Genomic DNA, 56,453 nt, shown 5'->3' with positions numbered 1-56,453 from the left:
CAGCAGCCAGTCGGCGCTCGAGCGTGTGGGCGTGAGTTCGGCCAGGCAGGCGTAGAGATGGCGGATGTTCTTGTTGAGCTGCTCCCGGCTGGACAGGTCGTAGGCGCGCGCGATGTCTTCCCGACCCACGGCCTCGAAGAAGGCGCTCCAGTGGCGGCCGGTATACGGCAGCAGGCTGATCCAGCCGTCGGCGGTGGGCACCGGGCGGCGGCCGCCGTCGAGCAGGCGTGCATAGCCCGCCGGGGCCGGCGAGCCCGGGAAGCTCAGGCCGCCCATGTGCTCGGCCAGTACGAAGGAGGCCATGGTCTCCAGCATCGGCACTTCGACGTACTGGCCTTCGCCATTCCGCTCACGGTGGAGCAGGGCCGCCATCACGGCATTGGCCAGCGCGAGCCCGCAGACCTTGTCGGCGATCAGGCTGGGCATGTAGCCGGGCGCCTCGCCGTCGATGGCGCCCAGGCCCACCATGCCGCAGGACGCCTGGATGATGTCGTCGAAGGCAGGGCGGTCGCGCCAGGGGCCGTCCTGGCCGAAGCCGGTGGCCACGCAGTAGACGATCTTCGGATTGAGCGCAGCCACCGCTTCGTAGCCGAAGCCCAGGCGCTCGATGGCGGCGACGCGCATGTTGTGCACGACCACGTCCGCACCCGCGATCAGCGCGCACAACGCGGCGGCATCGTCCTCCTGCTTGAGGTCGAGCACCACCGAGCGCTTGTTGCGGTTCAGCGCCAGGTAGATTGAGCTCATGCCCGGGTGCAGTGACACGCCGTTGGCGCGCATGAGGTCGCCTTCCGGCGGCTCGACCTTGATCACGTCGGCGCCGAAGTCGGCGAGCACCTGCGTGGCCAGCGGGCCGAGCACCACGGCCGTCAGGTCGATGACCCGGATGCCGGCCAGCGGTCCGGTGGGTGCCTGTTCGCGCATGGCCATCAGGTCCGGGTGAAGTTGGCCGGGCGGCGCGCGGCCATCGCGGCCACGCCTTCGCGGAAATCAGCGCTGACCATCTGACCGATCTGGATCTCGCGCTCGCGCCGGTTGACCTCGGCGATGCGTTCGGCCAGGCCCAGGCGCAGCGAGGCGCGCGTGCTTTCGACGGCAGCGGGGCTCGATTCGGCGATCTCGGCCGCCAGCGCCAGGGCGCGCGGTAGCACTTCGGCGTCGGCGACCAGTTCGTCGGCCAGCCCGACGCGCTGGGCTTCGGCGCCGTCGATGCGGCGGCCGGTGAAGAAGAGCAGGGCGGCCTGCTGCTCGCCGACCAGCCGCGGCAACGTGAGCGTGAGGCCGAAGCCGGGGTGGATGCCGAGGCGGTTGAAATTGGCGCTCAGGCGCGCGGAGGGGCCTGCCACGCGGAAGTCGGCCACCAGTGCAAGACCCAGCCCGGCGCCGATCGCCGCGCCTTGCACCGCCGCCACGATGGGCTTGCGCGTGCGGAACAGGCGCATGGCCTGTTGGTAGAAGGGGCCGGGGTCGGGCGTGCCCTGCGTGACGCCGCCGAAGTCGGCGCCCGCGCAGAAGGCCTTGCCAGCCGAGGAGAGCACGATGGCGCGGCAGTCGTCGTCGGCATCCAGCGCCTCCAGCTGCCCGGCCAGGCGGGTGACGAAGTCCATGTCGATGTAGCCCGGCGCTTCGCGTCGCATCTCGATGTGGGCGACATGTCCGGTAAGGGTGATGCAGAGGTCGGGGGAACTGGTCATGGGATGTCTCGTTCGGACGGGCCTTCGTGCAGCCCCAGTCAGCGGTTTGTAGGAGCACAAGTATTTGCGTAGGCAAAGGCTCCGCACCATGGTCAAATTTCGCTCTTCGAAATTGCAGCGAGCATTTGCCATGGCCCGTTCACCGCCTTCAGTCCCTTCGAAAAAGCCTTCGACGCGCAGCCTGACGCGGCAAAGCGGCACCTTCACGCGCTCGACCGCCGGCAGCCAGTCGCTGGTGCGCGGTCTCGACCTGCTGCGAGCCTTCCTGCCCAGCGTGCCGGCGCTCACCAACGCGGAACTGGCCGAGCGCACCGGCCTGCCACGGCCCACCATCAGCCGGCTGACAAACGCGCTGGTGGGCGCGGGATTCCTGGTGCATGAAGCCCAGACCGGCGCCTACCGCCTGGCGCCGGTGCACCTGAGCCTGGGCGTGGCCTTTCGCCAGACCAAGTCCGAACTGGCGCTGGCCCTGCCGCTCATGCGAAAGGTGGCCGTGGCCGAGAAGATCAACGTCGGCCTCTCGACCCCTGACGGATTGGCGATGGTGTACCTGGAGACCTTGCGGGAAAGCCGGGGGCCGGTGCAGCGACAGGTGACGGCGGGCATCCGGCTCGCGATCGAGTCGAACTCGCCCGGGCATGCGTACCTTGCCGCGCTCGACGCGCGCTCGCGCCAGCGCATCCTGAAAGCGCTCGAAGCCCAGCACGGCGCGCGCTGGCCGGCGCTGCGCAAGGACATCGACAAGTCCCTGGCGAGCCATGCGCGCCTGGGCTATTGCCGCTCGGACGCCATCCCCGGCATGTCGGCCATCGCGGCCGGACTGCGCTCGCCGGACCGCACCTTCTACGCCATCAACTTCAGCCTGTCGGCGAAGGATGGCGACAACGAACCGCTCGTGCAGCGTTGCGCACCGGTGCTGCGCAAGCTGGTCGAAGACGTGCAGCGCGCGTGGGATGAAATGGCCAGGGTGCAGGCGCCCGCTGGATCAACCTGAATTTCGCTCATCGAAATTGAGCTCTGGTCTCGGTCCGGGCTTGCGAGAACACTGGGTGCATACAGGAGACAAAGACATGCACCACACCACCGATCATTCGCGCCGCCAATTGCTTTGCAGCATCGCCGGCGCAGGCCTGGCCTCCATGGCCGGAACCCTGCCTTTCGCCGCGCACGCCGCGGACCCCACCTTTCCGTCGCGGCCGATCCGCATGGTGGTGGCCTTCAATCCGGGCAGCGGCTCGGACATGCAGGCGCGCGTCATTGCACAGGTGCTCAGCGAGAGCACGGGGCAGCCGGTGATAGTCGACAACAGGGCGGGCGCGAATGGCATCGTCGCGGTGCAGTCGGTGCTCAATGCGCCGGCCGATGGCTACACCATGCTGTTCGGCAGCAACTCGACCTTCGCGATCAACGCCGCGCTGATCCGCAACATGCCCTACGACCCGATCGCCGACTTCACGCCGCTGAGCCTGATCAGCAGCCAGTACTGCATGGTGCTGGTGCCGGCCGATTCGCCGTACAAGACGATGGCCGACCTGATCGCCGACGCGCGCAAGCGGCCCGGCGCGCTGAACAACGGCGCCGGTTCGCCGGGCTACAACCTGTGGTCCACCTGGCTCAACGAACTCACCGGCATCAAGACGGTCAACATCCAGTACAAGGGCGGCGGGGAAGTGGTCAGCGCACTGCTGGGCAAGCAGGTGGACTATGCGGTGGCGGTCATCAGCCTGGAGATGATCAAGTCCGGCAAGCTGCGCGCGCTGGCCGTGAGCGGCCCGAAGCGCATGCCTTCGCTGCCAGGCGTGCCGACCATGGCCGAGGCCGGCGTTCCCGAGTTCCAGGCCTTCGTCTGGACCGCACTTGGCGTCTCGGCGAAGACGCCGCAGCCCATCGTGCGCCAACTGGAAGCCGCCGTCCTGAAGGCGGCCAGGTCGCAGGCGTCGCTGGACTTCCTGCAGAAGCAGGACGCGTCGCCGATGGCCGGTGGCCCCGAGCAGATGCGCAACTTCCAGCGCGAGGAGATCCAGCGCTGGAAGCGGATCGTCGCGGCCAACGGCATCGAGTTGCAGTAGGACTCGGTTCGACATGCTCGACGCAAGCTATCTGGAAGTCGGCGGCCTGGAAAGACAAGAACCCGTACAGGCCCCCGGATTGGCAGTCGACAGGCTCGAGGCCTTCCTGCATCGGCGCTTGCCGGGCCTGCTCGGCCGCATGCGCGTCGAAGCCATCGGCGGCGGCCAGTCCAATCCCACCTACTTCGTGGACTTCGACAACCGTCGCATGGTGCTGCGCAAGAAGCCGGCAGGCGATGTCCTGCCTTCGGCCCACGCGGTGGACCGCGAATACAGGGTCATGCAGGCGCTCGCGAGCACGGCGCTGCCGGTACCGCCGGTGGTGCTCTACCACGCGGAGCCCGACATCGTGGGCACCGCGTTCTACCTCATGGAGCGGGTCGAGGGACGCGTGTTCCAGGACAACCAGCTGCCCGGCATGGCGCCTGCCGAACGGCGTGCCATCTACCTCGCCATGGCCGACACGCTCGCGCAGCTGCACGGGGTGGACTGGCGCGCCGCGGGCCTCGGGGATTTCGGCCGGGAAGGTGGCTTCTTCGCGCGGCAGCTACGCCGCTGGAACCAGCAGTGGGCGCTGTCCAAGACGCGAGAGAACCCCGCCATCGACGAACTGCTGGCCTGGTTGGGCGAGCACATGCCCGCCGATGACGAGACCACGCTCACCCATGGGGACTTCAAGCTCAACAACCTGCTGTTCCATCCCGAGGAGCCGCGCGTCGTAGCGGTGCTCGACTGGGAACTCTCGACCCTGGGCCATCCGCTGGCCGACGTGGCGTTCAACACCGTGGCCTGGCGCACGCTGCCCACCGAATTCGGCGGCGTCCGCGGGGCGGATCTCGCGGCGCTAGGCATTCCGTCGGAACACGAGTACCTGGCGCACTACTACCGCCGCACGGGCCGTGACGCGGCTCGGCAGGCCACGCCTTTCCACTGGGCCTTTGCGCTGATGCGCTGGGCCGTGATGTTCGAAGGCATCGCGGCGCGCGCTGCGCAGGGCAATGCCGTGGCCAGCAACGCGGCCGAGGTGGGGCAAATGGCAAGCGCGCTGTCGCAGCGTGGGCTCGAGGCGATCCGCACCCCCGTACCCTATTTCTGAAACCTTCCGTCCGGAGATCGACCTTGGAATTCCAGTACAGCGAAGAAAGCCTGCAGATGCAGCGCACCGTGCGTCAGTTCATGGACCGCCATGTGCTGCCGCGCAATGCCGAGTTCGAGCGGATCGCGGCCACGAAGGCCTATCCGACCGCCGTGGTCGAGCCGCTGAAGGCATTGGCGCGCGAGGCCGGTTTGTGGAACCTGTTCCTGCCGGGGCTGCGTGATGACGAGCCGGGCACGCGGCTCGGCAACATGGAATACGCGCCGCTGGCGGAGATCATGGGGCGCCTGCCCTGGGCGTCCGAGGTGTTCAATTGCAGCGCGCCCGACACCGGCAACATGGAGTTGCTTCATCTGTTCGCGACGCCTGAGCAACGCGAGCGCTGGCTCGTGCCGCTGCTCGATGGCGAGATCCGGTCCTGCTTCTCCATGACCGAGCCCGATGTGTGCTCGTCGGACGCTACGAACATCGAGACCAGCATTCGGCGCGAGGGAGACGAGTACGTCATCAACGGCCGCAAGTGGTTCACGACCGGCGCGCTGCATCCGAACTGCAGGTTCGCCATCGTCATGGGGGTGACCAACGATCAAGCCGATGCACCTCGCCATGCCCGCCACTCCATGGTCATCGTGCCGCTGGACACTCCGGGCTTTCGCATGGTGCGGGACGTGCCCATCATGCATCACCATGCGCCCGAAGGGCACTGCGAGGTGACCTATACCGATGTGCGCGTGCCGGTGACCAACCTGCTCGGCCGGGAGGGAGAGGGCTTTGCGCTCGCGCAGGCGCGGCTGGGGCCGGGACGTGTCCATCACTGCATGCGCACCATCGGCCAGTGCGAGCTGGCCATGGAGCTGATGTGCGAACGCGCGCTGACCCGACGCGCCTTCGGCAAGCACCTCGGCGATTTCTCGAACGTGCAGGACTGGATCGGCTATTCCCGCGTGGAGATCGACCAGGCGCGCCTGCTCGTGCTGCAGGCGGCCTGGAAGATGGACACCTACGGCAACAAGTCTGCGCATGTGGACGTGTCAGCCATCAAGCTCGTTGCCGCGCAATTGCAGACGCGCGTGGTCGATCGGGCCATGCAGGTCTTCGGTGCGATGGGCGTGACGCCCGACACGCCCCTGTCCTACCTGTGGTCCTGGGGCCGGGCCATGCGCTTCTTCGATGGACCGGACGAAGTGCACCTGCGCACCCTGGCGCGCGCGGAGCTGTCACGGGCGCGCGAGAACCTGGGCTCGACCGCGGCCTATTACGCCGAGCACTGAAAAGCGCAACGCGAACAGATCTATCTTGAGAGTGGAAAAAGCAGAGTCATGAAAATTGCGAACCATGTGTTCCTGGTCACCGGCGGCGCATCCGGCCTCGGCGAAGGCGTTGCGCGGATGTTGGCCGCGAACGGCGCCAGGGTCGTCATCGCCGACATGCAGGTGGAAAAAGGCGAGGCCGTTGCCGCCGAAGTGGGCGGCGTGTTCGTGAAATGCGATGTGAGCCAGGAAGCGGACGGACAGGCTGCCGTGGCCGCGGCGCTCGAACTGGGCAAGCTCGTGGGCCTCATCAACTGCGCTGGCATCGCGCCCGCCGAGAAGACGGTCGGCAAGAATGGTCCGCACGCGCTTTCTGCTTTCAGCAAGACCGTGACGGTCAATCTGCTTGGCACTTTCAACATGATCCGCCTTGCGGCCGATGCCATGTCCAGGAACGAGCCCGAGCCCACGGGCGAGCGCGGCGTGCTGATCTCGACGGCCTCGGTTGCCGCCTATGACGGCCAGATCGGGCAGGCTGCCTACAGCGCGTCGAAGGGTGGCGTGGTCGGGATGACCTTGCCCATCGCGCGTGACCTTGCACGCCTGGGGATTCGCAACATGACGATTGCACCTGGAATCTTCGGCACGCCCATGCTGTTCGGCATGCCGCAGGAGGTGCAGGACGCACTGGCCGCCAGCGTGCCCTTTCCATCGCGGCTCGGCCGGCCCGCGGACTACGCCAGCCTGGCCCGCCACATCATCGAGAACGACATGCTCAACGGCGAAGTGATTCGCCTGGACGGCGCGATCCGCCTGCCTCCGCGTTGACGAAACCCTCACTGCCATGCTCCTCACATCCGATCACGAGGCGATCCGAGACGCCGTTCGCGAATTCGCGCAAACCGAACTCTGGCCCCACGCGCCGCGCTGGGATCGGGAACACAGCTTTCCGAAGGAGGCGCACGCCGGCTTGGCGGCGCTCGGTGCCTATGGAATCTGTGTGCCCGAGGAGGACGGCGGCGCCGGGCTCGACTACCTCGCGCTCGCCCTGGTGCTGGAAGAAATCGCCGCGGGCGACGGCGGGACCAGCACGGCCATCAGCGTCACCAACTGCCCGGTCAATGCCATCCTCATGCGCTACGGCAATGCGCAGCAGAAGAAGCAGTGGCTGCAGCCGCTGGCGCAGGGGAAGATGCTCGGCGCCTTCTGCCTGACCGAGCCCCAGGCGGGCAGCGATGCTTCGTCGCTGCGCACCACCGCGCGCAAGGACAGCGAGGGCTGGGTGATCGACGGCGTCAAGCAGTTCATCACCAGCGGCAAGAACGGACAGGTCGCGATCGTGATCGCCGTCACCGACAAGGGGGCTGGCAAGCGCGGCATGGGCGCCTTCATCGTGCCGACCGACGCGCCGGGCTACAACGTCGCTCGCCTGGAAGACAAGCTCGGCCAGCATTCGAGCGACACCGCCCAGATCAACTTCGACGGCTGCCGCATTCCCGCCGGGAACCTCATCGGCCAGGAGGGCGAAGGCTACAAGATCGCCCTCGGCGCGCTGGAGGGCGGTCGCATCGGCATCGCCGCACAGAGCGTAGGCATGGCGCGCAGTGCCTTCGACGTGGCGGTCGCCTACGCCAAGGAGCGACACGCGTTCGGCGGCGCCATCTTCGACCAGCAGGCAGTTGGTTTCCGACTGGCCGAATGCGCGACGCAGATCGAAGCGGCGCGCCAGTTGATCTGGCATGCCGCAAGCCTGCGTGATGCGGGCCGCCCCTGCCTCAAGGAAGCGGCAATGGCCAAGCTCTTCGCGAGCGAGATGGCCGAGCGCGTGTGCAGCGCTGCGATCCAGACGCTCGGCGGCTATGGCTATGTGAACGACTTTCCGCTGGAGCGCATCTACCGGGACGTGCGCGTGTGCCAGATCTACGAAGGCACCTCGGATATCCAGAAGCTGCTGATCCAGCGGGCGTTGGCGTAGCGTCGCGCGAACATGGGCCGCGCCTGCTGACCTGATGCCAGGAAGGTCGGGATCGAAAGCTGGTCAGGCGCCTCGCGTGTAGGCGTGGAGCCCGGCGGCAACTGCCGCGTAAGCAACAGCGCAACGCGCGCTTGCCCGCAAGTCTTCGTGCATGGCGACCCAAGTGTCCATCGTCAGCGAAAACTGGCTGCGCAAGACACAAACCAGTTGCTTGTCCCTGGCGGCCAATCTCGACTGGCAGATGCCGATCCCGATGCCTGCGCGAATCGCCCCCAACTGTGCCAGGTCGCTGTCCGCCCGAAACGCGAAGCGTTCCCGCGAGAAGGCCGGGACCTTCTCCTGGAGCCGGCGGATGTAGGCACTCTCATGGTCGAAGCCGATGACCGCGTGACTGGCCAACCCGTCCAGCGACTTGGGCAAGCCCCGGGCTGCGAGGTAGCGCTGATGCGCATGCAGGCCAAGCTCGATTCCACCGACGCGTTTGGCCACCAATGCGTCCTGCACCGGCCGGAAATTGCGCACCGCGATATCTGCCTCGCGATGCAGCAGATCGTCGGCCTGATTGGAAAGCACCAGCTCGATGACGAGTTCAGGGTGCTCGTTGTGCAGGGCCGCGAGAATTGGCGGCAGCACTTCGACGCCGATCACCTCGCTGGCCGTCAGCCGCACCGTGCCGCGAACGCCCGATCCGTGACTGCTGGCCACCCGGCGCAGGGCGGACGCCGTCGCGGCGATGCCGGCCGCATAGGGTCTCAGTTCCCCCGCGGCGTCCGTTGGCGCGAAACCATCGAACGAGCGGGTAAACAGCTTTAGCTCAAGCGCGGCCTCCAGGCTGTCGATGTGTCGACCCACGGTCGGTTGCGTGAGCCCCATTGCCCGGGCTGCCGCGGACAGCGAGCCCGTCTCGAGGACTTGCAGGAAGGTTCGATACCACTCCCAGTTGGGTTCGCTACTGGCCATGGTATTCAATTATGCATAGCTGCTAGCCAGATCTGGGCGATTTTCTTTCTGGGCAGGAATCTGCAAACTGCAGTCACTCGCAGCATTGGATAGCTGCCTGAAAAGTCCTACGGCGAGCGGCTTCATTGGCCACCGCCCTCCGCAAGTTGTCCTTCTGAATCTGAAAGAGAAACCATCATGTCCAAAGTCGCTCTCTTCGGCGCCGCAGGCGTCATCGGGCAAAGCATCGCCACTGAACTCGCCAGCAAGGGGCGCCCTTACCGTGTGGTGGGCCGCAATATCTCGAAGCTTCGCAAGGCCTTCGGCACCGACCCGCTCGCCGAGATCGTTTCCTGGGACCCTGATTCGCCGGCCTCGGTGCGGTCGGCGGCTGCCGGCGTGGACACACTGATCTACATGGTCGGCGTGAACTACTGGCAGTTCGAACTGCACCCGGAGCTCATGCGCAAGACCCTCGACGGCGCGGTGGCCGCTGGAGTCAAGAACATCATCCTGATTGGCACCGTGTATTCCTATGGTCGGCCGAAGACCAACCCGGTGCGGGAAGACCATCCTCGCGAACCGCACACCTTCAAGGGCCGCATGCGGAAGGCCCAGGAGGATCTGCTCATGCAGGCCCACGCCGCCGGCCGCATCCGCGCGACCGTGCTGCGCCTGCCGGACTTCTACGGCCCCGGCGTGGAGGCCAGCCTCTTGCACCGCGCCGCACAGGCGGCAGTGAACGGCGGTACCGCCGATCTGGTCGGGCCCATCGACCGTCCGCACGAGTTCGTGTTCGTGCCGGATGTGGGACCGGTGGTCGCTCGGCTCGTCGACACGCCCGCCGCCTTCGGAAGCATCTGGCATCTTGCGGGCGCCGGCACGACAACCCAGCGCGACCTGGTTGCCGAGATGGGGCGCCAGACCGGCACGAAGTTCAAGCTGCGCGTCGCAGGCAAGACGATGCTGCGCCTCATCGGCCTGTTCAATCCCTTCATGCGGGAGTTGGTCGAGATGAACTACCTGATGACCGATCCGCTGATCATGGATGACTCGGCCCTGCAGCGGCTGATCGGACCGATCCGCAAGACCCCCAATGCGGAAGGCATCCGCCAGACGCTGGCGGCCATTCCGAAGACGCGCGGCCTCGCCGCGGCAACCGCCTGAGAAACCCTACGGGTCAGGGAAGGCCGTTCCGTCAGCGCAAACGTGGCCTTCGAGCCGCGCCTACTCGGACGCTGCCGCGAATTCGACGCGTGCCGCGGGGCCCAATCGCCGCTTGATGCTTTCCACTGCTTCCACGGATCGATCCCCCCACTGATTGGTCAACGCGTAGGTCTCTCCGCCCACGTGGAACAGGCGATCGTCGGCGTGGAAGTTCGCTTCGGGTCGGTGCGGCCCACGGCCGGCATTTCTAGTGCCATAGGGAAATCCCTAGCGTATATCTGAAACCGGTTTCATAGAATCGCTTCTCCCACGAGGGAGGAAAGGCTTCCCAACTTCGACTGCCCAGGGCCGGCGCCTCCCGTTACGGCGGCCCTTCGCCGATCCGTTCGATGCCGCGCTGAATTCCCCAAGGAGAAAAGCATGAGTGAATCACGCAAGAAAGTCGTGGTGTTCAGGAAGCTTCCGGACGATCTGCTGGAACGCATCCTGGCGCAGCACGACGTGACCGTGGCCGACCCGCGCCGCCCCGAGGAACTGCCGCGCTTTCGTGCGGCGCTGCATGACGCGCAGGGTCTGATCGGGTCGAGCTTCAAGATCACGGCCGATGACCTGGCGAGCGCGCCTGCGCTGGAGATCATTTCCAGCATCTCGGTCGGCGTCGACAACTACGACCTGGCGGCCCTGAAGCAGCGAGGCATCGTGCTGTGCCACACGCCGGGCGTGCTGACCGAGACCACGGCCGACACGGTCTTCGCGCTGGTCATGGCGACGTCGCGCCGCCTGGTCGAGCTGTCCACGCTGGTGCGCGAAGGACAGTGGACGCGCAACATCGGCGAGGAGTTGTTCGGCTGGGACGTGCACGGCAAGACCCTCGGCGTGCTCGGCTTCGGGCGCATCGGGCAGGCGGTCGCACGTCGCGCGGCCCTGGGCTTCGGCATGCCGGTGCTGTTCCACGACCCTTTCGAGGTGCCGCTGCCGCCCGAGCTGGCGGGGCGGGCCTCGCGGCTGCCTTTCGAGGAGGTGCTGGCGCGCGCCGACATCGTCGCGCTCACGCTGCCGCTGGCCGACGAAACCCGCGGCCTGATGGACGCCCGTGCGTTTGCACGGATGAAGCAGGGCGCCATCTTCGTCAACGGCTCGCGCGGCGCCATCGTGCAGGAAGCGGCATTGCTCGACGCGCTCGACAGCGGCCAGTTGCGTGCGGCGGGCCTCGATGTGTTCGCGGTCGAACCCCTGCCGCAGCACTCTCGGCTGCGCACGCATCCGAAGGTGACGCCGCTGCCGCACATCGGCTCCGCGACGCACGAGACGCGCCGCGCCATGGCCGAGCTTGCCACCGACAATCTCCTGAAGGTCCTGGCCGGGCAGAAGCCGGTTGCCGCATTCGATCTTTCCAAGGTGTAGCCATGCCCAGTTCCATCCCCACGCTGTGCGGCTCGCTTGCGGGCCAGCCCTTCACCTTCAACGTCAAGGTCCACAACGCCGCGTACCGCGAACTGGGCCTGGACTACACCTTCGTGTGCTTCGGCATCGACGATGCGGCCGGCGGCGTACAGGCCATGCGCACGCTCGGCATCCGCGGACTCAACGTCACGATGCCGCACAAGCAGGCGGTGATTCCCCACCTGGATGCGCTGGACGACACGGCACGCGAGATCGGCGCCGTCAACACCATCGACAACCGCGACGGCTTCCTCACGGGCTACAACACCGACTGCATCGGGGCCGTGCGCGCCATCGAGGAAGCCAGCCCGCTGGAACGCCGGCGCGTCGCGTTGCTGGGCGCCGGCGGTGCGGCACGCGCCATCGCATGGGGCATGCGGCGCGCCGGTGCGCAGGTCACGCTGTTCAATCGCACGGCCGAGCGGGGCGAAGCCATTGCGCGTGAATTCGGGATCGCGTTCGCGGGTGCGCCGTCGCTGTTCGAGGCCTCGGATTTCGACGGCGTGGTCAATGCCACGGCGGCGGGTTATCGCGCGCCGGATGTCAGCCCGCTGGCGCCCGGCCAGCTGGCGCAGCACCTCTTCGTCATGGACGCCGCGTTCATCCCCGTCGAGACCAAGCTCATCCGCGACGCGCGCGCCGCAGGCTGCCGCGCCGTGAACGGCACCCGCATGCTGCTGCACCAGTTCTGCGGCCAGGTCGAGCTCTACACCGGCAAGCCGGCGCCGTTCGATGTCATGAGCACCGCGCTGCTCGACGAAATCGCACGCACGCAGGAATCCCCGGTCTGATTCCGCGTGCAGTGCGGCACCGCGGGAAATCCCCAATGTTGCACTGAAACCGGTTTCATACAATCACGCCATCGCCCTTGGATTTCACCGACACGGAGACACTTCAAGTGAACTACCAGTTTCAGTTCGACGCCGTTCTGGCAGCCTGGCCGCTGCTGCTCAAGGGCACCTGGATCACCGTCCAGCTCTCGCTCGTCGCCACGCTTCTGGGCCTGGTGGTGGCTGTCTTCTGCGCCTGGGGCAAGACCTCGGGGCCCAAGTGGCTGCGCTTCGTGATCAATGCCTACATCGAGGTGATCCGCAACACGCCCTTCCTGGTGCAGCTGTTCTTTTTCTTTTTCGCGCTGCCGTCCATCGGCCTGCGCTGGTCGCCCTACACGGCCGCGTTGACGGCCATGGTGGTCAACCTGGGCGCCTACGCGGCAGAGATCGTCCGTGCCGGCATCGAGTCGATCCCGAAGGGGCAGATCGAAGCCGGACGCGCACTCAACCTCAAGGGCTGGGAGATCTTCCGCTTCATCATCATCAAGCCGGCACTGAAGGCGATCTATCCCGCGCTCACCAGCCAGTTCATCCTGCTGATGCTGAGTTCGGCGGTGGTGTCGGTGATCTCCGCCGATGACCTGACCTCGGTGGCAGCCAACCTGCAGTCGCAGACCTTCCGGAGCTTCGAGATCTACATCGTCGTCGCAGGGATCTACCTGGCGCTTGCGATCAGCTTTTCGGCCCTGTTCAAGCTGATCTACAGCAACACGCTCAACTATCCGGACCGGCGCTGAACGCGTAGCACACGCCCCCAACGCCAAGCGGAGACAAACACCATGCGTACCTTCGGCTATTCCGAATTCCTCTTCATCCTCGAAGCCGCCAAGTGGACGCTGGCGCTGTCGCTGATCGCCTTCATCGGCGGTGCCATCCTGGGCCTGGTGATCGCGCTGGCGCGCACCTCGGAAAACCGGGCCGCGCAACTGCTGGCCACCGGCTTCATCCAGATCTTCCAGGGCACGCCGTTGCTGCTGCAACTCTTCCTGATTTTCTTCGGCGCACCGGTGATCGGCATCGAGATCAATCCGTGGGTCGCCGCCGGCGCGGCGCTGATCCTCAACAGCGCGGCATTCCTGGGCGAGATCTGGCGCGGCTGCATCCAGTCCATCCCGCGCGGCCAGGTCGAGGCGGCACTGGCGCTCAACCTGAACTACACGGCCCGCATGCGCGACGTGGTGCTGCCCCAGGCCCTCAAGATCGCGCTCGCGCCCACGGTGGGCTACGTGGTGCAGATCATCAAGGGCACCTCGCTCGCGGCCATCATCGGCTTCACCGAGATCACGCGTGCCGGCCAGATCATCAACAACGCAACCTTCCAGCCGGTGGAGGTGTTCGGCACCGTGGCCGTGCTGTACTTCGTCATCTGCTGGCCGCTTTCGCTGCTGGCGGCGCACATGGAGCGCAGGCGCGCCGTCGCCCTGGCTCGCTGATCCGCTGATCCATTGACAGTTTTTCCCGCACAACCCAAGGAGACATTCGCATGATCAAGACCACCCGCTACATGACCCGCCGCACCGCGGCCATCGGACTCGCCGCCGCCGCGCTCACCGTGCTCGCGCCCTTCGCCTCGGCCCAGAGCGTGGCCGACATCAAGAAGAAGGGGGAGCTCACCGTCGGCATGCTGGTGGACTTCCCGCCGTACGGCACGACCAACGCGCAGAACCAGCCCGACGGCTACGACGCCGACGTGGCCCGCCTCCTGGCCAAGGACCTGGGCGTCAAGGCCAACATCGTCCCGGTGACCGGACCCAACCGCATCCCGTTCCTGCTGACCAACAAGGTCGACGTGCTGGTGGCTTCGCTAGCGATCACCCCCGAGCGTGCCAAGCAGGTGGATTTCTCGGTGCCGTATGCCGCCGCCACCATCGTGCTGTATGGCGTACAGAAGGTCGAGATCAAGTCGCCCGCCGACCTCAAGGGCAAGCGCGTCGGTGTGGCTCGCGCCAGCACGCAGGACATCGCGCTCACGGCGGTCGCTCCCGAGGGCACCGAGGTGCGGCGCTTCGACGACGACGCCTCGGCCATGCAGGCGTTGATGTCGGGCCAGGTCGATGCCATCGGTTGCTCGACCACCGTGGCCGGCCAGATTGCCAAGCGCGCGCCGGCCAACACCTACGAGCAGAAGCTGGTCCTGCGCCAGCAGGTGATGGGCGTCGCGATGCGCCCCGGCCAGGCCGAACTCAAGAAGACGCTGGACGATTTTGTCGCCCGCAACAAGGCCAACGGGGAACTCAACAAGCTCTACCAGAAGTGGCTCGGAACCGATTTCCCGGCCATGCCCAACTCCTGAGGAAGGTCATGGAAGAAGTCAACGTGCAGTTGCCCGGCCACGCGCTGGGCGAGCCCATCATCAAGCTCGAAGGCGTGAACAAGTTCTACGGGCAGTTCCAGGTGCTGACGGGCATCGACCTGTCGGTGCGCGCCGGCGAACGCATCGTGGTCTGCGGGCCTTCGGGCTCGGGCAAGTCGACGTTGATCCGCTGCATCAACCGTCTCGAAGTCGTGCAGCAGGGCAGGATCGTGGTCGACGGCATCGACCTCACGGCCGGCGGCAAGAACGTCGATGCGGTGCGCGCCGAGGTCGGCATGGTGTTCCAGCAGTTCAACCTGTTTCCGCACCTCACCATCCTGCAGAACTGCACGCTGGCGCCGATGCGTTCGCGCGGCATGTCGAAGGAGCAGGCCGAGGACATCGCGATGAAGTACCTCAAGCGCGTGCGCATTCCCGAGCAGGCCAACAAGTATCCGAGCCAGCTGTCCGGTGGGCAGCAGCAGCGCGTGGCCATTGCGCGTGCGCTGTGCATGAGCCCGAAGATCATGCTGTTCGACGAGCCCACCTCGGCGCTCGATCCGGAGATGGTCAAGGAAGTGCTCGACACCATGATCGGCCTGGCGGAAGATGGCATGACCATGCTGTGCGTCACGCACGAGATGGGCTTCGCGCGCAGCGTCGCCGACCGCGTGATCTTCATGGCCGATGGCCGCATCGTGGAGCAGGGGCCGCCGCAGGAGTTCTTCGGCCATCCGAAGCACGAGAAGCTGCGCCAGTTCCTCGGGCAGATCCTCAGTTCACATCAAGCCCATTGACCAAGATGAGCGACACCGCTTTCGACGTAGCACTGTTCGGCGAGGCCATGCTGCTGCTGGTGGCCGACAAGCCCGGCCCGATCGAGGACGCCACCGGCTTCCACAAGCGCACTGCCGGCGCGGAGACGAACGTCGCCATCGGCCTCGCGCGGCTCGGCCTCAAGGTGGGCTGGGCCAGCCGCCTGGGCACCGACTCGATGGGCCGCTCGCTCATCGCCAGCATGAAGGGGGAGGGCATCGACTGCTCGCACGTCATCTGCGATCCGGCGCAGCGCACCGGCTTCCAGTTCAAGGGCCGCGTGACCGACGGCAGCGACCCGCCGGTCGAATACCACCGCAAGGGTTCGGCCGCCAGCCAGATGGGACCGGCCGACGTCGATGAGTCCTGGCTGCGCTCGGCGCGCCACCTGCATGCCACGGGCGTGTTCCCGGCGATCTCCGAGACCAGCCTGCAGGCGGCCATCAAGACCATGGACGTGATGCGCGGCGCGGGCCGCACGATCTCCTTCGACACCAACCTGCGCCCCACGCTGTGGAAGTCGACCGAGGTGATGCGCCACTGGATCAATCACCTCGCCTCGCTCGCCGACTGGGTGCTGCCTGGCATCGAGGAAGGCCTGCTGCTGACGGGCCACGACACGGCCGAGGGCATCGCGCGCTTCTACCGCGACAGGGGCGCAAAGCTCGTGGTGGTGAAGCTCGGCGCCGCGGGAGCCTATTTCGACAGCCATGCCGAAGGTACCGGTTATGTCGACGGCTATCCGGTGAAGAAGGTCGTGGATACCGTCGGTGCCGGCGATGGCTTTGCGGCCGGCGTGGTCAGCGCCTTGCTCGAAGGCCGCAGCGTGCCGGATGCAGTGCGCCGTGGCGCCTGGATCGGCGCGCGCGCTGTGCAAGTCCTTGGCGACACCGAAGGCCTGCCGACGCGCGAAGAACTACAGCAGGGCGGATTTTGAGATCAGCTGCTTCTCATGACAGCTTGCAGGCTCGACGCCCCACCATTGCGGCCGTCGCGGCGTCTGCCGGCGTATCCAAGGCCACTGTCTCGCGATATTTCAATCACGAGAAGCTGCTCACGCCCGACATCGCAGCGCGCGTCAAGAAGGCGATCGCCGAACTCGACTACGCGCCCAGCCCGATGGCCCAGGCGCTCAGCCGTGGTCGTTCGCGATTGATCGGCCTGATCGTGGCGGACATCACCAATCCGTATTCCGTCGCGGTCTTGAGAGGCGCGGAAAAGGCGTGCCAGGAAGCCGGCTACCTGGTCATGCTTTTCAATCTGGGGAATGCGGTCGGACGCGAGCGCGAAGCCATCGATGCGCTGGCGGGCTACCAGGTCGACGGCTTCATCCTGAACACGCTGGGCCGCGGGGCTGGCGTCGTGGAAGCGCTCGAGCGCAGCGGCAAGCCTGCCGTGCTGGTGGATCGGCGACACAGCGGCATGACGGCCGATTTCGTGGCCCTGGACAGCGCCGACGCGATGGAGACCGCCTGCAAGCACCTCATCGGGAATGGCTACCGTGAACTCATGTACGTCACCGAGCCGAAGAAGGGCGTGAGCAGTCGGCGCGAGCGTGCGACTGCATTCAACAAATGCATTGCTTCGCAAGCCGGGCTGGTGGCAGGTCAGGTGTTCGAGTATTCGGAGGAAGACGGCCAGTTGCTGGAAGACGCGATACGTGCACTTCTTCTCCGCGCGAAAAGCGCGAAGGATGGTCGACGCGCTGCCGTCATCTCCGGCAACGCCGTGGTCACGCTGCGCATTGCAAGCATTGCGGCGCAGTGCCATTGGAGGTTCGGCGCCGACGTGGGATTTCTGGGTTTTGACGATCCCGAGTGGGCACCCCTCATCGGCCCCGGACTGAGCGCCATTGCCCAGCCGACCGATGCGATCGGGCGGGCGGCGGCCACCTGCCTGATCGATCGGTTGCATGGTGAGCAAGCGGCACCGAGGCAGATCCTCTTGCCGGGACAACTGGTGATACGAGGATCGTCCGATAGACGTGGGTGAGGAGCCTGCTACGCCGGGCTCCAAACCCCGTTTCCTGCTGCAAAGATCCCGGCGCGCAACTCATATGAGAAGGGCAATGCAAAGGTTTGCGACGGGGCTGCAAAGCAAGGCCGTCATGCGGCCTTCGGGACTGCGCCGTGGACGAGCTTGCCCTTGTGAAATACGGCATTGCGGACGGGTAGACGGGCAACCGCTTCAGCCGAGCAACTCGCAGGCAGAAGATTGAAGCTCGCCTCGTCCCCGGCTTTCGGCCAGGCCTGCTCACCTTTTTCGTTGAGCGGCGTGACGAAGCCGGTCGCATAGCCCAGCGTGCGGCTGATCTCGTACTCCGTGCTGGCGTACTGGAGTCGGGCGATCTCCTGCGCCTTCTGCAGGATGTCGCAATTGCCAAACGAGTTCCACCAGTCCATGACGCTGTCGGTGCCGCAGATCACCTTGACGCCCGCCTCGTGCAGTTCGCGCAGCGGCATGGCGCTCCTGCCCAACGGAACCGCGCTGGCCAGGGTGACGTCCAGCGCCTTCATGCGGGCTGCGATGTCCTTGAGTTCGTCCCTGGAGAGCTCGGCCAGGGAATAGGCGTGGCTGAAGGTCACGTTGCCTTGCAGCTGTTTGTTCTTCTCCACGTGATCCATGATGCGATTGAAAGCGGGCAGGGCGGTTGCGCGCGGCTCATGGATATGGATGTCGATGCCGACGTTGAAATCGATCGCGAGTTGTACCGTCGTATCAACCGACTTCTCCATCGCGTGATCGAAGGAGGTAGGGTCGACCCCGCCGACATAGCTGACACCGCCCGACCTCAGCGCCTCGCGCATCAAGCCTGTGCTGTCGGAGGCCAGCAGGCCGTGTTGCGGAAAGATGATGATCCTCGAATCAAGCGTGCCTTTGAAACGCTCGAGCGACGCCTTGAGATGTTCGAGATTGCCCAGCTTGCTGACGGGATCGACATTGCAATGGCTGCGGCACACCGTCGTGCCTTGCGAGTGCATGAGACGGACCATGGCAGCCGTACGCTCTTCGGCCATCGGGAGAAGCCTGGGCAGGAGTTCGTGCTCCTGGGCGACGCGATCTGCCCGGCCATGCTGCGTGGGAAGTGTTGCTTCCCACGGGCCGCCGTAGAAGGTCTTGTCCAGGTGGATGTGCATGTCACGAAAGGTCGGCAGCATCAACTGCCCTTGCGCGTCATAGACCGCGGCGTCTGGAGGCACAGCCGACTTCGCATCCAGGATTTCGGCAACCGCGCCACTGGCGATGCGCAACGTCTTCAGTTCGGTCCTGGTATGCGTGAGGACCGGCGTATCGAGCCAGGCCTTTTTCTCCTCGACAAAGCCGGTCTCGAGACGGACGTTGGTGAGGTAATAGGCGCTCGGCAGGGCCTGCACGCTGGAGACTGGCGTGGTGACCGTGTTCACGTCGATCAGCGATGCCGCGGTTGCGCTTCCGGCGTGCCCCATCAGGCTGGCCCCAAGGGCCAGACCTCCGGCGCCGACGCCGCCCATGAAGCCGCGACGCGAAAGCCCTGACGGTGGAATGTCCATATTCGAGTCCTTGATGGAACTGCCGAAATACGTTGATTGGCCGGGTCGACACATGATAGGTGCGGATCTGCGCGATGTCTCCGGGTCCGCCGACCCGCAGGGCCTGGCAACGAGCGGTCATGCTGCCATCGCCGAGCGTCAACGCATCGGTTGCGGCGTACGTCAAAGCCTGGGGTGTGATTCCTCCTCCCGTGTGGGGTCGCCTCAAGAGGTTGAAGCGACTAGCGTCGAGGGTTGCCACTCATCTCAAGGAGAGTTCCATGTCAGCAAGACTATGCGCCCTGGCTTTCGCTTGCACCGTCGCGTGCGGAAGCACGTTCGCCTACGGACCCAATGGCCACATGGAAGTCGGCGCGATCGCCGACGCGATGATCGCGGGAACGCCAACCGCCACGCAGGTCCGCAAGATCCTGGGGAGCACCCTGCGCACCGCCTCGGTCTGGGCCGATTGCGCCAAGGGCGTGAGTCCCACGACCTTCAAGTATGGCGGCGAGGGCCGGTACGCCGAATGCGCCATCTATGAGAACGCGGCCAGCGAGCGGCAGATGGAAGCCTTCGTACGCCGCAATGTGGGCAACTGCACCTCGCGATTCAACAACACCGAGCCCTGCCACAAGCAGTACCACTACACCGACGTCGCGGTGCAACGCGTGGCCTACGAGAAGGGGAAGGTCGGAACCACCGACCAGGACGTCGTCTCGGCCATTGCCGCGACCATCGCCGTGCTCCAGGGCAAGCCGTGTCCACCACCGTTCGACATCACGAGCAAGAAGGAGGCATTGCGCCTGCTGTCTCACTACGTCGGCGACATCCATCAGCCGCTGCACGTGGTCGCCGTCTACGTGGATGCCACCGGAAAGGTGGTGGACCCGGACGAAGACCCCTTTGACGCGGACACCGAAACACACGGTGGCAACGACCTGCTCATCGGCTCAAAGAAACTCCACGGCGAATGGGACACGGTGGCATCGAGCCTTGCGTCGCAGCCGCCATCGGCGGCCCTGATGACGCTTGCGCGCGCGGTGCCCGTGACGGCGGGAGACATGTCGGGCTGGTCGACAGCATGGGCGACCGAAACGCTCACCGATGGGAAAGTCGCGTTCGACGGCGTCACCTACGCCGCCGCGGATGCCCATCATCACCACGGCGTCACGCTGCCTGCCGGCTACTCAAAGCTGAAGACGGATGTCCAGCGCAAGGAGATTGCCAGGGCGGGTGCGCGCCTCGCACAGGTCCTGACCGCGATCTGGCACTGAACACGATTGCGCTGCTCTGCGCTGCAAAATCCGCTACTTCCTTGTCAGTAGTAGTTGGCCCATTTTCTGAAGCCTGTCTCTGAGTCCGCCGGCGATGACGTAGAGCACACCGGGCAACTCGATTTCCATCGTGACTGTGGCGTCGAGGACCTGAATTGCGCCCGAAATGGTCTGCCCCAGCGCGGCGACGCTGAAGATGAGCCGGTCACCGTCCCAGCGCTCGCTGCGGGCCCCGCTGCTGCCGGGCAACAGGTGGATGATCTTCGCGAAACCGCCCTCGATGCGACGTCGCGCCTCGGCGCGGCCGAGCTGATGTGGAATGCTGATGACGATGGGCGTTGCCATGCGCATAGGGTGCAGCGAATCGACGCACGGGGCAAGGGCCTGCAGGGCGGCGTGGCCCCCGGGTGCGCGAGACGGTGCACCGATCGGGCGGTGCGGTTCCGATGAGGCAAGAAAAGTCCCCGGGGCGTGCGCCCCGAGGACCAAGTCCACCAACGTGAGGGTGGAGGAGACATCTGAATGCACCGCAATGGTGGATGACGGATCGCCATTTCGCCAGTGCATCGATACACGCAACTTGCGTGCCGCACTCGCGTGGCGTGAAGTGCGCGTGTACGAGCGGGAAGCCGCGGCGGTGGTCAAGGCTTCGGCGAGCCGAAGGCAAAGGATTGCCCTGCCGCGCGCTTGGGCGAAGAATGTCGAAGTTCCTCCGAGGTGCCCCAGCATGACGAAGCTGTATCTTTCCGTCGGTCCCGATCACCAGCGCGTCGAGTACCGCGACAGGAAGCGCTGGTGGTGGCTGTTGTCCGTGGTCTACCCGCTGTTGCCGTTCACCGGCATCGCGTTGCACGCCGCCACTGGCCACGAGATCGCCCTGGGCCTGCCGTTGCTGATCAGCTACGGCCTGATGCCGCTTCTGGACCTGCTGATCGGGGAGGACCAGAACAATCCACCCGAAGCCGTCGTGCCGCAGCTCGAGCTGGAGCGCTACTACCGCTGGCTCACCTGGCTCACGGTGCCGCTGCATTTCGTCGCGCTCATCGGCTGCGCCTGGTGGGTGGGAACGCACGACCTGTCGTGGTGGGCGGTGCTGATGCTCGCCTACGTGGCAGGCACCGACTCGGGGCTGGGCATCAACACGGGGCACGAACTCGGGCACAAGAACACCGCGATCGAGCAATGGCTGGCGCGCCTCGTCCTCGCGGTGCCGGCCTACGGGCACTTCACCGTCGAGCACGGACGCGGGCACCATCGCTCGGTATCGACGCCCGAGGACCACGCGAGCGCGCGCATGGGCGAGAGCATCTATCGATTCGCCTGCCGGGAACTGCCGGGTGGCATCCGCCGCGCATGGTCGCTGGAGGCCGAGCGCCTTGCCCAGCAGCGCAGGTCGGTCTGGAGCGTGCACAACACCATGCTGCAGAGCTATGCCGTGACGGCGGTATTGCAGGTCTCGCTGATCGTCGCTTTCGGATGGGTGATGGTGCCCTTCCTGGCTGTGCACAACATAGTGGCGTGGTGGCAGCTCACGTCGGCGAACTATGTCGAGCACTACGGGCTGCTGCGCGAGCGACTGCCGAATGGCAAGTACGAAACGCCGAAGCCGCACCACTCGTGGAACACCAACCACCTGGTCACCAACCTTGCGCTGTTTCACCTGCAGCGGCACTCGGACCATCACGCGTATCCATTGCGCCGCTACCAGTCGCTGCGGCACTTCGAGGACCTTCCGCAACTGCCGAGCGGCTACTTCGGCATGTTCCCGCTCTCGTATGTTCCCGCGCTGTGGTTCCGCGTCATGGACCCGCGGCTGCTGGCGCTGCCGCATGTGAATGGCAACTTGGCGCGCGTGAACATCGACCCGGATCCGGAACGCCGCGCGAGGCTTGTGGCGAGGTACGCCGGCGGTGCCGAAGCGAGCGGGGGCAGCTTGCAGGCTTGATCCGCATTCACGCCGTCGTGCGCTGCATGCCCCGCGCGGTTTCGGTCACGGCCGCCCTGAGCGAGCGCACGGTCGGGTGCGCCTCCAGTTCCTTCAGCGTGAAGAAGCTCACCGGCGGCAGGTTCCAGCTCAGTCGGTAGGGCAGGGCCGCGCAGTGGCCCCCGCGCGCCATCTCGGCCACCACGTCGCGGGCCAGGATCGAGACCGCGTTCGTTTCGGTCCGCAGCACCATCTCGATGCTGCGGATCGACGTGGTTTCCAGCATCGGCAGCGGCGGCTGCACGCCCGCGCCCACGAAGATCGCGTTGTAGGTTCGGCGCATGGGCGTGTTGGGCGGCGGCAGGATCCAGTCGAGCTGGGCCAGCCGTGCCCAGTCCAGCGCTCCGCGGGACAGCCGCTTGACGCTGGTCGCGCACACCACGAGGCAGGGCTCCTGCTGGTGGATGGCCTCCTGCACCACTTCGCTTGCATCGCCGTCGTAGGAGCGGCCGATCGCACAGTCGAGTTCTCGCGCGACGAGGCCGGCGACGAGTTCGTCGGTCGTTCCTTCGCGCGTCATGACGGCCATGCGCGGCGTGCGGTTCAGCAGATGGTTGAGTGCCGCGGACAGCAGTTGTTGCGGCACCTGCGGCGTCAGGCCCAGGCGCAGGCGCCCGCCGTGGCCGGCTTCCAGCGAGGTGAGGACGCGCGTGGTGGCCTCCAGGTCGGCCAGCCATCGATGGGCGTAGCGCAACACGGCCTCGCCCGCAGGCGTAGGGACCAGGCCTCGGCTGGTGCGCTCGAACAGCTTGCTGCCGAAGATGTCTTCCGCTTCGCGCAGTGCCTTGGTGATGGCCGGTTGGCTCAGCCGCATCTCGGCCGCCACGCGACCCAGCGTGCGGTGGCGATCGATGGCTTGCAGCAATGAAAGCTGGCGCATCTTCAGGCGCGACAGCAGCGCGTGTTGCAGGTCGGTGGCGGGGTCCCGGATGTTCGGCATGGTCATAACTCGTAGGTTATCGGGCCATCAGAATTTAGTGCACTTTGGTGAATTGATGGGCCTAGACTTTCTTCATGCCCAACGCCACCGCATCCCCCATCACAGACCACCTGGTCCCACTGCTCGACGCGCTCCCGGAGGCGCAAGGGATCGACGCCGCCCTGCGCCTGATCGATGCTTGCCGCCGTCAGATTGCCGGCGACAGCATCTTCAGCATCCAGCAGAACGTGACCACGGCGCACGACCCGATCGACGAGATCCGGCTGAGCCGCTTCTATTCATCCGAAGCGGAGTGCTTCCCGGTCAAAGGCACCAAGCGCAAGACGCTCACGCCGTGGACCGAATGCCTGTTCGTGCACGGCCGCGTGTTCGTCGCAGAGGGCGCCCAGGCGCTGCCGCTTCATTTCGATGACTTCGAGGAGATGCATGCGCTGGGGCTGCAGAGCGTGATCAACGTGCCGCTGCTGCAAGGCCCGCTCTGCTACGCCACCTTCAACGTCTTCGGCACCCGCGCCCACTGGCTGCCGCACGAGGTCCTGGGTATCCGCCTGCTGGCGCTGGCTGCGGCGCGCTGGGTGCCGGTCGCACCCGGCCTGGCGCAACGTTTCGCCGGCGCGTCGCTCGGCAGCCTCGTGGAGGTTTGACCATGCCCGTCACCGCACTGCACCATTTCACGATCCGCTGCACGCCGGAAGAACTGCCGCCGCTGCTCGACTTCTACACGCGCGTGCTGCGCCTGCAGGTCGGCGCGCGGCCGGACATTCCCGCGCCCGGCGCCTGGCTCTATGCGGAAGGCCAACCGATCGTGCACCTGTATGCGCATCTGTCGATGCCGGATGCGGCGGTGCGGCCCGTCACCGGCCACCTGGACCACATCTCGTTCCGCGCGCAGGGCCTGAAGGAAATGCGCGAGCACCTTGCCGCGGCCGGCGTGCCCTTTGCAGAGGCGCCGATTCCCGGATGGGCCATCCAGCAGCTGTTCCTGCACGACCCGCGCGGACTGAAGATCGAGATGACCTTCTGGCAAGACATGGAAGAGGAGGGCGCGGCATGACCGACTTCATCCAGGCGGGCGAGGTACGCACCGCATTCGAGCGCGACGGCGAAGGCCCGCCGCTCGTGTTGATGCATGGCGCGGAGGCCTCGCGCAGCATGTTCGCCGCGCTGGTGCCGCATCTGTCGAAGCACTTCACGGTGATCGCGTACGACCAGCGCGAGTGCGGCGACACCGAGGCGCCCGAGCGCGCGGCCACGCTGGCGGACCTCGCGAACGACGCGCAGCAGTTCATCAAGGCGCTGGGCTTCAGGCGGGCGCATGTGTTCGGCTCGTCGTTCGGCGGACGCGTGGCACAGGCGCTGGCGCTGCTGCATCCGCAGGCCATCGATCGCCTCGTGCTCGGAAGCACCTGGCCGCTGCCGCGCCCCTACGAGGAACTGTGCCCGGATGCACGCCGCCTGGGCGCACTGCGCAGCGGGTTGCCGGGCTCCGCACAAGAGCTGGCGACGTGGTTCTTCCCCGAAGCATTTCTCGCGCAACGGCCGGAACTGCGGCGCATCTTCGCCAACGCGAGGCCCGCGTCGACACGTTCCGCTCGGCGGGCCGCAACCGTGGCCAGTACCCTGGACCAAGGCGTGGCCGACATCGTCGCGCCCACCCTGGTGCTGGCCGGCGAACTCGATCGCGTGGTGCCGCCGTCGGTGACGCTCGCGATGGCAGGCCGCATCCGTGGCGCGGACGCCGTCCTGCTGCCAGGCATCGGCCACGTCACGGCGATGCAGGCGCCGGAAGTCATTGCCCAACACATGGTCCGTTTCCTGAACCCCAAAGGAGTCAAGGCATGAACACAACCCTGCCCGCGGCCGCGCCCGCAATGAAGCGCGGCCGGCCCGACTACATCCGCATCGAGGGGCTGTCCAAGAACTTCGGCAACGGCAACGACGGCGTGCTCGCGCTCAAGCAGATCGACTGCACCATCGAGCAGGGCAGCTTCGTCACCATCGTCGGACCCAGCGGCTGCGGCAAGAGCACGCTGCTGCGCATCCTGGCCGGCCTGCTCGACTACAGCGTCGGCAAGGTGGTGCTCGACGGCCAGCCGATCCATGGCACGCGGCGCGACGTGGGCGTGGTGTTCCAGAGCTCGATCCTGCTGCCGTGGCGCACGATCCTGGAGAACGTGATGCTGCCGGCCGAAGTGCTCGGCCTCGACAGGAAGCAGGCGCGCGAACGTGCCATGCAACTGTTGCACATGGTCCGCCTCGAAGGCTTCGAGCACAAGCTTCCGCGCCAGTTGAGCGGCGGCATGCAGCAGCGCGCCTCCATCGCGCGGGCGCTGCTGCACGACCCGAAGATGCTGCTGATGGACGAGCCCTTCGGCGCCCTCGACGCCATGACGCGCGAGCGCATGAACATCGAGTTGCAGCGCATCTGGATGGAGAGCGGCAAGACCGTGGTGCTGATCACGCACTCCATTCCCGAGGCCGTGTTCCTCGGCGACAAGGTCTTCGTGATGTCGCCGCGTCCGGGCACGCTGGAACGCGTCCTGCCCATCGACTTGCCACGCCCGCGAACGATGGAAGTGATGTCGCACCCGACTTTCGCCGCGGCGTCCGCTTCGATCCGCGAGCGCTTTTCGCATGCCGTTTCATTCGACTGAAGAAGAAGGTGCTGCCATGACCACTGCCACGATGAACACCGAATCCGCCCCGCAGCCCGACGTCGTCACCACGAAGCGGGCACAGGCGCCGCAGCCACGCCGCGGGAATCCGCTTGCTTCCACACGCGTGCAGTCGATCCTGCTGCTGATCGCGCTGCTCGGCACGTGGGAAGGGGTGGTGCGCCTCTTCAAGGTGCCCCAGCATCTGGTGCCGCCGGTGAGCGACATCGCGGTGGCGCTATGGCGCGGTCTCGCAACAGGACCGATGGCGAAGGACGGCTTCTGGTACCACGGCGGCGTGACGCTCGCCGAGATCCTGCTGGGCTTCGCGATCGGCAGCGGCGTGGGCCTGGCCATCGGCATCCTGGTGTCGCAGATGCCGAAGGTGGAAGCACTGGTGGAACCCTACGTGGCCGCGTTGCAGAGCGTGCCCAAGGTGGCGGTGGCGCCGATCATCGTGGTGTGGCTCGGCTTCGGCATCAGCTCCAAGGTGGTGATCATCTGCATGCTGACCTTCTTCCCGGTGCTGGTGACCAGCATCGCAGGCTTCAAGGCGGTGGACCCCGACCGCATCGACTTGCTGCGCTCCCTGTCGGCCACGCGCTGGCAGATCTTTCGCAAGGCCAAGTTCCCGAGTGCGCTGCCGTATGTCTTTGCCGGCCTGAACATGGCCGCCGCCTTCAGCGTGGTGGGTGCGGTGGTGGGCGAGTTCGTCGGTGCGCAGGCGGGGCTTGGAGTCCTGATCCTGCAGATGGAAGCGCAGGCCGACACCGGCGGCAGCTTTGCAGTGTGCGTGGTGCTCTCGGTGATCGGCGTCGCGCTGACCAGCCTGTTGCGGCGCGTGCAGGCGCGGGTGCTGCACTGGATGCCGGCCGATACCTCCCAGCGCACGGTCAATGCCTGAATCCGCCCTTGGTGCGGCGGGCGCATCCAGCTGCACGACTCACATTTTTTTGAACGCGGCCGGTCCGGTACCGGCAAGGAGTGAACCATGTTGACACGTCGTGATTTCGCATTGGGCCTGGGCGGCCTGGGACTCGTGGGCGGCTTGCCGGCCCTGGCGCAGAACCTGCGCATCATGAAGGTCGCAAACACCGCGGCGGTCAACGACCCGCAGCAATGCTTCGTCACCGCAGGCCAGTCGCCGAAGCTGAACTTCTACAAGTCCGGCGGCGTGGACGTGGAGTACGTCAACATGTCGAGCATGACGCAGGCGCTGCAAAGCCTGCGCGCCGGCCACGTGGAGTTTGGCCCGGCCGTCCCCGGCATCCTGGTGCCGGCGATGGTCAAGGACCCGACGCTCGACCTGGTGAGCGTCTACAAGTGGCTGCCGCGCAATGCCAACGTGATCGTGGTGAAGCCGGACAGCCCGATCAAGACGGCTGCCGACCTGGCCGGCAAGCGCATCGGCGTGCGCAGCCAGGGCGACACGGGCATCGTGATAACCAAGACCATGCTGGCCGAGCTGGGCCTGAAGGACGACAAGTGCGAGTACATCGCCATCGGTGACGGCGCGCCGGCGGGCGCGGCGATCGACAACGACCGGGTCGATGCGATGGTGGCTTTCGACACGGCGGCCGCGCGCATCGAACTTGTCGGCACCAAGCTGCGCTACGTGCCGCTCACGCCCAAGTTTGCGCAGCTCGGCTCCGGCTGGATGTGCGTGCCCCGCAAGCTGCTGAAGGACGAGCGCAAGAACCTGGTGGCGCTGTTCCGCGGCATCGCCAAGTCCACCATCTTCTCGAACGCCAACCTCGACGCCGGCATCGACCTGCACTGGGCTGTGTACCCCGAGAGCAAGCCCAAGGGTCGCACCGAAGACGAGGCGCGCAAGGAACTGGCCTTCATCCTGAAAGACCGCAAGAACAGCTGGATGCGCCGCCCCGACGACCCCGACCAGCGCATGGGCGCATCGTCGCTGGTCGAATGGCAGGCCAACATCGCGATGGCCGCCGAGAGCAGCAAGAACCCGAAGCTGGCCGAAGAGCTGGGCGACCCCAACCGGCTGTTCTCCAACGAGTTGATCGATGAGGTCAACGCCTTCGACAAGCAGGCGGTGGTGGAGATGGCGAAGTCGTTCAAGCTGTAGGCGAACAGAATCTTTTTCACGCGCAACACTCAGGAGCAGCCCCATGGACGTCCTCATTTCCGGAGCCAGCATGGCCGGCCTCTCGGCCGCCTGTTGGTTTGCCCATCTCGGTCACCGGGTGACAGTGATCGAGCGTGCCGATGGCCTGCGTCCCGGCGGTGCGCCGATCGACGTGCGTGGACGCGCGCTCGGCACGGCAAGGCGCATGGGCATCCTCCAGCAGATCGATGACCAGAAGGTCGTGATTGCAGGCCCGGCGCCGGTGCTCGATGCCACCGGAACACAGGTCGCGACGCTGGATCTGCGCTGGTTCGCCAACGAGACCGACGAGGACATCGAGATCTCGCGCGACCGCCTCAACCGCATCCTGCTCGGCGTGATACCGGAGGATGTCGAGTTTCGTTTCAAGGCGTCCATCGCATCGATGGTCGATGGTGCGGATGGCGTGGCGGTCACTTTCCTGGACGGCGCGCAAGGCCGCTACGACCTCGTGGTCGGCGCCGACGGCCTCCACTCCAATGTGCGCAAGCTCGCCTTCGGGCCCGAGAAGAACTACGTCCGGCACTTCGGCTACTACGTCGCCCTCGTCGATCTCCCGAACGATCGCCCATGGCAACGAGGCATGCTCAACGTCCCGGGCCTGACCATCGCCGTGCGCGATGCGGGTGACGGTCCGCAAGCGCTCATGCTGTGCGCCAGTCCGGAGATCGACTACGACTACCGTGACGTGGCCAGTCATCGCAGGATCGTCGATGGCTTCCTGTCGCGGGTCGACGCCTGGCAGGTGCGCGAGATCCGCTCGGCCTTCACCGACCCCGCCGCCAAGGGCTTCTACTTCGACTCGGTGAGCCAGACCCACATGCCCAGCTGGATCCACGGCAACGTGGCGGTCATCGGCGATGCGGGCCACTGCGCGGCGCTGCTGTCTGGCATGGGCACCACCTTGGCAATGGTGGCCGCGGAAACGCTTGCGAGCACCTGGACCGACTGCGGCGGCGACATGGGCGCTGCCGCGCCCATCTATCACGAGCGCCTGCGTCCCTACGTCGAGCAGTGCCAGGCCTTCGCGCACGAGGGCGGACCGATCATGGTGCCCATGACGCAGGAAGCGCTCGACCAGCGCAACGCCAAGTTTCGGGCGTGTGCCGAGGAGTTCGCGGGGCGCTTCGAGCCGGCTCGCGCTTGAGGGTTGGGCACTGCGAGCGGCTCTTCCCGGCAGGTCGTCGCGCTAGCCTGGTGCTTTGGGCATCCTGGCGAGCATCGCGTCGAGCCGCAGCGCGTCGCCCACTGCCTGGCCGGCCGCCGTGTTGTCGAAGATGCACCAGCAGTGCCTGGCGTCCGCGGCCGCCGTCGACAGCCGCGGCGCGAGCAGGCCGAGCAACGCATCCTCGTAACGCGACCAGTACATGCGCGGCGATCCGTGCAGCCGCAAGTAGACGGTCTCGGGCCATCCGCCTGGTGCCGCTCCCGCGTCATGGCGCACCGGGTCGGCGAGCACGCGGCCGAAGCGCCAGCTCGCGAGCAATGCATCGACTTCCGGCGTGAACCAGCTGACATGACGCGGCTCGATCGCTACCGGTCCTGCGTAGCGTCGGCGCAGCGCGGTGGCGAAGCGGCCCGCCACGCGTGCGTCAAAGGCCAGGCTCGGTGGGAGCTGGACCAGCAGGCAGCGCAGTCGCTCTCCAAGGCCCTGGACCTGATCCCGGAACGTGTCGAACACCTGCATCGCACGAACCAGCCGCAGTTCGTGCGTGATGGCCTGCGGAAGCTTGACGCTGAAGGCAAAGTCGGGCGGCGTGCTCGCGGCCCAGCGCTCGTAGGTCTGCCGCCGATGCGGCCGGTAGAAGGAGCTGTTGATCTCCACGGCATGAAACCGGGTGGCATAGCGGGCGAGATGCGAGGAGCCCTCGCCGAACGCGTCCGCAAAGTCCCGTGGCACATTCCAGCCCGCGCAACCGAGATGGATGCCGTGACCATGCGGTGTTTCCATGGCGCGGCCATCCTTGTCTGCCTGGTGGTGAGTTTGCATGCTGAAGTCCCTTTTGCGCCGTCACGCACCTGCGATGATCGAGCGTCTATTTCAAGGAAGCAAAGTGCTCATAGTCCACCATCTCGGCAAGTCGCAATCGGAGCGCATCGTATGGCTCTGCGAGGAGCTCGGCCTGACGTACGAACTCAAGCACTATGTGCGGGATCCGGTCACCTCCCTGGCGCCGCCGGAACTCGTGGCGTTGCACCCGCTGGGCACGGCGCCCGTGATCAGCGACGGGGAGCTTCTGCTTGCGGAGTCCGGCGCCATCATGGAATACATCATCGCGAAGTACGGGGGTGGCCGGCTGGTGCTCGGACCGGACCATCCGGACTTCGTCGACTACATCTTCTGGTGGCACTACGCCAACGGGAATTTCCAGCCGAACATGGGCCGCAACATGTTCGTCCGGAGACTGCAACTGCCGTCCGACAATCCCATCGCAGCGCGCCTGAACAGCCGGCTTGTCAGCGCCTTCGCGCTGATCGAGGGCCGGCTCGGCGATGTACCGTTCCTGGCCGGCAAGGACTTCACCGCCGCGGACATCATGACCGTCTTCTCGTTGACGACGATGCGCTACTTCATGCCCTTCGAGCTCACGCCGTATCCGAACATCCTGGCTTACCTGCAGCGCATCGCAGGGCGCGAGGCCTACCAGCGCGCGATGCAGAAGGGCGACCCAGGCATGCCGCTCCTGCTTGCCTGATCGCGCCATCGTCCTCCGTCAGCTCGAGAGGATCTCGCCGAGCCAGCCCTGGCACTCCCGGGGGAGCCGAATGCCGCGCTCGGTCATGGCGGCGGCAAACCCGGGCTTGTGCCTTGCGTATTAGCCCAGTGGTGACACCCCGGTCAACCAGACGTGTACCCGGTACAAGAAACCTCCATAGACCAGCAGCCCGCCGACGACCACGATCAGGTCGTTCATGGCACCTGCAGGGGCCCGAGGCACGCTGTGCGGCACGGCACGCCGCTTGACGGAAATCCTGTCCGCCACGGCCCACGCAAGGAAGGCCCCGAACAGCAGCACGTCAGCGAGCGTGCCGTTGGCCAACAGGTGCGCCGTGGCCCAGAGCTTGACGGCAAGCAGCATCGGGTGCCTGGCCATGCGCGCGATGCGGCCGGGCAGGTAGGCGGCAAACAGCAAGGGAAACACAGGAACCATCAGCAGCAGCGCGACATGGCGCAGGGCCTGCGGCGGCGTGTAAAGCACGACCGGACTCTGGCGGGCAACGCCGTAGCCGTAGATGAGCAAGAGCAGTCCGGCCAGCGAGGCGAGGGCGTAGAGGCCCTTCCAGAGCTTTTCTCCGTGCCGGCCGATCTGCGCATCCCGCCAGGCTGGCGCGACGATCGAGACCGAATGGATGCCGAGGAACAGGATGAGGCCAGCGACAAGAAGTGGCATGGAATTTTCTCCGCGGGCGGTTACGGCGCGATGGTTGCACGGTGGGACGAACGGGCTGCGTCGAGCTGCAGGATGCTGCGCGTGCCAGCATTCTGCGCGCTGACTCACTCTCCTGCGTCAGTCCTGCTGGCTGCTGAAAGGCACTAGAACAGGCCTGCGCCTTGCGCCGTCTCCAGCATCGAACGCGACAAGTCCGCGAACTGCGCATTGAGGTCTGATGACGGTGCTGCCACCACGGTCGCGGTCCACACCAGCCGGCTGCTGCTCACTTCGGTGACACGACCATTGGCCGCGAAACCCGTTGACCAACCACCGCCGCCCACCGGAACGCTCAGGCCTATCCCTCCGCCCCCGCCGCTGCCGCTGCCGAAGTTGAATCCGCCGATCCCCAGCGAGACACCCGAGCCCGCGTTGGAGGTTGCTGGCGTCAAGGTCATCGTGAACACGGCCTTGGCCCCGAGCGCTCGGGCGCTGGCAACGAGTTGGCCGTCGAGTTCGCGGTCGTTGAGCAGCACGGTCCCGGCGGGCACCGCCACCGGCGTGGCGCCCTTCGCGAGCACCTCGCGGTAGAGCCCGTCCTCGCAGGTGCGGCGCATCGCCACGTCGAAGGCGTCGCACGCGATGAGCACCTTCTCGCCCCGAAGGAACCCCGACTGCGCACCGAGGGCGGGATCCGTCCATTGCGCCTGGCGCTGTGGCGCGGAGGAGCACCCCGCGACGGCCAGCACGGCTGCCAGCAATCCGACTGCTGCCGAGGCCACGGCTCCAGGGCGATGCGAGGTTTTCATCGTCGGATGGTGAAGTCGCCGGGCGAGTCGCCACGAAGGAACACATACGGATTCGTCGTAGGACGAGCGCGCCCGCCAGGGCCCTCCCATGCACGCGTTGTGGAAAAAGGATGACGGCGCACCGCCCGCCGTCATGCTAAGAAGTGCGTCCGGCAGTCGATCGCATCGTCACGCAACGGTGGGACGACTCTTTGCTCACCTCATACCCCCACGAGGTATCCATGACCATCACCATCAATGGCTTGCCGGCGGAGTTGCCCGGCGATCCGCGGGTTTCGCTGCTCGATTTCCTGCGCGAGCATCTCCATCTCTACGGCGCCAAGAAGGGCTGCAACCAAGGCGCATGCGGCGCGTGCACGGTGCTTGTCGATGACGATCGCGTGCTCGCGTGCCTGACATTGGCCGTGCAGTGCGAAGGCAGCTCCGTGACCACGATCGAAGGGCTTGCGAAAGAGGGCGAGTTGCATCCGCTCCAGAAGGCTTTCATCGAGCACGACGGCTTCCAGTGCGGCTACTGCACGCCCGGGCAGATCTGCTCGGCCGTCGGGATGGCCGGCGAGTTGCGGCGAGGCGTTCCCAGTCATGTCACGGCGGACCTCTCGGCCGCCACGATCGCACTCAGCCACGACGAGCTGCGCGAACGCATGAGCGGCAACCTGTGCCGCTGCGGGGCCTACAACGGCATCGTCGCGGCCATCGCCGAAACCTGTGCGGGGGCCGCGTCATGATGCCCTTCACCTACCATCGCGCGCAGGACGCGGGCGATGCCTTGCGGCTGTGCACTCAGCCGGGCGCCAGGTACCTGGGCGGCGGCACCAATCTCGTGGACCTGATGCGCGAGGCGATCGAGGGCCCGGGCATGCTGGTCGACGTGACCGGGCTGTCCAGGGACATCGAGGAACGCGCGGACGGCAGCCTGTGGATCGGCGGCGCCACGCGCAACACGGCGCTCGCCTCGCATCCCGCAGTGAGAAGCCGCTACCCGGTGCTGGCCCGGGCGATCACGGCCGGCGCTTCGGCCCAGATCCGGAACATGGCGACGGTCGGCGGCAACATCCTGCAGCGCACGCGCTGCACCTACTTCTACGACTGCGAGGGTTCGCGCTGCAACAAGCGAAACCCCGGCCAGGGTTGCGATGCGCTTGACGGCTTCAACCGCGGCCATGCCATCCTGGGCGCCTCGCCGGGTTGCGTCGCGACGCATCCGTCCGACATGTGCGTGGCGCTCGCGGCGCTCGATGCGGTGATCCACCTCCAGGGCGCCCGGGGCGAACGCACCTTGCCGATCACGGACCTGCATCGCCTGCCCGAAGACCATCCCGAAATCGACACGCTGCTCGAGCCCGGCGAACTCATCACCGCGATCGAATTGCCCGCGCTGGCATTCGGTGCTCGTTCGACCTATCGGAAGGTCCGCGACCGGGCCAGCTTCGCCTTTGCGCTGATCTCGGTGGCCGCTGCGCTCGAACTGGACGGCGACACGGTCAAGGACGTGCGCATCGCCCTGGGCGGGGTCGCGCACAAGCCGTGGCGTGCCTGGAAGGCGGAACAGGCGCTGCGGGGACAGCCGGCCACGGCAGAGAGTTTCCGGTTGGCGGCCGAGGCGGAGCTGGCCGCCGCACAGCCCTTGCGGGACAACGGATTCAAGGTCGAGCTGGCGAAGCGCACCATCGCCGCCGTGCTCGTCGAACTGACGGAGATCAAAGCATGAGCATCGTTCAGGAAGCCCTTCAGGCGGTCATGAAGAAGGCCATCGAGATCGCTCCCGATGCATGGATGCCCGGTGGCACGCCCGATCCGCTGATCGCGCGCCGGCAAGGTCTGATCGGTGCGCCGATCTCGCGCGTCGACGGGCCGCTCAAGGTGCGGGGCGAGGCCCGCTTCGCGGCCGAGTTCCCGATGGAGGGCATGCTCTATGCCGCGCTGGTCTACAGCACCGTGCCCAAGGGACGCATGGCCATGCTTGACACCGCCGCGGCGGAAACCGCGCCCGGCGTGGCGCTGGTGATGACGCACAAGAACGCACCACGCATGAAGCCGATGCCGCTCTTCATGTCGAAGAGCAAGGCAGCCGGTGGCGACGATCTGCCGGTGATGCAGGACGACAGGGTGCACTGGAACGGCCAGCCGATCGCCGTCGTGCTCGGCGAGACCCAGGAAGGGGCGGATCACGCGGCATCGTTGATCCGCGTGACGTATGAAGCCGAGCCGGCGACGACTTCGTTCGCCGCAGCCAGGGCGAAAGGGACGAAACCCGGCACCTTCCAGGGCGAGCCGCTGAAGCTGGAAATCGGCGACGCCGAGGCCGCACTCGCAGCGGCCCCGCACCGGGTGGATGCCGTCTATCACACACCGCGGCATAGCCACAACGCGATCGAGTTGCACGCCGCGACGCTCGCCTGGAAAGACGATGAACTCACCATTCACGACGCCTCGCAGGCTGTCTCGCACATGGCCTGGTCGATGGCGGAAATCTTCGGGCTGGACGAGAAGCAGGTGCATGTGACCTCGCCCTTCGTCGGCGGCGGCTTCGGCAGCAAGACCTTGTGGGGACACCACGTGCTTGCGGCGGCGGCCTCGAAGCTGGCCGGCCGGCCGGTACGCATCATGCTGAGCCGCGAGGGCGTCTACCGCGTCGTCGGCGGCCGCACGCTCACCGAGCAACGCGTGGCGCTCGGTGCGCAGGCCGACGGTCGCTTCGACGCATTGATCCACACCGGCGTGGTCGCGATGACCGGCCACAACAACCTGCCGGAGCCCTTTGTCCTTCCGGCCCGCTCGGCCTATGCGGCCGGCAGCTTCAAGCTGGACGTGGAGGTGGCCACGATCGACATGCTGGCCAATACCTTCATGCGCGCACCGGGTGAAGCGGTGGGCACCTTCGCGCTCGAGAGCGCCATCGACGAACTGGCGCATCTCATGAAGATCGATCCGGTCGAGCTGCGCATCCGCAACGAGCCGGAGAAGGATCCGACCACCGGCGCACCTTTTTCGTCGCGCCACATCGTGGAGGCGTACCGGGCCGGGGCGGAGCGCTTCGGTTGGGGCCTGCGAAATGCCACGCCCGGTTCGCGCCGCGAGGGTGAGTGGCTGATCGGCATGGGATGCGCCACGGCGACCTATCCGTACTACCGCATGCCCGGCGGAGCGGCCCGCATCATGCTCACGCTGGACGGCCACGCGAAGGTCGAGGTGGCGGCGCACGAGATGGGCATGGGCACCGCGACGGCCCAGACGCAGGTCGCCGCCGAGCGGCTTGGATTGCCGATGGAGAAAGTTCGCTTCTGTCACGGGGACTCCCGGTTTCCCGGGATCGTGCTGGCGGGCGGCTCGCAGCAGACGGCCGCGATCGGCAGCGCGGTGATGGCAGCGCAACAGGAACTGGTCGCCGCATTGCTCAAGCTCGCCGCCAGGGAGTCGCCGCTGCATGGCCTGAAGCCGGACGAGGTGGCATGCCGTGACGGCGGCCTCGTAAAGACGGACGACCCCGCGCGTTATGAGAGCTACACCGCGATCCTGGCGCGGGCCGGACGAGACGAGCTCGTCGTGGAAGCCAGCGCGCCGCCACCGCTGGAAACGCAGCATTGGTCGATGCACTCGCACGGCGCCATGTTCTGTGAGGTGCGTGTGAACGCGGTGACCGGCGAGACGCGCGTCAGCCGCTTCCTCGGTTCCTTCGATTGCGGACGCATCCTCAATGCCAAGACGGCGGGCAGCCAGTTCCGCGGCGGCATCGTCATGGGCCTGGGCCTCGCGCTGATGGAGGAGACGCAGTTCGACGAGCGCAACGGCCGCGTCATGAATCCAAGCCTGGCCGAGTACCACGTGCCCGTGCACATGGACGTGCCGGAGATCGACGTGATCTGGACCGACATCCCCGATCCGCACTCTCCGATGGGCGCCCACGGGGTCGGCGAGATCGGCATCACCGGAGTGGGTGCCGCGGTGGCCAACGCGGTGTTCAATGCCTGCGGGAAGCGCGTCCGCGCGCTGCCGATCACGCTGGACAAGTTGATCGGCTGAAAGGACACAGGGGTCAGGCGTTCCCCGCCATCGACGCAAGCAGTCGCGTCGAGGAATCCAGGGTGAGTGCCCGATGCGCCGCCCTGGTCTCCGCCTGTTCAAGGCCCACCAGCGCTTCGATCTCGCCGGCCACGCTGGTGGCGATCGGCACGCCGTCGCGGTACAGCACGCGCGAGCCCGCGACGCGCGGCACCCTGGCGCCCTGCACGATGGTGCCGAGCAGGTTGGCCGGGTCGCTGGCCGCCAGCACGATCAGCGCACCGTCACCCGGCGTGCGGCGCACCCGGCGCATGGCGGCCACAGCCTCCGGCAGCGCGAACTGTTCACCCGGGACGCCCGCAATGAAGCGCCCGCCGCGGATCTCCCCGCGTGCCTCCAGCCTGCGGCACACGCGCACCATGTCGCGCCACGGCGGCAGCCATCCGGCTTCGCGTTCGAGCAATCGCCAGCAGATCACGCCGTAGCGGCGCAGCAGCACGTGCACGACCTGTTCGATGGCTTGCGTGGCGTTCGTGTCCGCCGCTGGGGGCTGGGCCTGAGGCCTCACCAGCGTCCAGCGTCCCGCGTCCTCGATGCCGGAGAGCGGCACGCGCCGGCGGCGCCGGGCGTCGGCCGATGCACGCTTCGATGCGGGCACGAGCAGGGCGCGCAGGCCTGCGAAGCTGTCGCAGCGCACGCGGCCTTTGGCGACCAACTCTGTCAACGCCATCTCGACCTCGACCGGCAGCAGGCGCGTGCCGCTCGCGATCTCGTCGAAGAAGCAGGCGCCGTGCTGCGCCAGGTGTGCTGCGACGCGTTCGGCGCGTGAGCCCAGCATGTCGTCATCGCCGGGCGAGGGCGCAAGCCCAGTCCAGAGTGAAGCGCTGCGGCGTGGCAACAGGACGACCGGCGTGGCCCGCAGCGAGTTGTTGCCGGTGCCTTTCGAGGCTTCGAGGGCGGATGTGGGCAATGGCCGCAGTCGTGTCCACAACACGCGGCCCGCGGTGCACAGGTCGTCGAGCCACGCGCTTGCATAGTCGGTGACGCGCGCCGGCAGCAGGTCCGCTTCCCATACCGCCGCGGGCGCCTCGTAGCCTTCGAGCTGCGACAGCACGCCCGATAGCGCCTCCGGCCCGCTCACGCGCGTCGCGGCACCGACGTGCTGCCACTCGAACAGGAAGCGCATGAAGTCGCGCGGCTCGACCGGCTCGATCTCCCGGCGCAGGCGCTTGAGCGTGTAGCGATGGATGCGCGCCAGCAGATGGCGCTCGCACCATTCGACGGTGCCGATGCCCGGTGTGAAGCGGCCCTGCAGCACACTGCCTTCGGCCTGCAAGGCGAGCAGCACGGCTTGCACTTCGGCGTGCGGCAGGAACAGCGCATCGGCCAAGGCGGCCACGCTGACCGGGCCGAGGCCGCCGAGCCGGGATCGCAGCAGTTCGCGCAACGCGGTGTCGCGGTCTGCGGGTTGCTCCGCTTCCGCAGGGGCCGTAGTGGCGGGCTGCATCGGCGCTTCGGGCGCGATCGCCTGCCACAGCGGCAGCCGCTCGGCCGCCGCCCACACGCCGCGTGCAGTGCGGCCCGTGCCGTGCAGCAGCAGCCGCGTCGCACGGCCGGCCTTGACGAGGGCGTCGAGCCAGTTCTTCCAGTCGGCCTCGCGCGCCACCTCGTCGTCACTGATCGCGCCCAGCATGCCCAGCGCCTCGTGCATCTCATCCGGGCTGCGCGGCTGTGGCCAGGCTTCCTCGCGCACGCTGGCAATCGCTTCGGCGTCGAGTTGCCCCACGTCGTCGGCGCTTTCCGGGTCGGTGTAGCGGCGGTTCTGCACGGCCATGGTGCGGCGCTCTTCCAGCGGCGCATCGTCGAGGAAGGCGTACGGGCGCGCGTGAAGCGCTTCCATGGCCAAGGGCGATGGCGCGGGCAGGTCGAGCGCCACCATCCGCACTTCGCCCGACTCCATGCGGCGCAGCAGGGCGAGCCAGCCGTCGGCATCCATGGCCTCGTGCAGGCAATCGTCCAGCGTCTGCGCGACCAGGGGATGCTCGGGGATCTCGCGCTCGCCCGCGAGGTTCTCGGCGCATGCCACCTGATCGGGGAAGACGGCCGCAAGCAGGTCTTCCGAGCGCATGCGCTGCAACTGCGGCGCCACCTTGCGCCCGCCGGTGAAGCGCGGCAAGGCGAGGGCGGTGGTGGCGTTCCAGCGCCAGCGTACGCCGAAGAGCGGCGCGTCGAGCAGGGCCTGCACCAGTACGTCCAGCGCGGTGGCGGAGTGCAGGTAGCGCGCCACTTCGTCCAGCGGAAAGCTGTGGCTGGTGGAGAGCGACAGCACGATCGCGTCCTCGGTCGCCGCGGCCTGCAACTCGAAGTTGAAGGTGCGGCAAAAGCGCTTGCGCAGCGCCAGGCCCCAGGCACGGTTGAGCCGGCTGCCGAAGGGCGAATGGATCACCAGCTGCATGCCGCCAGAGGCGTCGAAGAAGCGCTCCATGACGAGGGTGCGTTGCGTCGGCAGCGTGCCGAGCACTGCGGCGCCGTGCGCGAGGTGTTCGACGATCTGGCGCGCTGCTTCCTCGTCGAGACCGATGGACTGCATGAGCAGATTCATCGCCGCATCGCGCCCGCCATCGGCCAGTGACTGGGCCACTTCCTCGCGCAAGCGCGAAACGCCGAAGGACAGCTCATCGCTGCGCCCCGGCGCCTCGCCCAGCCAGAACGGAATGTTCGGCGCGGCGCCATGCGCGTCTTCCACCCGCACGCGGCCTGGCTCGATCTTGAGGATGCGGTAGCTGGTATTGCCGAGCTGGAACACGTCGCCTGCCAGGCTCTCGACCGCAAAGTCTTCGTTGACCGTGCCGATCTTCTCGGCCTGCGGCTCCAGCATCACGGTGTAGTCGCCGGTCTCGGGAATGGTTCCGCCGGAAGTCAGCGCCGTCATGCGCGCACCCTTGCGCTCGCGCAGCAGGTGGTTCACGGCATCGCGGTGCACATAGCCGGCGCGCTGGCCCTGCCGCGTGGTGAAGCCCTCGGAGACCATGCGAACGACCTCCATGAAACGTGCGTGCGTGAGCTGCGCATAGGGCCATGCGCGGCGCATGAGCGCGAAGAGATCGTCCTCCTGCCATTCGCGGCAGGCGGTCTCGGCCACGATCTGCTGCGCAAGAACGTCGAGTGGCGCGGGCAGGATGCGCAGTGCGTCGAGTTCGCCGCGGCGGATGCAGTCGAGCAGTGCGGCGCACTCGACCAGTTCGTCGCGCGATTGCGGGATGAGCCGCGCCTTCGGCACGCCGCCCACCGCATGGCCGGATCGCCCGGCGCGCTGCAGGAAGGTCGCGATCGAGCGTGGCGAGCCGAGCTGGCAGACCAGGTCCACGTCGCCGATGTCCAGCCCCAGCTCCAGCGAGGCGGTCGCGACCAGCACCTTGAGTTCGCCGCGCTTCAGGCGCTGCTCGGCCGCGAGCCGAGTCTCCTTCGACAGGCTGCCGTGGTGCGCGGCAATCGTCTCCTTGCCGAGGATTTCGCCCAGGTGCCGCGTCGCCCGCTCGGCCATGCGCCGCGTGTTCACGAAGACCAGCGTGGTGCGGTGCAGCCGGACCAGTTCGGCGACGCGCGAATACACCTGCGTCCACTGGTCGCCCGACATCACCGCCTCGAGCGGCGTGGGCGGCAGCGCCAGCGCCAGGTCGCGCTCCTTGGCATAGCCGATGTCGACGATGTCGCATTCGGCCGTGCCATCGGCGCGCAGCGCGCCCGCGCCGACGAGGAAGCGCGCCACTTCGTCGATGGGCTTTTGCGTGGCCGACAGGCCGATGCGCACCGGCCGCCCACCCCAGCCGGATGCGCAGAGCGATTGCAGCCGCTCCAGCGACAGCGCCAGGTGGCTGCCGCGCTTGCTCGCGGCAATCGCGTGGATCTCGTCGACGATCACGCTGCGCACGGTCGACAGCATCTTGCGGCCCGAAAGGGACCCCAGCAGAACGTAGAGCGACTCCGGCGTCGTCACCAGGATGTGCGGCGGCTTGCGCAGGTTCTGCTGGCGTTCCCGCGGCGGCGTGTCGCCGGTGCGCACGGCTGTCCGGATTTCGACATCGGGCATGCCGCGCTGCGCCAATTCCGCCCGAATGCCGGCCAGCGGTGCGTCGAGGTTCAGCCGGATGTCGTTGGACAGGGCCTTGAGCGGGGAGACGTAGACGACCGCCGTCTCTTCCGACAGGCCGTCCGGCTCCAGACCCTGACGCACCAGCTCATCCAGCGCAGCCAGGAAGGCGGTGAGCGTCTTGCCCGACCCGGTCGGCGCCGCCACCAGTGTGTCGCGACGCGCGCGAATGCTCGGCCACGCCGCCACCTGCGCCGCGGTGGCGGCGGGGAAGGTCCGCTGGAACCAGCGGGAAACGGCGGGGTGAAAGGATTCGGTGGGCATGTCGTCTGCGGGCCGCGGGCCGGAGCGCCCTGGAGACGATATATGCGGCCGGATGCCCGCAGCGCAAGCAGGTTGATTCGACGGCTACTTCACCTTGCCTTTGCCGAGGATGCCCGCCAGCACCTGCTTCACGGTGTTGGCCACCACGCCGCCCAGTTCTGGCTCCGACGCGGCCATCTTCATGAAGTTCCTCGCATCCTTGGCCGTGATGTGTGGCGGCAGGGGCGGCACGTTGGGGTCGGTCACGCATTCGAGCAGCACCGGGCGGTCGGCGGACAGGGCCTCGTCCCATGCGCTGCCCAGGCGCTCCGGATCGTCGACATGGATGCCGCGCAGCCCCAGCAGTTCCGCATAGCGCGCATATGGAAAGTCCGGCAGCGCCTGCGTCGATTCCGTCTTGCCCTCGCCCATCTGCACGCGCTCTTCCCAGGTCACTTGCGACAGGTCGCGGTTGTTGAGCACCATCACGATGAGGCGCGGATCGGACCACTGCTTCCAGTACCTGGCAATGGTGATCATCACGTTGAGTCCGTTCATCTGCATGGCGCCGTCGCCGATGAAGGCGATGACCACGCGATCCGGGAAAGCCATCTTCGCCGCCACCGCATAGGGCGTGGCCGAGCCCAGCGAGGCGAGGCTGCCCGAGAGCGAGCCCATCATGCCGCGGCGCATGCGAATGTCGCGCGCATACCAGTTGGCGACCGTGCCGGCGTCGCCGGTGAAGATGCAGTTGTCTGGCAGGCGCCTGGAGAGCTCCCAGAACACGCGCTGCGGGTTGATGGGCCTGGCCGGCTGCATGGCGCGCTCCTCCAGCGTGTTCCACCACTTTGCGACCTTGGCCTCGATGCTGTCGCGCCACGCGTGCTCGGTTTTTTGCGCCAGCAGCGGCAACAGGGCTTGCAAGGTGACGGCGCTGTCGCCCACCATGTTGACTTCCATCGGGTAGCGCAGGCTCAGCATCGTGCCGTCGAGGTCGATCTGGACCCCGCGCGCGTCGCCGGGCTTGGGCAGGAACTCGCTGTAGGGAAAGGCCGAGCCGATCATGAGGAAGGTGTCGCAGCCCTGCATGAGGTCCCAACTCGGCTCGGTGCCCAGCAGGCCCAGCGAGCCCGTGACCCATGGCAGATCGTCGGGCAGCACGGCCTTGCCGAGCAAGGCCTTGGCCGCCCCGGCCTGCAGGCGGTCCGCCACGGCGATGACCTCGTCCGTTGCGCCGCGCGCGCCTGCGCCAACGAGGATCGCCACCTTCTTGCCTGCGTTCAGCACATCGGCAGCGCCTTGCAGCAGGCCAGTGGCCGGCAATTGCGCAGGGCCTGCATAGCCCACGCCGGTGTGCGTGGCGCCATGCGCCATGGGCGGCTCCTCGTAGTCGAGCAGTTGCACGTCGTTGGGCAGGATCACGCAGGTGACGGTTCGCCGCGTCGAGGCGATTCGCACCGCGCGATCGATGAGGTGGCGCACCTGGCTCGCCACGCTGGCCGTGGCGACGAAGTCGGCCGCCACGTCCTTGAAGAGCGACTGCAGGTCGACCTCCTGCTGGTAGTGCGCGCCGATCGAACTGCGCGCTTGCTGGCCGACGATGGCGACGACCGGGACGTGGTCCATCTTCGCGTCGTAGAGACCCGTCAGCAAATGGATCGCCCCGGGGCCGGAGGTGGCATAGCACAGGCCGACTTCGCCTGTGAACTTGGCATGGCCGGCCGCCATGAAGGCCGCCATTTCCTCGTGGCGCACCTGCACGTAGTGCATGTCCCTGGCTTTTTCGAGCGCGACATCGAGGCCGCCCACGCCGTCGCCCGGATAGCCGTAGACGCGATGCAGGCCCCATTCCTGGAGGCGATGCCACACATATTCGCTGACGTTCATGCTCATGACCAGGCTCCTGTTGTCGGGGCATCCTCGGCACGGCTGCCGGGCGTGGATGTGGGACAAGGGAGATGATTGCGTGTCGCGGGATTCGCACGCGCATCCGCGCACGCCCGCGGATGTGGAGGCGAGAGCGCGCCGTCCTACAGTGACATCGCGATGCGTTCGTAGTGTGTCGGGAGCGAAAGGAGATAGCCTATGTCTACCTCATCGGCCCGCAGGCAAAGGAAATGGTCGCAGCACGTGACGGAATCCAGCGATGCGCTGGACCTCCGGCACGGGATCTTCGACAAGTCGCCGCAAGCCATTGCGCGCTCGCTCAAGTCCTCTGCGGAGCACAGCAAGCGCCGCAAGAGCGCGCCGTTCCGCTCGGCCATGTCGATGCTCGACTTCTACATCAACCGGGCGGGCAAGTCGCTCTCGGCCACGCGGCGCGCACGCTTGGGCAAGGCGAAGAATGCGCTGAGAAAAGCCTTTGGCAAGCCGACGATTGCCGGGGAGTGACCCGCGATCGGGAAGGCTGAGGCGTAGAGCCCCCAATGTCGATCTTCCGGCGCGAGTTGCAGGGCTCGGCCTACGCATTCGCACATACGCGCTCGACAGGATGGCCGCGTCAGCACCTTGATCAGTCAGGAGTCTCCATGACGACCTTTCCCAAGCTTGCCCTCGCCCTGGCGGGCGCGTTCATCGCTCATTCGGGCATGGCCTTACCCGGCGACGCGAACAGCGGACCGGTTCCATCCCCTGCCGGAACCGTCGGACCGCATCCCACCATCGCGCCCGTTGACAAGCCGCTGGTGACGACGGTGCAAATCGCCCCCGCCAAAGGGTGGCCTGCAGGCGGCAAGCCCGCGGTGGCTGCCGGCGTTGCAGTGAACCCCTTTGCCGCCGGGTTGAACCATCCACGCTGGATCTACGTGCTGCCGAACGGTGACGTGCTCGTCGCCGAGACCAATGCGCCGCCCAAGCCCGACGACAGCAAGGGCGTGAAGGGCAAGGTCATGAAGATGGTCCAGAAACGGGCCGGCGCCGGTGCGCCGACGGGCAACCGCATCATGCTGTTGCGCGACACCGATGGCGACGGCGTGGCCGAGACAAAAACGGTGTTCATCGACAACCTGAACTCGCCCTTCGGCATGGCGCTCGTGGGTTCGGACTTCTACGTGGCCGACAGCGACGCCATCCTCCGCTTCCCCTACGCCGCAGGCCAGACGAGCATCAGCGACAAGGGCACGAAGCTGACCGATCTTCCGGCCGGAACGATCAACCACCACTGGACCAAGAACATCATCGCGAGCCCGGATGGCTCGAAGCTCTACGCGACCGTCGGATCGAACAGCAACGCCGGCGAAAACGGCATGGCCGCAGAAGAGGGCCGCGCCGCCATCTGGGAGGTGGACCGTGCCACCGGGCAGAAGCATCTTTTTGCGACCGGCCTGCGCAATCCCAACGGCATGGCGTGGGTGCCGGGCAGCAGTGACTTGTGGACTGTGGCAAATGAGCGCGACGAGCTGGGCAACGACCTCGTGCCGGACTACCTCACCTGGGTCAGGAAGGACGCGTTCTATGGCTGGCCCTACAGCTACTACGGCCAGCATGTCGACGACCGCGTCAAGCCCACGCGGGGCGACCTGGTCGCAAAGGCCGTCCCGCCGGACTACGCACTCGGCGCCCACGTGGCCGCACTCGGGCTCGTGGCTGCCGGCAAGACGAGCTTGCCGGCGCCGTTTGCAAATGGTGTGTTCATCGGGGAGCATGGATCGTGGAACCGCAAGCCGCCTGTCGGCTACAAGGTGGTCTTCGTTCCGTTCGCGGACGGCAAGCCTGATGGGCAACCCGTCGATGTGTTGACGGGCTTCGTCAATGACAAGGGCGAAGCGTACGGAAGGCCGGTTGGCGTGGCCATCGACGCCAAGGGTGCGCTGCTGGTGGCCGATGACGTGGGCAATGTCATCTGGCGCGCCGTCGGGCCATCGCACTGACCGCACGCGCACGTAGTCCCGTGTGATCCGGCATCGACATACCGCACCAGAACAGGAGACCCCCATGAGCAACAGCAGCATCCTCGGCGGCGAGCACGCGCCTGCGTATCCGGCCGGTACCGACGTCGACGCCCTCGGCCCCAGCGACACCAGCGACAGCGGCAGCGACGTGCAAACCGAACGCAACCATTCGGCCTTGCCCGATGAGAGCGCCGAGGGCGCCTTCCCCATCTCGCACGCCAGCAGCAGCGACGCAGGCGGCACCGGGGAGCGCGCCTCGGCTGAAGCCGACGCACCCGATGTCGACGCGGACATCCTGCCCGACCGGATCGGCACCGTGCCGCAGGACGCGATGGATGCGGCCGTGTCCATCGACGATCCGGCGGCAGCGTCAGTGGAAGAACTCGCTGCCTCCGAAGACGATGACGAAGGAGACGATGACGAAGCCTGAGCCTGAGCCTGAGCCTGAGCCTGAGCCTGAGCCTGAGCCGGGGTCGGCGAGCTTCATGCGCCTGCCCCGAGACGCGCCAGGTACCTGCCGGTCACGCTTGCGCTCGCCGCCGTGATCGCGTCGGGCGTGCCCTGCGCGACGATGCGCCCGCCTTCGTCGCCGGCACCCGGCCCCATGTCGATGACCCAGTCGCTCGCGGCGATCACGCGCAGTTCGTGCTCGACCACGACCACGGTGTTGCCGGCCTCGACCAACCCATCCAGTTGCGCCATCAGCTTGTCGACGTCGGCCGCGTGCAGGCCGGTGGTCGGCTCGTCGAGCACATAGAGCGTGTGGCCGCGCTGCACGCGCTGAAGTTCGGTCGCCAGCTTGATGCGCTGGGCTTCGCCGCCTGAGAGTTCCGTGGCCGGCTGGCCCAGCCGCAGGTAGCCGAGGCCGATCGCCTCCAGCAGCGCCAGCGGGCGGCCCACCGCCGGCTGGTCGGCGAAGAAAGCCACGGCCTCGCTCACCGTCAGGCCCAGTACCTCGGCGATGTTGCGGCCGTTCCATTGCACCTTGAGCGTCGCCTCGTTGTAGCGGGCGCCGTGGCAGGTGGGGCAGGGCGCATAGACGCTCGGCATGAAGAGCAGTTCGACGCTCACGAAGCCCTCGCCTTCGCAGGTGTCGCATCGGCCCTTGGCAACGTTGAAAGAGAAGCGGCCGGCGTCATAGCGCAGCCGCCTTGCCGCCGCCGTCCCCGCGAACAGCTTGCGCACCGCGTCGAAGAGGCCGGTGTAGGTGGCAAGGTTGGAGCGCGGCGTACGGCCGATCGGCTTCTGGTCGACGCGCACCAGCCGATGGATCGACTCGACGCCGCTGGCGATGTGTCCGGCCACGGCGCCCGGCGGCAAGGCGGCTTCCGGGTCATCGGATTCGTCCTCTGCCTCGGGCGGCTCGTGGCCGAGGTGCGCAGCCACGAGCTCGATCAGCGCCTGACTCACGAGGCTTGATTTGCCCGAGCCGGAGACGCCGGTCACCGTGGTGAACACGCCGAGCGGGATGGCCGCGTCGAGTTGACGAAGGTTGTTGCGCGTCACGTTCGCAAGCTGCAGCCAACCGGCGGGCTGGCGCGGCGGGCGGGCGCGCGGCGCCGGTTCGGCGAACAGGTAGCGCGCGGTATGCGAGCCGGCCAGGTCGCGCAAGCCCTGGGGCGGGCCGCTGTAGAGCACGCGGCCGCCGAGTTCGCCGGCATCCGGGCCGACGTCGACGATCCAGTCCGCATGCCGCATCACCTCGAGGTCATGCTCGACCACGAAGATCGAGTTGCCCGAGCGCTTGAGGCGGCCGAGCGCCACGCGCAGCGCCTCGCCGTCGGCCGGGTGCAGTCCCGCGGAAGGCTCGTCGAGCACGTATACGACACCGAACAGGTTGGAGCGGATCTGCGTGGCGAGCCGCAGTCGCTGCAGTTCGCCGGGCGACAGCGTGGGCGTGCTGCGGTCGAGCGACAGGTACCCGAGGCCGAGTTCGGTGAGCGTGGTGACGCGTTCCAGCACGTCGTGCGCGATGCGCTGGGCTGCGATGCGCTTTTCTTCCGACAGCTCGGGCGTGCGGCGCACGTCGGGCGAGGCCGCGTGGCTGGCGCCCCCAGCGGCGATCCGGCGCTCGGTGTCCTTGCGCGAGGCCGAGCGGCTGAGCGTCGAAGCGGCCTGCGCGCCCACCAGCCGCCCCTCGGCAGCCGGCTTGAGGACTTCCGCCAACTGGCTGAGCGGCATGCGCGAGATCTCGCCGATGTCATGGCCGGCGAAGGTCACGCCCAGCGCTTCCCGCTTGAGGCGCTTGCCGCCGCAGGTCGGACAGGTGGCGCCGATCATGAAGCGCGCGACACGCTTCTTCATCAACGCACTTTGGGTGGTCGCGAAGGTGTGCAGGACGTAGCGCCTTGCGCCCGTGAAGGTGCCCTGGTAGCTGGGTTCCATCTTCCGGCGCAGGGCTGCGCGCGTCTCCTCGGGCGTGAAGCCGGCATAGACCGGGGCGGTCGGCTGTTCCTCGGTGAAGAGGATCCAGTCGCGGTGCTTCCTGGGCAGGTCGCGCCATGGCGTGTCGACGTCGTAGCCCAGGCTGACCAGGATGTCGCGCAGGTTCTGCCCTTGCCAGGCCGGGGGCCAGGAGGCGATGGCGCGCTCGCGGATGGTGAGCGAATCGTCCGGCACCATGGTCTTCTCGTTGACCTCGAACACGCGGCCGAGGCCGTGGCAGGTCGGGCAGGCACCCTGTGGCGTGTTGGGGGAGAAGTCCTCGGCATACAACATGGGCTGCTTCGGCGGGTAGCTGCCGGCGCGCGAGTAGAGCATGCGCAGCAGGCTCGACAGCGTGGTGACGCTGCCGACGGACGAGCGTGTGCTGGGCGTGCCGCGCTGCTGCTGCAGAGCGACGGCGGGCGGCAGCCCCTCGATGCTGTCCACGTCGGGCACGCCGACCTGGTCGATCAGGCGCCGCGCATAGGGCGCGACCGATTCGAAGTAGCGGCGCTGCGCCTCTGCATAGATCGTCCCGAAGGCGAGCGAGGACTTGCCCGAGCCCGAGACGCCGCTGAAGACGACCAGCGCATCGCGCGGTATGTCGACGTCGACATCCTTCAGGTTGTGCTCGCGCGCGCCCCGGACGCGCACGTTGCGATCGTCTGCCCCGGGCTCATTGCTGCTCATGCGCGCAAGCAGATCGCAAGACGCAGCGCGGCGCAAGAGGCGGTGGCGCCGTGCCGGGGGCAGCGACGGCTGCTCAGCGCTTGAGCAACTCGTCGCTGATGATGATCTTTCGCACTTCGGTCGTGCCGGCGCCGATCTCCAGCAGCTTGATCGCGCGATAGAGCCGGTTCACTTCGGACTCCCAGATGTAGCCGGTGCCGCCGTGGATCTGCACGGCTTCGTTGAGCACCTTGTTCATGGTCTCGGCCGCGTACATCACGGAGGCGGCGGTGATCATGTGGATGTCGCCGCGGCCGCCGCCGCCAATCTCGAGCTCGTTGGCCGCGCGCAGCGCCTGGTAGGTGAACACGCGCATCGACTCGATCCACACGTACATGTCCGCCAGCTTGGCGCGAATCATCTGGAAATTGGAGATCGGCTGGCCGAACTGCTGGCGGGTGCGGGCGTAGTCGATCGACAGTTGCAGCGCGCGCTCGCAGATGCCCAGGCAGATCGGCGAGATCATCGAGCGCTCCAGGTCCAGCCCGCTCATCACCACCTGCACGCCGCGGTCTTCCTCCCCGACCAGGTTGCGCGCGGGCACGCGGCAGTTGTCGAACACCAACTCGGCCGTCTGGCTGCCGCGGAAGCCCATCTTCTTCAGTTTCTGCGCGACCTTGAAGCCGGGGTAGTCCTTCTCGACGATGAAAGCCGAGATGCCCTTGGCGCCCTTGTCCTTGTTCGTCTTGGCATAGACGAGCATCACGTCGGCGACGGCGCCGTTGGTGATGTAGATCTTGCTGCCGTTGAGCAGGTAGTCGTCTCCGTCGCGCGTGGCGGTGGTGCGCATGGAGCCGAGCGCATCGGAGCCGGCGCCGGGTTCCGTGAGGCCGAGCGCGCCAATCCGCGTGCCGTTGCACAGGCCGGGCAGGTAAGCCTTGCGCAGCGTCTCGTTGGCGTTGCGGTAGATGTTGTAGAGGCAGAGGTTCTCGTGCGCGACCCAGCTCAGCGCCAGCGCATGGTTCCAGCGCGAGAAGGCCTGCACCACCAGGCCGCTGGCGAACAGGTCCATGCCGACGCCGCCGTAGGCCTCGGGCACCGGCACGCCGAAGTAGCCGGTGGCGCCGATGCGCGCGAAGGCTTCGGGCGGCCACCATTCCTCGTCGTCCATGCGCTGCGAAAGCGGGTAGAGCTCCTGCCGGGCGAAATGGTCGGCCTGGTCGAGGATCTGCTGCTCGTCGTCGGAGAGGCCGGAGAAGCGTTGGGCTGCGCTTTGCGTGGAGGCGGTGGAGTTCATGTGGTTTGGAGATGGGAAATTCAAGGGCGTGATGGCACACCGCTAGTCGATGCGCTGCCCGTCGTCGAGCGGCAGCCGCGCGAGTTCGTGCCGTTGCAGCTTGCCGGTGGTGCTGCGCGGCAGTTCCTCGCTGCGCACGAACTGCAGGTAGCGTGGGCGCTTGTAGCCCGCGAGTCCTTCGCGGCACCAGGCGACGATCTCTTCGCGCGTGGCTTGCGCGCCCGGTTGCAGCACCAGCACCGCCTTGATGGTCTCGCCCCAATGGGCATCGGGCACGCCGAAGACGCAGGCCTCCTGCACGGCAGGATGCCGTCCGATCACGGCCTCGACCTCGGCCGGGTAGACGTTCTCGCCGCCGGTCTTGATGAGGTACTTCTTGCGGTCGACGAAGACCAGCGTGCCGTCCGCCTCGCGGCGCAACAGGTCGCCGGTGTGCAGCCAGCCGCCGCGGAACACCTCGGCATTGGCGACGTCGTCGTCGAGGTAGCCCGACATGACGCTCGGGCCGCGCACCACGCATTCGCCGGGCTGGCCCACCGGCATCTCGTTCATGTCGTCGTCGACGATGCGCACTTCCATGAGCGGGGATGGCAGCTTGCGAAGCGACGGCATCTCGCCCGGGCCGGAACGCCGGTGCGCCAGCAGCAGGCTGCTCTCGCTCTGGCCGAAGGCATCGTAGAAGTCGATGTTGCAGGCCGCGGTCAGGCGGGCGATCACCTGCGGCATCATGTTCGCGTAGCCGATCGCGAAGCGCAGGCTCGACAGGTCGTGCGACGTGCGCGCCGGATGGTTCAGGAAATCGGTGATGACGCCGGGCAGCAGCAGGGTCCAGCTCAGCCGGTCGCGCTCAACCAGGTTGAACATCTGCGCCGCATCCGCCTTGCGCAAGGTCGCGTAGGTGCCGCCAGTCCAGATCGTGGCGTACAGCGGTTCGTCACCGCCGCAATGGAACAGGGGCAGCCAGCCGATGAAGCCGTCGTTCTCGGTCAGGCCGAACCACTGCGCCAGCCGCAGGCCGCGCGTGGCCGCGGCGCGCTGGCTGATGAGGGCGCCCTTGGGCTGGCCGGTGGTGCCGCTGGTGAAGAGGATGTTGTGGATGTCCGAGCCCTGCGCCACGCGCGGCGGTGCATCGGCTGGGCTCGCGCGCAGCAAGGCTTCGTAGTCATCGAAGCCGGGCACGTTGCCGAAGGCGATCCAGTGGCGGATCTGCGCCTGGTCCGCGCGCAGTCCTTCCGCCACCGGCGCCAGGGCGTCCGAGACCAGCAGGCCGGTCGGCCGGCACTTGTGCAGGCAGGTCGCCAGTTCGCGAGGGTGCAGGCGGGTGTTCAGCGTCGCGACCGTGATGCCGAGCGCTGCGAGTGCGGCATAGCACTCGATGTACTCCGCGCGCGTTTCCGACAGCACCGCGATGGTGTCGCCGCGCCGGTAGCCACGGGCCTGCAATGCGCTGGCCAGCCGCCAGGCGCGCTCGCCGGTTTCCGCGTAGGTTCGTGTGCCCCCGTCCCAACTGATCGCGGTGCGCGGGCCGAACACGGTGAACGCACGGCGGAACATCGCATCGAGCGTGATGTCGCTCGCGAGCACCGCGTCTGTCGACCAGGTGGGCGTGGCGGAAGCAGTGCTCATCGGGGAACCTTCACGCTACGCGCGGCGGTGCGAGCGCCTTCGGGCGACCGGCGGGCGATCATGGCGCGGCGCTCCTCTGTGCCGGGGCCGCGTTGCCGCGCTCCGCGAAGGCCGCCACGCGCGCAGCAAAGTCCGGTGTGGCCGCGCATCGAAGAAATGCCTCCTTCTCTCGCGCAAGGTGCACCTCCAGTGCATCGCGGACCTGCACCGAGGTCAGGCCCTTGATCTCCGCGACGGCTTGCGGCGCCATGGCTGCCAGTTGGTGCGCCCAGCGCAAGGCTTCGTCGTCGGCCCGGTCGGCATCGACCAAGCGGTTGATCAGTCCGAGGCGCAGCGCTTCCTCGGCCTCCAGCGTGCTGCGCACCGTCAGCAGTTCGAAGGCCCGCGCCGCGCCCAGTTGCTGGGTGAGCCTGAAGCTGAGTCCGCCATCGGCCGACGCGCCCAGTTGCGCATACGCCGTCACGAAGCGTGTGCCACGCGCCGCGACCACCATGTCGCAGGCCAGCGCGAGCGAGATGCCACCGCCCGCCACCGCACCGTGCACGCTGGCGATCACCGGAATCGGCAAGCGGTTCAGGGCCATTGCGGTGCCGTGGAAGCTGTCGATCATCCTGGCAATGAAGGCCGGCAGGTCCTCGCGCTCCGCGTGCATTGCGGCCACGTCGCCGCCGCCGCAGAAGGAACGTCCCTCGCCGCGCAACATCAGCACGCGCGCGTGCGGCATTGCGGCGACCTGCGCGACCGCGCGGCCCAGGGCAGTAATCGCGTCGAAGTCGAGGGCGTTCAGCGAAGCAGGGCGCCGGAGCGTGAGCGTGACGATTTCGCTCGATGCGTCGAGCACCACGGAATTCGGGTTGTCCATATGTCTCCAAGGCCGTTGCACAGGCAATGCCGCTTGCGTTGACCGTCACTCAATAAAGTGCGATGAAACGAATGCAATGAGACACCCGATCGAGTTGGTTTGGAAGGGATTGGAGGCTAGGTAATACCCTGAGATATGCGATATTCATTGGCAACATCTTGAGGCGTGCAATGTGAATGAGCGAGGCGATTTGAAACCCGCGATCCGCCCATTGCAAATTTGAGTATGGGTCATAAATCTGTTGACAGGCCCTGAACCGGGTCGCAATATCCGGCCACACAAGACAGACGCCGGCATCGGCGCGGAGACAAGACTTGAACTTGCGAGAGTCGCCGACCCGCGGCGCACGGCTATGCTGAACGTCACCAACCTGCAGGTCTTCTATGACCATGCGGTGGAGGCTGTGCGCGATGTGTCGCTCGAAGTGGGCGAGGGCCGGATCATCGCGCTGCTGGGCAGCAACGGCGCCGGCAAGTCGACCGTGCTGAAGGCCATTTGCGGCGTGCTGTACCCCGAGGACGGCGAGATCACCGGCGGCACCATCCGCTACCGCGACGACAGCCTGGAGCGCTGCGCCCCGCACGAGATCGTGGCTCGCGGCCTGGTGCAGGTACCCGAAGGCCGGCGCCTGTTCGACACCCTCACGGTGGAGGAGAACCTGCGCATGGGCGGCTACCTGCAGCCCGCAGCCGGCACATCGGAGGCGCTCGCCAACATCTACAGATTGTTCCCCGCGATCGAGGCGCACCGGCATCGGGTGGCCGGCTATCTCTCTGGCGGGCAGCAGCAGATGGTGGCGATCGGCCGGGCGCTCATGAGCCAGCCGAAGCTGCTGCTGCTCGACGAGCCTTCGCTGGGGCTGGCGCCGCAGATCATCGCGGAGATCTTCGACATCATCCGTCGGCTGCGCGACGAGCGCGGACTGACGGTGCTGCTGGTCGAGCAGAACGCGCAACTCGCGCTCTCGCTGGCGGACTACGGCTACATCATGGAGCGCGGCAGGGTGGTGCTCGACGACACGCCCGCGAAGCTGCTGGCCAACGACGACGTGAAGGAGTTCTACCTTGGCGTGCAGGCTGGCGGCCAGCGGCGCAGCATGCGCGAGATCAAGCACTACAAGCGGCGCAAGAGGTGGTTGTCATGAGCGCCGTCCGGCCGCCCGAAGGCGCTCGCACCGCAGCGCGACAGCGCGGAGGTTTCCAATGAGCGCCGCCCGGCCGCCCGAAGGCGCTCGCACCGCAGCGCGCAGTGCGGAGGTCTCCAGGTGAGTGCAGTGCTGGCGCCGCACACGGACCGTGTCGTGATGGCGGGCGCGATCGGCGCCGCTGGCACATCGGCGGCGGAATCCGCGGCGCAGACGCTGCTCGAACTGCAAGGCATCGGCAAGCGCTTCGGTGGACTCGAGGCCCTGGCCGGCATCGACCTGCGTGTGCAGCGCGGCCACATCTGCAGCGTCATCGGGCCCAACGGCGCGGGCAAGACCACGCTGTTCAACCTGGTCTCCTGCCTGCTGCGGCCGAGCAGCGGCAGCATCGCTTTCGAGGGCGAGGACATCACCGGCGCGCCCGCCCACAGCCTGTCGCGCCGCGGCATCGCGCGCACCTTCCAGAACCTGGCGGTGTTCAAGCACGAGTCGGTCATCGACAACATCCTCACCGGGCTGCATGCGCGTCTTGGGACCGGCATCTTCGGCGCCGCCTTGTTCTGGGGCACGACCCGTCGTGCGGAGATTGCCGCGCGCGAGGCCGCAGAAGAGATCGTCGAGTTCCTGGAGATCGAGACCATCCGCGACCTGCCGGTCGGCACGCTTTCCTATGGCCTGCAGAAGCGTGTCGAGCTGGGCCGCGCGCTGGCGATGCGGCCGCGCCTGCTGCTGCTCGACGAGATGGTCTCCGGCATGAACCAGGAAGAGACCGAGGACATCGCGCGCTTCATCCTCGACATCCGCGAGGAACGCAACGTCACGGTGATGATGATCGAGCACGAGATGGGCATCGTGATGGACATCTCCGACCATGTCTGCGTGCTGAACTTTGGCCGCAAGATTGCCGACGGCACGCCGGCCGAGGTCGCCGGCAACCCCGCGGTCATCGCCGCCTACCTGGGCCAGGCCGCATGACCCAGCGCGACCACACGCTGCATGCCGATGCCGAGCTGCCGCCCGGTGTCCTGGAAGGCCGCGCCACCTTGCCCGGCCTCCTGCGGCATCGGGCTCGCAGCACGCCGGATCGCATCGCGCTGCGCGAGAAGGTTCGCGGCATCTGGCAGGGCACGAGCTGGTCGGGCTACTTCGAGCAGGTGCGGGCCTTTGCGCTGTACCTGCAGGGCATCGGCTTCGGCGCGGGCGACAAGCTGGTCATCGCTTCCGACGGCACGCCCGAATGGTTCTTCGCCGACCTGGCGGCGCAGTCGCTCGGCGGCGTCACGGTGGGCATCTACCCGACCAACCCGTGGCCGGAGCTTCAATACATCGTGCGCCACTGCCAGGCTCGCGTGGCGATCTGCGGCGACCAGGAACAGACCGACAAGGTGCTGGAAGCGATGCGCCGCGACGGCGGCTTGCCACACCTCGAGCATGTGCTGACCGTCGACTGGAAAGGCATGCGCCACTACCAGGAGCCGATCCTGCGGCCCTTTGCGGAAGCGCTCGCGCAAGGCCATGCGCTGGCAGGCGACCCTGCGCGCAGCGCCGCGTGGGATGTCACGCTGGAAGCGGTCGACGCCGACCAGGACGCATTGATCGTCTACACCTCCGGCACCACCGGCATGCCCAAGGGCGCGCGCATCTCGCACGCCGGCATCGTGCGCAACGCGGCCGCGCTTGGCCAGGTGCAAGGCTTCGGCGGCAGGCCGCTCACCGTGGTCTGCTACCTGCCGCTGTGCCATGTGGCCGAGCGGCTGATGTCGACGGTGATGCAGCTGGTCTACGGCTCCGTCGTCAACTTCGCGGAATCGATCGACGCGGTCACGCACAACCTGCACGAGATCGGTCCGAGCTTCTTCTTCGGCGTGCCGCGCATCTGGGAGAAGCTGCAGCAGGAGATCCTGATCCGCTCGCGCGACGCGCGGCCCATCGCGCGGCGTGCCTTCGAGCGTGCGCTGGCCGCGGCCACGCCGATCGCCGAGCGCACGATTGCCAACGGCGGCAAGCCGGTGAGTGCGCGCGATGCCTTCGGCGCGTGGCTGCTGCGCGTCACGGTGTTCAGCAACCTGCTGGCCGGTGTCGGGCTGGACCGCACCCGGGTCGCGATGACGGGCGGCGCCTCGATCTCGCCCTCGGTCATCCTGTTCTTTCGCGCGCTGGGGGTGCCGATCTACCAGATCTACGGCATGACCGAGAGCAGCGGCGCAAGCCATTCGCAATCGCCGGCGCAATCGCGGCTCGGCTGGTGCGGGCCGCCCGTGCCGGGCGTGGTGGAGCAGCGCGTGGCCGACGATGGCGAACTGCAACTGCGCGGCCCGATCGTCTTCAACGGCTACCTGCACGACGAGGAGGCCACGCGCGCGGCCTTCGACGAAGGATGGCTGCGCACCGGCGACATCGTCGAGCTCGACGCGGCCACCGGCCAGGTGCAGATCGTCGATCGCAAGAAGGCGATCCTCATCACCAGCGGCGGCAAGAACATCACGCCCTCGCTGATCGAGAACGCGCTCAAGGAGAGCCCCTACATCAGCGAGGCGGTGCTGCTTGGCGACGGCCGGCATTTCGTCTCGGCGCTGATCCAGATCGACCTCGACACCGTCGGCAAATGGGCGCAGGAGCGCGGCATCGCCTACACCACCTACGAGACCCTGGCCCGGCTGGAGGCGGTCAACACGCTCATCGCGGAGGATGTGAAACGCGTCAACGAGCGCTTCTCGCGCGTGGAGAACATCCGCAAGTTCGCGCTCCTGCGCAAGCAGCTCGACCACGACGACGGCGAGCTTACCGCCACGATGAAAGTGCGCCGCCGCGTGATCGAGCAGAAGTTCGCGGCCGAGGTCGCGCACATCTACGGGCTGGAAGCAGCATGAACTACTTCCTCAACCTCGTGACCTCCGGCCTCGTCATCGGCGCGCTCTACGGCTTGGTCGCGATGGGCTTTGCCATCGTCTATCGCGCCACCGGCATGGTGAATTTCGCGCAGGGCGAGGTCATGATGCTCATCGCCTACATCAGCTTCAGCCTGGCCACCATCCCGGGCATCGGCTTCGGCCCGCTGCTGGCCGCGGTGCTGGCGATCGCCGTGCTGCTGGGCCTGGCGATCGACCGGGTCTTCATCCGGCCGATGCTCGGCGAGTCGATGTTCTCGCGCGTCATGGTCACGATCGGGCTGGCAGTGGTGATCCGCTCCACGGTCATCCTGATCTGGGGCGTCGAGCCGACCGCCTTCCCGCGGCCCTTCGGCAACACGGTCATCCGCTTCGCCGGGCTCGCGCTCTACCCGGGGCAGATCTTCGCGATGGTCGTGCTGGCGGTGCTGTGCCTCCTGATGTGGCTCTTCTTCTCGCGCTCGCGCATCGGCATCGCCATGCGGGCCACCTCCAACAACGAGACCACCGCGCTGCTGATGGGTATCAACGTGAAGCGCATCAGTGCCATCGCCTGGGCGCTGTCGGCGGTGTTCGCGGCCTTCGCCGGATTGACCTTCTGCCTGATGTTCAGCCTGGAGCCGGAGATCTCGCAGATGGGCCTGCGCGGCTTTCCGGCGACCATCCTCGGCGGGCTCGACTCGGTCATCGGCGGCGCCTTCGGCGGCCTGGTGATCGGCGTGGTCGAGAACCTGGCCGGCGGCTACCTGGGCCGCGGGCTCAAGGAGATCGCCGGCTTCGTGCTGATCATCGTCGTGCTGATGGTGAAGCCCTACGGCCTGTTCGGCCAACGTGAGATCGAGCGCGTCTGATGCAAAGCCGTACCTACCAGACCACCTACGCCGGCCTCGTCGCGCTGTCGCCGCGCCGCTCCACCTGGTCCTGGTCGCTGGCCGGGCTCGTTCTGCTGACCCTGGCGCCGGCGTGGTTCGGCGCGCATGGGCTCAATATCCTGACCAACATCTTCGTGGT

At 67.1% G+C, this 56,453-nt stretch carries 51 protein-coding genes (2 of these 51 running past the window's edge); 36 read left to right on the top strand and 15 right to left on the bottom strand.

Features of this window, described 5'->3' with window-relative positions:
• On the bottom strand, positions 1 to 930 hold the 5' portion of the coding sequence (locus HCU76_RS05845; RefSeq protein ID WP_218508724.1) for a CaiB/BaiF CoA-transferase family protein. It extends 267 nt beyond the left edge of the window; only the first 930 of its 1,197 coding nucleotides appear in the window; the start codon lies at positions 928 to 930; its stop codon lies off the left edge, out of view.
• Positions 930 to 1,694 (bottom strand): enoyl-CoA hydratase/isomerase family protein, encoded by a 765-nt coding sequence (locus HCU76_RS05840; RefSeq protein WP_218508723.1) that lies wholly within the window; start codon positions 1,692 to 1,694, stop codon positions 930 to 932. Before HCU76_RS05840 ends, HCU76_RS05845 begins: the two co-directional genes overlap by 1 nt.
• Before the next feature lie 130 nt (positions 1,695 to 1,824).
• Here HCU76_RS05840 and HCU76_RS05835 point away from each other — a divergent pair, with 130 nt between their 5' ends.
• The 6 genes from HCU76_RS05835 (at position 1,825) to HCU76_RS05810 (ending at position 8,084) form a co-directional block, all read left to right on the top strand.
• Positions 1,825 to 2,688 (top strand): IclR family transcriptional regulator, encoded by an 864-nt coding sequence (locus HCU76_RS05835; RefSeq protein ID WP_218508722.1) that lies wholly within the window; start codon positions 1,825 to 1,827, stop codon positions 2,686 to 2,688.
• Positions 2,689 to 2,764: 76 nt separating this feature from the next.
• Positions 2,765 to 3,763, top strand: a complete 999-nt coding sequence (locus HCU76_RS05830) for a tripartite tricarboxylate transporter substrate binding protein (protein ID WP_218508721.1) — start codon at positions 2,765 to 2,767, stop codon at positions 3,761 to 3,763.
• Between the two features lie 13 nt (positions 3,764 to 3,776).
• On the top strand, positions 3,777 to 4,859 hold the full coding sequence (locus tag HCU76_RS05825; RefSeq protein ID WP_218508720.1) for a phosphotransferase family protein: 1,083 nt from the start codon (positions 3,777 to 3,779) through the stop codon (positions 4,857 to 4,859).
• Positions 4,860 to 4,882: 23 nt separating this feature from the next.
• Positions 4,883 to 6,130: an acyl-CoA dehydrogenase family protein gene (locus HCU76_RS05820; protein ID WP_218508719.1), complete on the top strand. Its 1,248-nt coding sequence runs from the start codon at positions 4,883 to 4,885 to the stop codon at positions 6,128 to 6,130.
• 48 nt (positions 6,131 to 6,178) lie between these two features.
• Complete coding sequence (locus HCU76_RS05815; RefSeq protein ID WP_218508718.1) at positions 6,179 to 6,937, top strand: 3-hydroxyacyl-CoA dehydrogenase; 759 nt, start codon at positions 6,179 to 6,181, stop codon at positions 6,935 to 6,937.
• A 16-nt stretch (positions 6,938 to 6,953) separates the two neighbouring features.
• On the top strand, positions 6,954 to 8,084 hold the full coding sequence (locus HCU76_RS05810; RefSeq protein ID WP_218508717.1) for an acyl-CoA dehydrogenase family protein: 1,131 nt from the start codon (positions 6,954 to 6,956) through the stop codon (positions 8,082 to 8,084).
• A gap of 63 nt (positions 8,085 to 8,147) precedes the next feature.
• Here the strand turns inward: HCU76_RS05810 and HCU76_RS05805 are convergent, their stop codons facing one another.
• A complete protein-coding gene (locus tag HCU76_RS05805) occupies positions 8,148 to 9,044 on the bottom strand; it encodes a LysR family transcriptional regulator (RefSeq protein ID WP_213959674.1) in 897 nt (298 codons plus the stop codon).
• Positions 9,045 to 9,221: 177 nt separating this feature from the next.
• Here HCU76_RS05805 and HCU76_RS05800 point away from each other — a divergent pair, with 177 nt between their 5' ends.
• From HCU76_RS05800 to HCU76_RS05760, 9 genes are all read left to right on the top strand, one after another.
• Positions 9,222 to 10,190, top strand: coding sequence for an NAD-dependent epimerase/dehydratase family protein (locus HCU76_RS05800; protein ID WP_218508716.1), 969 nt, complete (start codon positions 9,222 to 9,224; stop codon positions 10,188 to 10,190).
• Between the two features lie 420 nt (positions 10,191 to 10,610).
• Positions 10,611 to 11,594 carry a D-glycerate dehydrogenase gene (locus HCU76_RS05795; RefSeq protein WP_218508715.1) on the top strand — a complete coding sequence of 328 codons (984 nt, stop codon included), beginning with the start codon at positions 10,611 to 10,613 and terminating at the stop codon, positions 11,592 to 11,594.
• Positions 11,595 to 11,596: 2 nt separating this feature from the next.
• Positions 11,597 to 12,424, top strand: a complete 828-nt coding sequence (locus HCU76_RS05790) for a shikimate dehydrogenase (RefSeq protein WP_218508714.1) — start codon at positions 11,597 to 11,599, stop codon at positions 12,422 to 12,424.
• Positions 12,425 to 12,531: 107 nt separating this feature from the next.
• Positions 12,532 to 13,203, top strand: a complete 672-nt coding sequence (locus HCU76_RS05785; protein WP_213959945.1) for an amino acid ABC transporter permease — start codon at positions 12,532 to 12,534, stop codon at positions 13,201 to 13,203.
• A 42-nt stretch (positions 13,204 to 13,245) separates the two neighbouring features.
• A complete protein-coding gene (locus HCU76_RS05780) occupies positions 13,246 to 13,899 on the top strand; it encodes an amino acid ABC transporter permease (protein WP_218508713.1) in 654 nt (217 codons plus the stop codon).
• A 50-nt stretch (positions 13,900 to 13,949) separates the two neighbouring features.
• On the top strand, positions 13,950 to 14,759 hold the full coding sequence (locus HCU76_RS05775; protein ID WP_213959943.1) for a transporter substrate-binding domain-containing protein: 810 nt from the start codon (positions 13,950 to 13,952) through the stop codon (positions 14,757 to 14,759).
• Positions 14,760 to 14,767: 8 nt separating this feature from the next.
• Positions 14,768 to 15,556 (top strand): amino acid ABC transporter ATP-binding protein, encoded by a 789-nt coding sequence (locus tag HCU76_RS05770; protein WP_218628413.1) that lies wholly within the window; start codon positions 14,768 to 14,770, stop codon positions 15,554 to 15,556.
• A 5-nt stretch (positions 15,557 to 15,561) separates the two neighbouring features.
• A complete protein-coding gene (locus HCU76_RS05765) occupies positions 15,562 to 16,512 on the top strand; it encodes a sugar kinase (protein ID WP_218508712.1) in 951 nt (316 codons plus the stop codon).
• Entirely contained in the window at positions 16,509 to 17,567 is a 1,059-nt protein-coding gene (locus HCU76_RS05760; RefSeq protein WP_371319765.1) for a substrate-binding domain-containing protein, read from the top strand. The genes HCU76_RS05765 and HCU76_RS05760 overlap by 4 nt, the downstream gene beginning before the upstream one ends.
• 113 nt (positions 17,568 to 17,680) lie before the next feature.
• On the opposite strand, the gene HCU76_RS05755 is transcribed toward HCU76_RS05760, so the two are convergent.
• Positions 17,681 to 19,105, bottom strand: a complete 1,425-nt coding sequence (locus HCU76_RS05755) for an amidohydrolase (protein WP_218508710.1) — start codon at positions 19,103 to 19,105, stop codon at positions 17,681 to 17,683.
• A gap of 260 nt (positions 19,106 to 19,365) precedes the next feature.
• On the opposite strand from HCU76_RS05755, the gene HCU76_RS05750 reads away from it, so the two are divergent.
• Complete coding sequence (locus HCU76_RS05750; RefSeq protein WP_218508709.1) at positions 19,366 to 20,361, top strand: S1/P1 nuclease; 996 nt, start codon at positions 19,366 to 19,368, stop codon at positions 20,359 to 20,361.
• A gap of 33 nt (positions 20,362 to 20,394) precedes the next feature.
• Here HCU76_RS05750 and HCU76_RS05745 read toward each other — a convergent pair whose 3' ends face one another.
• Entirely contained in the window at positions 20,395 to 20,706 is a 312-nt protein-coding gene (locus tag HCU76_RS05745) for a polyhydroxyalkanoic acid system family protein (RefSeq protein ID WP_213954681.1), read from the bottom strand.
• A 382-nt stretch (positions 20,707 to 21,088) separates the two neighbouring features.
• Here HCU76_RS05745 and HCU76_RS05740 point away from each other — a divergent pair, with 382 nt between their 5' ends.
• Positions 21,089 to 22,306 carry an alkane 1-monooxygenase gene (locus HCU76_RS05740; RefSeq protein ID WP_218508708.1) on the top strand — a complete coding sequence of 406 codons (1,218 nt, stop codon included), beginning with the start codon at positions 21,089 to 21,091 and terminating at the stop codon, positions 22,304 to 22,306.
• A gap of 7 nt (positions 22,307 to 22,313) precedes the next feature.
• On the opposite strand, the gene HCU76_RS05735 is transcribed toward HCU76_RS05740, so the two are convergent.
• A complete protein-coding gene (locus HCU76_RS05735; protein ID WP_213954682.1) occupies positions 22,314 to 23,285 on the bottom strand; it encodes a LysR family transcriptional regulator in 972 nt (323 codons plus the stop codon).
• A gap of 74 nt (positions 23,286 to 23,359) precedes the next feature.
• On the opposite strand from HCU76_RS05735, the gene HCU76_RS05730 reads away from it, so the two are divergent.
• From HCU76_RS05730 to HCU76_RS05700, 7 genes are all read left to right on the top strand, one after another.
• Entirely contained in the window at positions 23,360 to 23,929 is a 570-nt protein-coding gene (locus HCU76_RS05730; RefSeq protein ID WP_218508707.1) for a GAF domain-containing protein, read from the top strand.
• A gap of 2 nt (positions 23,930 to 23,931) precedes the next feature.
• Positions 23,932 to 24,339: a VOC family protein gene (locus tag HCU76_RS05725; protein ID WP_218508706.1), complete on the top strand. Its 408-nt coding sequence runs from the start codon at positions 23,932 to 23,934 to the stop codon at positions 24,337 to 24,339.
• Positions 24,336 to 25,127 (top strand): alpha/beta fold hydrolase, encoded by a 792-nt coding sequence (locus HCU76_RS05720; protein WP_218508705.1) that lies wholly within the window; start codon positions 24,336 to 24,338, stop codon positions 25,125 to 25,127. The genes HCU76_RS05725 and HCU76_RS05720 overlap by 4 nt, the downstream gene beginning before the upstream one ends.
• The gene (locus tag HCU76_RS05715; RefSeq protein ID WP_256354012.1) at positions 25,124 to 25,939 is read left to right on the top strand and encodes an ABC transporter ATP-binding protein; all 816 of its coding nucleotides are present in this window, start codon (positions 25,124 to 25,126) and stop codon (positions 25,937 to 25,939) included. Before HCU76_RS05720 ends, HCU76_RS05715 begins: the two co-directional genes overlap by 4 nt.
• A gap of 16 nt (positions 25,940 to 25,955) precedes the next feature.
• The gene (locus HCU76_RS05710) at positions 25,956 to 26,843 is read left to right on the top strand and encodes an ABC transporter permease (protein WP_218508704.1); all 888 of its coding nucleotides are present in this window, start codon (positions 25,956 to 25,958) and stop codon (positions 26,841 to 26,843) included.
• A gap of 87 nt (positions 26,844 to 26,930) precedes the next feature.
• Positions 26,931 to 28,028, top strand: coding sequence for an ABC transporter substrate-binding protein (locus HCU76_RS05705; RefSeq protein WP_218508703.1), 1,098 nt, complete (start codon positions 26,931 to 26,933; stop codon positions 28,026 to 28,028).
• A 43-nt stretch (positions 28,029 to 28,071) separates the two neighbouring features.
• Positions 28,072 to 29,214, top strand: a complete 1,143-nt coding sequence (locus HCU76_RS05700) for an FAD-dependent monooxygenase (RefSeq protein ID WP_218508702.1) — start codon at positions 28,072 to 28,074, stop codon at positions 29,212 to 29,214.
• Positions 29,215 to 29,256: 42 nt separating this feature from the next.
• On the opposite strand, the gene HCU76_RS05695 is transcribed toward HCU76_RS05700, so the two are convergent.
• Complete coding sequence (locus HCU76_RS05695) at positions 29,257 to 30,057, bottom strand: DUF72 domain-containing protein (RefSeq protein WP_256354011.1); 801 nt, start codon at positions 30,055 to 30,057, stop codon at positions 29,257 to 29,259.
• A gap of 64 nt (positions 30,058 to 30,121) precedes the next feature.
• Here HCU76_RS05695 and HCU76_RS05690 point away from each other — a divergent pair, with 64 nt between their 5' ends.
• Positions 30,122 to 30,763: a glutathione S-transferase family protein gene (locus HCU76_RS05690; protein ID WP_218508701.1), complete on the top strand. Its 642-nt coding sequence runs from the start codon at positions 30,122 to 30,124 to the stop codon at positions 30,761 to 30,763.
• Between the two features lie 120 nt (positions 30,764 to 30,883).
• On the opposite strand, the gene HCU76_RS05685 is transcribed toward HCU76_RS05690, so the two are convergent.
• Together HCU76_RS05685 and HCU76_RS05680 are read right to left on the bottom strand one after the other, a co-directional pair.
• The gene (locus tag HCU76_RS05685; RefSeq protein ID WP_218508700.1) at positions 30,884 to 31,459 is read right to left on the bottom strand and encodes an NnrU family protein; all 576 of its coding nucleotides are present in this window, start codon (positions 31,457 to 31,459) and stop codon (positions 30,884 to 30,886) included.
• 143 nt (positions 31,460 to 31,602) lie between these two features.
• Complete coding sequence (locus HCU76_RS05680; RefSeq protein ID WP_218508699.1) at positions 31,603 to 32,247, bottom strand: hypothetical protein; 645 nt, start codon at positions 32,245 to 32,247, stop codon at positions 31,603 to 31,605.
• Positions 32,248 to 32,468: 221 nt separating this feature from the next.
• Here HCU76_RS05680 and HCU76_RS05675 point away from each other — a divergent pair, with 221 nt between their 5' ends.
• Genes HCU76_RS05675 through HCU76_RS05665 form a run of 3 tightly spaced genes read left to right on the top strand, consistent with a single transcriptional unit; the run spans position 32,469 to position 36,270 of the window.
• Positions 32,469 to 32,975, top strand: a complete 507-nt coding sequence (locus tag HCU76_RS05675) for a 2Fe-2S iron-sulfur cluster-binding protein (protein ID WP_218508698.1) — start codon at positions 32,469 to 32,471, stop codon at positions 32,973 to 32,975.
• Positions 32,972 to 33,958, top strand: coding sequence for a xanthine dehydrogenase family protein subunit M (locus HCU76_RS05670; RefSeq protein ID WP_218508697.1), 987 nt, complete (start codon positions 32,972 to 32,974; stop codon positions 33,956 to 33,958). Before HCU76_RS05675 ends, HCU76_RS05670 begins: the two co-directional genes overlap by 4 nt.
• Positions 33,955 to 36,270 (top strand): xanthine dehydrogenase family protein molybdopterin-binding subunit, encoded by a 2,316-nt coding sequence (locus HCU76_RS05665; protein ID WP_218508696.1) that lies wholly within the window; start codon positions 33,955 to 33,957, stop codon positions 36,268 to 36,270. The genes HCU76_RS05670 and HCU76_RS05665 overlap by 4 nt, the downstream gene beginning before the upstream one ends.
• A gap of 13 nt (positions 36,271 to 36,283) precedes the next feature.
• Here HCU76_RS05665 and HCU76_RS05660 read toward each other — a convergent pair whose 3' ends face one another.
• Positions 36,284 to 40,663: a DEAD/DEAH box helicase gene (locus tag HCU76_RS05660; RefSeq protein WP_218508695.1), complete on the bottom strand. Its 4,380-nt coding sequence runs from the start codon at positions 40,661 to 40,663 to the stop codon at positions 36,284 to 36,286.
• Positions 40,664 to 40,747: 84 nt separating this feature from the next.
• The gene (locus HCU76_RS05655) at positions 40,748 to 42,535 is read right to left on the bottom strand and encodes a thiamine pyrophosphate-requiring protein (RefSeq protein ID WP_218508694.1); all 1,788 of its coding nucleotides are present in this window, start codon (positions 42,533 to 42,535) and stop codon (positions 40,748 to 40,750) included.
• A 192-nt stretch (positions 42,536 to 42,727) separates the two neighbouring features.
• Here HCU76_RS05655 and HCU76_RS05650 point away from each other — a divergent pair, with 192 nt between their 5' ends.
• The 3 genes from HCU76_RS05650 to HCU76_RS05640 all read left to right on the top strand — a co-directional run bounded on the left by HCU76_RS05650 (position 42,728) and on the right by HCU76_RS05640 (position 44,962).
• The gene (locus HCU76_RS05650) at positions 42,728 to 43,033 is read left to right on the top strand and encodes a DUF3175 domain-containing protein (RefSeq protein ID WP_218508693.1); all 306 of its coding nucleotides are present in this window, start codon (positions 42,728 to 42,730) and stop codon (positions 43,031 to 43,033) included.
• A gap of 137 nt (positions 43,034 to 43,170) precedes the next feature.
• On the top strand, positions 43,171 to 44,511 hold the full coding sequence (locus tag HCU76_RS05645; protein ID WP_218508692.1) for a sorbosone dehydrogenase family protein: 1,341 nt from the start codon (positions 43,171 to 43,173) through the stop codon (positions 44,509 to 44,511).
• Between the two features lie 64 nt (positions 44,512 to 44,575).
• Positions 44,576 to 44,962: a hypothetical protein gene (locus HCU76_RS05640; protein ID WP_218508691.1), complete on the top strand. Its 387-nt coding sequence runs from the start codon at positions 44,576 to 44,578 to the stop codon at positions 44,960 to 44,962.
• A 53-nt stretch (positions 44,963 to 45,015) separates the two neighbouring features.
• Here HCU76_RS05640 and HCU76_RS05635 read toward each other — a convergent pair whose 3' ends face one another.
• From HCU76_RS05635 to HCU76_RS05620, 4 genes are all read right to left on the bottom strand, one after another.
• Entirely contained in the window at positions 45,016 to 47,646 is a 2,631-nt protein-coding gene (locus tag HCU76_RS05635; protein WP_218508690.1) for an excinuclease ABC subunit UvrA, read from the bottom strand.
• A 73-nt stretch (positions 47,647 to 47,719) separates the two neighbouring features.
• On the bottom strand, positions 47,720 to 48,922 hold the full coding sequence (locus tag HCU76_RS05630) for an acyl-CoA dehydrogenase family protein (RefSeq protein ID WP_218508689.1): 1,203 nt from the start codon (positions 48,920 to 48,922) through the stop codon (positions 47,720 to 47,722).
• A gap of 42 nt (positions 48,923 to 48,964) precedes the next feature.
• Entirely contained in the window at positions 48,965 to 50,548 is a 1,584-nt protein-coding gene (locus HCU76_RS05625; RefSeq protein ID WP_218508688.1) for a class I adenylate-forming enzyme family protein, read from the bottom strand.
• 58 nt (positions 50,549 to 50,606) lie between these two features.
• Positions 50,607 to 51,410, bottom strand: a complete 804-nt coding sequence (locus tag HCU76_RS05620; protein ID WP_218508687.1) for an enoyl-CoA hydratase/isomerase family protein — start codon at positions 51,408 to 51,410, stop codon at positions 50,607 to 50,609.
• Between the two features lie 352 nt (positions 51,411 to 51,762).
• Here HCU76_RS05620 and HCU76_RS05615 point away from each other — a divergent pair, with 352 nt between their 5' ends.
• The 5 genes from HCU76_RS05615 to HCU76_RS05595 all read left to right on the top strand — a co-directional run.
• Positions 51,763 to 52,554 carry an ABC transporter ATP-binding protein gene (locus HCU76_RS05615; RefSeq protein ID WP_213954704.1) on the top strand — a complete coding sequence of 264 codons (792 nt, stop codon included), beginning with the start codon at positions 51,763 to 51,765 and terminating at the stop codon, positions 52,552 to 52,554.
• A gap of 159 nt (positions 52,555 to 52,713) precedes the next feature.
• A complete protein-coding gene (locus tag HCU76_RS05610) occupies positions 52,714 to 53,529 on the top strand; it encodes an ABC transporter ATP-binding protein (protein ID WP_218508790.1) in 816 nt (271 codons plus the stop codon).
• A complete protein-coding gene (locus tag HCU76_RS05605; protein WP_218508686.1) occupies positions 53,526 to 55,424 on the top strand; it encodes a long-chain fatty acid--CoA ligase in 1,899 nt (632 codons plus the stop codon). The genes HCU76_RS05610 and HCU76_RS05605 overlap by 4 nt, the downstream gene beginning before the upstream one ends.
• Complete coding sequence (locus HCU76_RS05600) at positions 55,421 to 56,293, top strand: branched-chain amino acid ABC transporter permease (RefSeq protein ID WP_218508685.1); 873 nt, start codon at positions 55,421 to 55,423, stop codon at positions 56,291 to 56,293. Before HCU76_RS05605 ends, HCU76_RS05600 begins: the two co-directional genes overlap by 4 nt.
• Positions 56,293 to 56,453, top strand: partial view of a branched-chain amino acid ABC transporter permease gene (locus HCU76_RS05595; RefSeq protein ID WP_218508684.1) — the beginning only. Its footprint extends 886 nt past the window's final position; only the first 161 of its 1,047 coding nucleotides appear in the window; it begins with the start codon at positions 56,293 to 56,295; its stop codon lies beyond the right edge, outside the window. Before HCU76_RS05600 ends, HCU76_RS05595 begins: the two co-directional genes overlap by 1 nt.

Origin of the sequence: Variovorax sp. dw_308 (assembly GCF_019207085.1) — a bacterium.
Taxonomy (GTDB): Bacteria; Pseudomonadota; Gammaproteobacteria; order Burkholderiales; family Burkholderiaceae_C; genus Variovorax.
Note: the sequence above shows the minus strand (reverse complement) of the source record. Positions and strands in the feature narration are given on the sequence as shown.

Bases quoted from the DNA above. Each gene is read 5' to 3' on its own strand.
- HCU76_RS05740 (WP_218508708.1), top strand. From the start codon at position 21,089: ATGACGAAGCTGTATCTTTCCGTCGGTCCCGATCACCAGCGCGTCGAG.
- HCU76_RS05675 (WP_218508698.1), top strand. From the start codon at position 32,469: ATGACCATCACCATCAATGGCTTGCCGGCGGAGTTGCCCGGCGATCCG.
- HCU76_RS05635 (WP_218508690.1), bottom strand. From the start codon at position 47,646: ATGAGCAGCAATGAGCCCGGGGCAGACGATCGCAACGTGCGCGTCCGG.
- HCU76_RS05805 (WP_213959674.1), bottom strand. From the start codon at position 9,044: ATGGCCAGTAGCGAACCCAACTGGGAGTGGTATCGAACCTTCCTGCAA.
- HCU76_RS05810 (WP_218508717.1), top strand. From the start codon at position 6,954: ATGCTCCTCACATCCGATCACGAGGCGATCCGAGACGCCGTTCGCGAA.
- HCU76_RS05745 (WP_213954681.1), bottom strand. From the start codon at position 20,706: ATGGCAACGCCCATCGTCATCAGCATTCCACATCAGCTCGGCCGCGCC.
- HCU76_RS05620 (WP_218508687.1), bottom strand. From the start codon at position 51,410: ATGGACAACCCGAATTCCGTGGTGCTCGACGCATCGAGCGAAATCGTC.
- HCU76_RS05600 (WP_218508685.1), top strand. From the start codon at position 55,421: ATGAACTACTTCCTCAACCTCGTGACCTCCGGCCTCGTCATCGGCGCG.
- HCU76_RS05765 (WP_218508712.1), top strand. From the start codon at position 15,562: ATGAGCGACACCGCTTTCGACGTAGCACTGTTCGGCGAGGCCATGCTG.
- HCU76_RS05685 (WP_218508700.1), bottom strand. From the start codon at position 31,459: ATGCCACTTCTTGTCGCTGGCCTCATCCTGTTCCTCGGCATCCATTCG.
- HCU76_RS05625 (WP_218508688.1), bottom strand. From the start codon at position 50,548: ATGAGCACTGCTTCCGCCACGCCCACCTGGTCGACAGACGCGGTGCTC.
- HCU76_RS05660 (WP_218508695.1), bottom strand. From the start codon at position 40,663: ATGCCCACCGAATCCTTTCACCCCGCCGTTTCCCGCTGGTTCCAGCGG.
- HCU76_RS05750 (WP_218508709.1), top strand. From the start codon at position 19,366: ATGTCAGCAAGACTATGCGCCCTGGCTTTCGCTTGCACCGTCGCGTGC.
- HCU76_RS05645 (WP_218508692.1), top strand. From the start codon at position 43,171: ATGACGACCTTTCCCAAGCTTGCCCTCGCCCTGGCGGGCGCGTTCATC.
- HCU76_RS05790 (WP_218508714.1), top strand. From the start codon at position 11,597: ATGCCCAGTTCCATCCCCACGCTGTGCGGCTCGCTTGCGGGCCAGCCC.
- HCU76_RS05825 (WP_218508720.1), top strand. From the start codon at position 3,777: ATGCTCGACGCAAGCTATCTGGAAGTCGGCGGCCTGGAAAGACAAGAA.
- HCU76_RS05735 (WP_213954682.1), bottom strand. From the start codon at position 23,285: ATGCCGAACATCCGGGACCCCGCCACCGACCTGCAACACGCGCTGCTG.
- HCU76_RS05610 (WP_218508790.1), top strand. From the start codon at position 52,714: ATGGCGGGCGCGATCGGCGCCGCTGGCACATCGGCGGCGGAATCCGCG.
- HCU76_RS05775 (WP_213959943.1), top strand. From the start codon at position 13,950: ATGATCAAGACCACCCGCTACATGACCCGCCGCACCGCGGCCATCGGA.
- HCU76_RS05835 (WP_218508722.1), top strand. From the start codon at position 1,825: ATGGCCCGTTCACCGCCTTCAGTCCCTTCGAAAAAGCCTTCGACGCGC.
- HCU76_RS05830 (WP_218508721.1), top strand. From the start codon at position 2,765: ATGCACCACACCACCGATCATTCGCGCCGCCAATTGCTTTGCAGCATC.
- HCU76_RS05655 (WP_218508694.1), bottom strand. From the start codon at position 42,535: ATGAGCATGAACGTCAGCGAATATGTGTGGCATCGCCTCCAGGAATGG.
- HCU76_RS05700 (WP_218508702.1), top strand. From the start codon at position 28,072: ATGGACGTCCTCATTTCCGGAGCCAGCATGGCCGGCCTCTCGGCCGCC.
- HCU76_RS05665 (WP_218508696.1), top strand. From the start codon at position 33,955: ATGAGCATCGTTCAGGAAGCCCTTCAGGCGGTCATGAAGAAGGCCATC.
- HCU76_RS05695 (WP_256354011.1), bottom strand. From the start codon at position 30,057: ATGCAAACTCACCACCAGGCAGACAAGGATGGCCGCGCCATGGAAACA.
- HCU76_RS05715 (WP_256354012.1), top strand. From the start codon at position 25,124: ATGAACACAACCCTGCCCGCGGCCGCGCCCGCAATGAAGCGCGGCCGG.
- HCU76_RS05815 (WP_218508718.1), top strand. From the start codon at position 6,179: ATGAAAATTGCGAACCATGTGTTCCTGGTCACCGGCGGCGCATCCGGC.
- HCU76_RS05630 (WP_218508689.1), bottom strand. From the start codon at position 48,922: ATGAACTCCACCGCCTCCACGCAAAGCGCAGCCCAACGCTTCTCCGGC.
- HCU76_RS05640 (WP_218508691.1), top strand. From the start codon at position 44,576: ATGAGCAACAGCAGCATCCTCGGCGGCGAGCACGCGCCTGCGTATCCG.
- HCU76_RS05770 (WP_218628413.1), top strand. From the start codon at position 14,768: ATGGAAGAAGTCAACGTGCAGTTGCCCGGCCACGCGCTGGGCGAGCCC.
- HCU76_RS05680 (WP_218508699.1), bottom strand. From the start codon at position 32,247: ATGAAAACCTCGCATCGCCCTGGAGCCGTGGCCTCGGCAGCAGTCGGA.
- HCU76_RS05650 (WP_218508693.1), top strand. From the start codon at position 42,728: ATGTCTACCTCATCGGCCCGCAGGCAAAGGAAATGGTCGCAGCACGTG.
- HCU76_RS05840 (WP_218508723.1), bottom strand. From the start codon at position 1,694: ATGACCAGTTCCCCCGACCTCTGCATCACCCTTACCGGACATGTCGCC.
- HCU76_RS05710 (WP_218508704.1), top strand. From the start codon at position 25,956: ATGACCACTGCCACGATGAACACCGAATCCGCCCCGCAGCCCGACGTC.
- HCU76_RS05730 (WP_218508707.1), top strand. From the start codon at position 23,360: ATGCCCAACGCCACCGCATCCCCCATCACAGACCACCTGGTCCCACTG.
- HCU76_RS05615 (WP_213954704.1), top strand. From the start codon at position 51,763: ATGCTGAACGTCACCAACCTGCAGGTCTTCTATGACCATGCGGTGGAG.
- HCU76_RS05755 (WP_218508710.1), bottom strand. From the start codon at position 19,105: ATGGACATTCCACCGTCAGGGCTTTCGCGTCGCGGCTTCATGGGCGGC.
- HCU76_RS05720 (WP_218508705.1), top strand. From the start codon at position 24,336: ATGACCGACTTCATCCAGGCGGGCGAGGTACGCACCGCATTCGAGCGC.
- HCU76_RS05705 (WP_218508703.1), top strand. From the start codon at position 26,931: ATGTTGACACGTCGTGATTTCGCATTGGGCCTGGGCGGCCTGGGACTC.
- HCU76_RS05800 (WP_218508716.1), top strand. From the start codon at position 9,222: ATGTCCAAAGTCGCTCTCTTCGGCGCCGCAGGCGTCATCGGGCAAAGC.
- HCU76_RS05795 (WP_218508715.1), top strand. From the start codon at position 10,611: ATGAGTGAATCACGCAAGAAAGTCGTGGTGTTCAGGAAGCTTCCGGAC.
- HCU76_RS05780 (WP_218508713.1), top strand. From the start codon at position 13,246: ATGCGTACCTTCGGCTATTCCGAATTCCTCTTCATCCTCGAAGCCGCC.
- HCU76_RS05725 (WP_218508706.1), top strand. From the start codon at position 23,932: ATGCCCGTCACCGCACTGCACCATTTCACGATCCGCTGCACGCCGGAA.
- HCU76_RS05605 (WP_218508686.1), top strand. From the start codon at position 53,526: ATGACCCAGCGCGACCACACGCTGCATGCCGATGCCGAGCTGCCGCCC.
- HCU76_RS05670 (WP_218508697.1), top strand. From the start codon at position 32,972: ATGATGCCCTTCACCTACCATCGCGCGCAGGACGCGGGCGATGCCTTG.